Genomic DNA, 57671 nt, shown 5'->3' with positions numbered 1-57671 from the left:
CAGTGGGAGAGCCTGAGTAACCGCTAGAGGCCTGTGAACAGCAGTGACCTCCTTCTAGAGACAGCTCCCCGCCCGCCAGAGCTTCAAGGGTCTATGAGGCTTGTTGCACCAGCCCATGGCGACGCGAAAGGCCGTTGCCAGAGCCAGAGTGCCGATCCAAGATGAGCTGACGCTCGCTCTGGTTGGTCGGGGTTCCCGTTGACTGCCCCCGGTGAAAGGTGGCACCGGAGAGAAGGCCAAGGAAGAGGGAGAATCAAAGAAATTCAGGTGTGCTATGGAGACGACTCCATCTGCTTCCGAAGCTTCGGGAGCCGACGTCAAATACGTCTGTGGGATTGACATCGGAAGCCAATCCTGTTCGGGCTGCATCACGCGCCCTGACAAAAGTGTGGTGGTCAAGTCAATCACCTTTGCCAATGCCAGGGAGGGCTGGAAGGTATGGGAGGAGAAACTGAGCCAGTTGGATGCTGCTCCGAACCAGATCGTGATTGGGATGGAGGCGACCTCTCGCTATCATGAAAACCTCTACCACGAACTGGAGCAGCAAGGCTACCAGATGCGCTTGCTGCATCCAGGACAAACGCATCACTTTCACCAGCAACAGGGGTTACGCGCCAAGACCGATCGGCTGGACGCCATGACCATAGCCCGCGCCTTGCTCAGTGGCGAAGCGCGCGTGGGCTATATTCCTGGGGAGCAGGTTGCCACATACCGCGAATTGGTGCGTTTGCATACGTGCGACCCGTTTCCTCGAAACTATGCTCTCGCATAGAGGATGAGGAGAAAGGCCACAAACCTTTACAACTTGATATTCGATGTTGGGTGAGACCGATACCTGTCAATTCCCAACCCTTTGTGAACGAGGAAAAGCCTCTTCCCCAGGGTAGCGACTGACCATCAATCCCTGAAGCGGGAAGAGCGCAGGAAGAACCTGAACTCACCAGAGGAGACCTGCATGCAAGTAGCTATGGAGAACGCGAGCGAAGGTACGGTAATCCACCGTTAGCGCACACAAGCCTACGTGAGCTATTGGCTTGACCAAAATGGTACCGGATAGGGGCCTGGCAATGTATGCATGACCAGGGTTCACCCCTGAGAAACCCGGTGGAGAGTGCCCTTCCTAACGCTACAGAAAACGAATATCAGGAACGGGATAACCATCATTGTGGTTCTTCACGGAAGGTCGATACGTGGAGCAGGTGTCAACCGCAAGCTCAATGATGGGAGGATTGTCTGAGAAGCTAATGCCTGGGTGAAGAAGTAAACCCAGGATACGCCGACGCAGACACGATAGTCTGGATGATAGAGACTTAAGTAGGAGTACACACGCTATGAACACTTTCATGTATAGATGGGAGCACTTGCCCTGGGAAACCATCGAACGGCAAGTGTACAAGCTCCAAAAGCGTATCTATCAAGCCTCGCTTCGTGGCGAGACGAAGGCGGTTCACTCACTCCAAAGACTCTTACTCAAATCCTGGTCAGCGAAATGTCTCGCAGTACGGAGAGTTACCCAGGACAACCGAGGGAAGAACACCGCCGGGATCGATGGGATCAAACGCCTCAGACCGAGCGAGCGGATGGCCCTTGTCCTGCGATTGGACCTAGACCTCAAAGCCCAGCCTGTGCGACGTGTCTGGATACCGAAACCAGGCACCACCGAAAAGCGCGGGTTGGGCATTCCTGTCCTGCAAGACCGCAGCCTTCAAGCTCTTATCAAGCTTGCTTTAGAGCCAGAATGGGAGGCCAAATTCGAGCCGAACAGTTATGGCTTTCGACCAGGACGTTCAGGCCATGATGCGATTGAAGAAATATACAGCGTCATCAGCAAGAAGCCGCGGTACGTGCTCGATGCGGATATCGCGAAATGTTTCGACCGAATTGATCAGCAAGCGCTGCTTACCAAACTCGCCACCATCCCGGCAATAGAGCGTGTCATCAAGGCATGGCTTAAAGCAGGGATTATGGATGGGGAAACCCTATTCCCGTCCGAAGAAGGAACTCCCCAAGGAGGAGTCGCTTCGCCATTACTCGCCAATATTGCGCTGCATGGCTTAGAAACAGCCATACGCTCGCACTTTCCCAAGTCAAAAAGACTGAACGGGAAAGTCATCGACAACTGGAAGCCCTTTGTCGTACGTTACGCTGATGACTTTGTGGTGCTGCATCAAGAATTGGCGGTTATTGAGCAGGTGAAGCAGATCGTGAATGAATGGTTAGCAAACATGGGCCTGGAACTGAAACCGAGCAAAACGCGCATTACTCACACACTGGAAAGGTATGAAGGGAATGTAGGCTTCGACTTCCTGGGCTTTCACATCCAACAATATCGTGTCGGGAAGACACACACGGGAAAGATGGGAAGCCCAAACTCGTTTCCACTCGGCTTCAAAACACATATCACGCCAAGCAAAGAAGCAATATCCCGACATCTCAAGGCAATGGGACAAGCGATTAAACAACGCAAAGCCCAGGACCAGAGAAGTGTGATTGGACAACTCAATCCAATGATTCGAGGCTGGTGCAATTACTATGCCAGATGCATGGCCAGTGAGACGTTTTCTAAAGCTGATCATCTGACCTGGATAAAGCTCATGAGTTGGGCGAAACGTCGCCATACTAACAAATCCGTGGATTGGGTTACCAACAAATATTGGCATACTCATGAGCGGATTGGAAAGAAAGACGTTAAATGGGATTTTGCCACACTCGATGGGACACGATTGTTGAAACACCAACAATTCCATATCCATCGGCATGTCAAAATCCGCGAAGACAAAAATCCTTTCGATGGCGATTGGGTCTATTGGGGGGCACGCATGGGCAAACACCCTGACCTGACCGACAGAGAAGCACAACTTCTCAAAAGGCAACAAGGGAAATGCCCGTGGTGCAAACTGCACTTTAAAGATGGAGACCTGTTGGAACTCGACCACATCATTCCCCGCTCACTCGGAGGGAAAGATGCCTATGTCAACTGGCAAGTCCTCCATCGACATTGCCACGATCGAAAAACGGCAGAGGATGGCTCCTCAACTGTTAGAGGTACTCATGACAAGAGCCAAGCTATTGAGGAGCCGGATGACGCGAAAGTGTCACGTCCGACTTTGAAGACGAGCAAGGGAGGTAACAAACTTGCTTAGTTTAACCCAACTGAGCGAGGAAGCCGCCCGCTACGAGAATCAGATCCAGGCATTAGTGGTGGTACTGTTTCCCGAGTTCACTCAGGTGTTTGCTGATCCGTGCGGACAGACCGCCCTGGCCGTACTCAAAGCCTATCCCCATGCCCAGGCTGTGGCTGAGGCAGGCGAAGCTGCAGTGCACCAGGTGTTGCGAACCGTTCCCGCACCGCATTTCGGGCGTTCTACGGCACAGAAATTAGTGATCCTGGCGAAAGAGTCGGTGAGCAGTGGCCGCGCCTTGTGTGGCCGTGCGAGTAGCTTGCGCATCCTCTGCGATCAGTTGGAGCATACGCAGGCTAATCTGGTGCGGCTGGAGCAGGAACTGGAGGAGCTTATTACCACCGATCCAGGCACCAAAGGGCTCCAACAGATGCCAGAATTAAGGCCGAAGACGATCGCGGTGTTACGGGCAGAACTGGGAGAGGTGGATCGTTTTGCCTGCACCGATCAAGCCATCGCCTACGCGGGCATGGATATCAAGATCCGCGAGAGCGGCCAATGGAAAGGCCACCCCAAGCTCTCGAAACAAGGCAGTGGCTTGCTGCGCCAGATGCTGTACTTGGCCGCTCTGCGCAGTATTTCCTTGCAAGGCTCTGCCTTTGATGCCTATTACCAGCATCTGGTCGCGCGTGGACTCAAGAAGATGTCCGCGCTCATGGCAGTCATGCGCAAAATGGTGGCTGTGGCAACGCACCTGATGCAAACGGAGGAGGACTACGATCCCGGCAAAGTCTGGGTGGGGGCTACGGGCCCGTAGCCCCCACCCACTTGGGATTATGCTCAGGTTGGCCGCTCTCTCTAGGGCAGCTAAGAAGGGGCTTGGTGCCTTTCTAAGCTCAGCTTCCCCCACAAGGAACTATTGACAAATCTTATGGCTTCTCTAGAGGCAACCTCCAGTGCTCGACAATTGTAAATTCGGGGCTCATTGCATCTCTGCCCTAAAATGAGGTAGGGGAATTGCTTCTTGTCCCTTCCTTGTGATGGATTCGCCCATGATGTCGTGAACGTTGCCAGCTCGTTCCGTTGGAACGTTCGCTTGTCCCTAGTGCCAACACCACCAACAACTAAACACGTAGCCGTCATGTACCAGGGATCAATAGTCTCTCTCACATGGCGAGCCAAAAGGAGGATATCGTAGCTATGACCTATGTAATTACCCAGCCATGCGTGGGTGTGAAAGATGCTTCCTGTGTCGATGTCTGCCCGGTAGACTGCATCCATCCCACTCAGAGCGAGGCGGGATTCGAGTCCAGCGAGCAACTCTATATCAATCCTGACGAGTGCATTGACTGTGGCGCATGCGAACCTGTCTGCCCGGTGACGGCTATTTTCGAGGAATCTGCCGTTCCCGAGGAATGGAACCAGTATATTAAGATCAACGCGGATTTTTTCAAAGGCTAATGCTGCTTTTGTTAAATCCACCAGTAACAAAAACAAGCAGGCTTATCGCATGATCCGGTTCTAGAAGCCAATCCGTTTTGCTACTGCACTTAACGAACGGAGCATTTGAATAGTGCTCTTTCCATTTTTCCTGTTTGTTTCCAAGAAAGAAGGATGCTCAAAACCAAAATGACTATGGGGACGTGTATGTATCTGCCTGTCACGCAGAAGACCGCGGGTTCGAATCCCCCGTCGGTTCCGCCAATTCTCAAAAAAGCACATCATTGAACGATGTGCTTTTTTTGTTGCTTTCAAATCATGAATAAGATAGTTGCGCAGACGAATAACCTATCAGTAGATAGACAAAGATCCCGACCAGATATGCTAACCTGGCCGGGATCTTTGTCTAATTTTAACTGGGAAGCAAGTAGTTACCAGGCATATGCCTCGGGTGCCTGTCCACCTGGACCAGGGAAGATCTCGTCGAGCTGTTTCAAGGTCTCTTCGCTCAAGTGAATGTCCAGTACACGCATTGTGCCATCCAGTTGCTCAATGGTGCGCGGTCCGATAATGGGAGCCGTTACCACTGGATTGCTGTGCAACCAGGCCAGGGCTACATGAGCTGGCTCGGCATCGAGTTTAGCGCAGAGCTCTTCATAAGCCTCTAGTTTCGAGCGATTCTTCTCGATGTGCTTCTGCACATTAGCATCGCCGCGTCGGCCTTCAGAAGTTTTTTGTAGTGCTCCACCCAGGAGTCCACCGGCCAACGGGCTCCATGGGATGATACCCAGGCCATACTCTTTACAAACCGGGATCACTTCTAGCTCAATCATACGCGCGTTCAGGTTGTAGAGACTCTGCTCTGAAACCAGACCCAGGAAATGACGATTTTTGGCGATCTCATTGGCCTGAGTGATATTCCAACCAGCAAAGTTACTGCTGCCAACGTAGGTGACTTTACCTTCGCGCACCAGTTGCTCCATGGCCTGCCAGATCTCTTCCCAGGGTGTTTGACGGTCGATATGGTGCATCTGGTAGAGATCGATGTGATCAGTTTTTAAACGGCGCAGACTGGCTTCACAGGCCTGGCGAATATGGCGCGCCGACAACCTGGAATCATTGGGCCACTCACCCATGTCTCCATATACTTTGGTTGCCAGAACGACCTTCTCGCGGCGGCCACCACCCTGAGCAAACCAGCGACCCAGAATTTGCTCGGTCACGCCCTCGCCTCTTTTGCCACCATAGACATTGGCGGTATCAAAGAAATTTATGCCATGCTCAAGAGCACGATCCATAATCGCAAAGCTATCAACCTCGCTGGTCTGAGGGCCAAAATTCATTGTGCCCAGGCAGAAGCGGCTAACTTTCAGTCCTGTGCGGCCAAGATAGGTATATTCCATTGAAAATCTCATTCCTTAAAAATATTATAGTGGAACGTGATGAAGATAATTCGGTCCGGCTCCACTTGCCGGCTCCACTTGCTATAAAAACAAATTGATGGTTGGCCAACATTCCCAAAAAGACAACGTTTTCTATAAATTTGAGATATTTCCAAAAATGTCGCTGGATGCTAAAAGCCCCCATACGGGTGTCCGCATGCGCGGCCGCACCCTTTTTATATGTTGGGACCTGTGGGATCTGGATGTATGTGTATTGCGCTGTAGCTTCTCAAGGGAATCGCCTGGTATTCCTGCTCAGCCTGGCACGGGATGCCCAAGCAGCCAAAGACGTCTTCTCAAGAACTCTCGCTGCGCCTCATGTGACCACGCCTCAAGTCACCATTGTGGATAAAAATGCTTCGTATCCTAAGGCTCTTCATGAATTAAAAGCGGCAAGAGTGCTTGCAGTGGTCTGTGAACTGCGACAAAGCAAGTATCTCAACAACCTGATCGAACAGGATCATCACGCGCATCAAACGATTGGCCAAGCCTGGGATGGGCTTCTTTTCGTTTGAGACTGCCTGGCGAACCCTACAAGGATATGAGGTGATGCACATGACGAGAAAAGGACAAGTGAAAGACGTGGACAAAGGAGATATCCTTCGCCAGGTGGATCTTGTTTCCAGAGTATTCGGCGTTGCCGCCTAAACTGAACAAGAAAGAGGAATCGCTATCCGTTGCTTCCTTTCCTGATTTTTTGCAACACAGCCTTTTTTGCTGCTCTATTCACACACGCACAGAAAGCCAAGCGGCTTCGTGGCGTGTGTGACAAAGAGGAGCATTTGCACGTGAATAGAGTGGAGAATAAGGCTCGAAAGCAAGATGCCCTTTTCTGAAGAGGGAATATCGCCCTCTGTCGTTGCAGATTTTTGGGAAGGAGGAGCACTGCTGGTGTCTACTCTGCAACGAACCATCCTGTTCTTGCTTGCTGATACTGGAGCAGGACATCGCAGCGCGGCCAATGCCATTGGTTCTGCGATCACACTCCTTTCACAGGAGGAGCATGCTCGCTGGAGCGAGAGCATGAGACGAGAAATGCAACCATCAGTTGATGGTTATGAGTATGGTTGCCTCATAGATACTTTCTCTCCTCCAAACTATCGCATTGAGATCGTCGATGTGTTTGAGCAGTGCAGCCGATTTCCTCTTCGTGAAATCGTCAAACTGTACGCACCGATGATTCGCCTAAGCCCACAATTGCATGGGAAATTCTTTCAGCAGATGAACCATGAAGCCATGGTCAAAGCTGCCACCGCTCTGGGAAGCCCTTTCATTCAAAGCGGCTTGCATCATCTGATGTCAAATATAGAGCCAGATATCATCGTTTCGGTCCATCCCGTGCTCAATTATATTACGCTGCAAGTATTGCGCAAACTGGGCGTGCCGATTCCATTTGTGACGGTGGTAACTGATCTTATCAGCGTTCACACCGCCTGGTTCGCTCCGGGCGCAAGCGGCTACGTCGTTCCCACCGAGCAAGCCAAAGCTTTTTCAACCCAGAAGGGCATCGACGCCTCCCTCGTCCACGTAATTGGTCTGCCCATTCATCCCCAGTTTACCTGTACAACAAAACAGGAGAACGATATATCTGAACGCCTTGGCCTCATACCTCATCTTCCAGTTGTCTTACTGGTCGGAGGTGGCGAGGGGGCGGGAGGATTATATACAGCAGTACGTGCCATCTCGCAAGCACGTTTGCCCGTACAACTGCTTGTAGTAGCTGGACGCAACGAGGAGTTGCATACCCGCCTTCAGCGCATCCGTTCCCGACTCCAGGTGCCGATGCACCTTTTTGGCTTTGTAGAGAATATGCCCGATCTGATGCGGATTTCCGATGTCATCGTGACTAAAGCTGGGCCAGGAACGATCTGCGAGGCGCTCGCCTGCGGTTTACCCATTATCTTGTGTGGACACATCCCAGGCCCAGAGTCAGGCAATATTGCCTTCGTTGAACACAACGCTGTTGGAATCCTGGCACAGCGTCCTCGGGAGATTGTCGATGAGCTTCGCCGGTTACTCCAGCCCGGTTCACTACTACTGCCCCACCGCCGGGAAAATGCACTGCGACTCAGCCGACCTCATGCGGCTTTTGCTATTGGACAGTATATCCTGAGCCATTTGCCCCCACCCGATCAGCCAAGTCTCTGGCAACGCAGGAGGGTATCAGAAAGTAAGGCATGAGAAATCAGTATCCGATGGGTATTGTCAACTCGGGAACGTAGCTGGACACAGTGTTAAAATAGTCTTATGAAAACACCTACCACTGCTCCCAATTACAGAGGCGACCCCTTTCCGCCTGGGATGATCAGTCACTGCGTCTGGCTGTATTTTCGTTTTTCCCTCAGTTTCCGTGATATCGAAGAGGTCATGGCTGAACATGGAGTCGTGCTGACCTATGAAACGGTGCGGCAGTGGTGCTTGAAATTCGGACAGACGTATGCCAATGAACTGAAGCATTGTCGTAGCAAGGCTGGCGACAAATGGCATCTTGATGAGGTCTTTCTCACTATCAATGGGAAAACCCACAATCACTGGCGAGCCGTTGATCAGGATGACAACGTGCTTGCTATCTTTGTCCAGAGTCGGCGCAACAAGAACGCTGCCAAGAAGTTCTTTCGCAAGCTGCTCAAGGGGCTGCAATATGTGCCGCAGGTCATTATCACCGACAAGTTGGCCAGCTACGCTGCGGCCAAGAGGGAAATTCTGCGCAGTGTCGAGCGCCGCCAACACAAGGGCTTACATAATCGAGCAGAACGTTCGCATCAACCAACGAGACAACGCGAGCGAACTATGCGCTGTTTCAAATCACCTAGCCATACGTAGCGCTTCCTTTCGGCCTTTGGACCGATCTTGGATCACTTTCGGCCCAAACGGCACCGCCTCACTGCAAGGGATTACCGTGTCCTCGTGCAGGATCGTTTTCTGATTCGGAACGAGATAACCAGATGGAAAACTGCCGCTTAATACGACTCTATCTCCTAGTACAGATCTCCCATCCTCCGCTTCTTTCCTGTCCTTCTCCCATCTTTTTTAAAAACTCTTCAGTTACTTGGTCAAGTTGACAATACCACTTGACAATACCTCATAGACACATATCGATAGAAATTTCAGTGTGATCTTACCTTCATCTTCCTTGATTCTCAGATTTCTTTGTTATCATACGATGTGAAGAGAGGGAAAAGAGAAAGATGCAGAGAACGTCTATCACTACTTCACTCCTACAGGAGAGGAAGGAGACAGGCGATGATTCCAAACATAAGTGGATTTGAGCTCCTGCTCTTGCTGGCGATTGCGCTCCTTGTTTTTGGGCCGAAAAAACTGCCCGAAATGGCAGCCGCAATCGGAAAAAGCATACAATCCTTCAAGAAAGGACTGAGCGGTCTTTCCTCCGCACCAGAAGAGAAGAAGCTACCCAGAGGTCCCGTAGAAGAGGAGGAACGGCGAACGGCAGATCTACCAGATCCACCTCGTGCTTAACCTCTCAAAAACAGCATTTGCAAACAGACTGTTGCGTTAGTTGAAATGGTCACATGACAGATCCAGAAACAACACACAGCAGCAAGGGGAGGGCGAACATTTCCCCCACAATCACTGGTCTCCATCTTAGAGGAGCGACGTTGGGGTATCCTGAAGTCACTCGTGGCCATTGGTATAGGTGCCTTGATCGCCTTTCTCTTCCGTGCCCAGATTGTCCATTTGTTGACGTGGCCCTTCTCGCAATACATGAAAGGGTTCACACTGGCACCTCGTTCGCTGGTTGTCACAGGCAGCACGGAAGGATTGCTGGTCGTGTTCACACGCTCACTGGCAGTAGGCTTCCTCTTCGCTCTTCCAGTGGTGCTCTACCAGACCTGGACATGCATTACAGTGATCTGTCTTCAACAAAGATCTCGCAAATGCCGCGCGTTTGCCTTTGTCTTGGTGTTTTGTGCTTCTTCGCGGCCTTTGCATCAGAGAGCGTTACCAGTCTTCTTACGGCGCATAGTTACGTTGGTTGTATCACCATGTTTCTGCTCACATTCTGCCTGGCTTTTGAGATTCCCCTGATACTGATGTTTTTGGCGCAGATTGGTGTGGTGACGCCAATGGCGCTTCAACGCAAACGGAGGGTGATGCATATACTGCTCTGGGGAAACGCGACGTTTCTCATGCCAGGATCAGAAGTCTGGAACCCTGTCATCCTGGGGGGTGACCATGTCGGAGCTCTATGAATTGTCCATTGTCTTCATTCGCTGGAGAGGGGAAGCGCATGCTTCTCTCGAAGCGTCTTCTCGCACGGTAGAAGGAGGGACGTGATGGTCTTGCTTGCCTTTGTGCTGCTCGTACTTGTGCTGATTGGACTCTCAGGCCTACGTGTGGTGCAGCAATACGAGCGCGGCGTGATTTTTGTTCTGGGACGACTCACTGGAGCGAAAGGCCCTGGACTGTTCTGGATTGCGCCCTTGATCTCGCGTATGGTCAAGGTGGACTTACGCATTGTCACGCTGAACGTGCCTCCCCAGGAGGTCATTACCCGTGATAATATCACCATTCGCGTCACGGCTGTCATCTACTTTTATGTCATTGATCCAACGGCTGCTGTCGTGAACGTAGAAAACTTTCTGCAAGCCACGACCCAGATTGGACAAACGACGCTCCGTAATGTCCTGGGGCAGTCTGATCTCGATGAGATCCTGGCACAGCGACAACGGATCAATCAAACATTACAGGAAATCATTGACGAACGTACGGAGCACTGGGGAGTCAAAGTGACGGTGGTGGAAACAAAGGATATTGAACTGCCTGCCAACATGCAACGAGCCATGGCCAAACAGGCAGAAGCCGAGCGAGAAAAGCGTGCGAAGATCATTCATGCGGAAGGGGAATTGCAGGCGGCAACCCAACTGGCCCAGGCTGCAGGAGTCCTCAGCACGCACCCAAGTGCTTTGCACTTGCGCTACCTGCAGACACTCGCTGATATCGCCGTGGAGAATAACTCGACGGTGGTGTTTCCACTGCCTCTCAATCTCGTTGAGGCATTTGTCAACCCACAGCAACATCATGAACTGTATGAGGGGCAACGTAAGCGGGAATGAAAAGCACCTGCGTCCGAGTCCACTCTCACCTCGTGAGCTCTTGTTTCCAGGGTGCGTGTTGAGCACCTGTGCTGAAACGAAGACGCGATGCACATGCGATGCACAGAGGAGCAGCTCAACGATCAGAGGGACAAGGTTCGTATCCCTTTCCTCCACATCCAGGACTCCGCTCACGCAGCCTGCTGCCTCGGGGAGGAAACGTTGAGGAGCGTTTCCTCTGTAGCGCAGTCAGGGGTGTAGCGGAAAGCGAGGCTTTTTTGCGGCAACGAATCTTGCGTATGCACGAAAGAGCGTGTAGAAAACAGAAGAAGATGAGATTTATCAGTGCTCTCCTCACAAGAGTGTTGAGTCAACCACGTTTTCCACTGCGCATAGTGCGCCCGCTCTGCTTCTGGCGGCAAGGTCTCTGCTGGCTGCTTTTTCTCCAATTCGTCCAACACCTCCGAGAGTTGCTCTTTCAGCCAGGGATGCAAGACGGCATTGGTTGCCGAGACGACACCTTTGGCGCGCAAGAGACCCGTGGTCGGACGAAAGAGGGTCAGCAGTTTGGCGGTGCCCCCGCGCTCGTACTCGTGGGGGTGCAACAGGGGATGGTCCTCTGGTTGCCACGACGCGCCAGGCTGTGGGATGGCCTGATACGGTCCAGCTTCATCTTCATTGAGTTGCACGATCCCGGCAGCTTCTGCGTGCTCGCACGCCAACTCGATCAGTCTTTTTTTCCAGTGTTTGCTCGTCATAGGTCGTCACCGTGCCGCCTTTGCGTTTGCGCGGCGCGTAGCCGGTGCGGCACCAAGTGCGTGTTCGCTGATAGCTGTAGCCTGACCCATGCAGCACCTGACGAATGGTTTCGTTGGCGATGTGAGGCAGATCCGAGGCTTGCAGTGCCTTGCGCAGTAAGGCGAGTGACCAGGTAGCAGTCTGATCGGTCTGGCGATCTGGGGTCTTCTGTACTTCTTGCAGAATACGCGCCTGCTGCGCGCTCGTGTAGGTCGGCTTGCGCCCACGGCCAGCAGCAATCGAAAGCGCGGCCAAACCGTGCTCATTGAAGCGCTTGACCAACTCGCGCACACTGCGTGCCTCTCTAAAGCCTGCCACCAATGCTGCCTGCGGAAAAGACTGCGAGGCCGCTACTGCCTGCAGCGCTTTGGCTCGCCGCGCCACGTCTATCCGTTCACTGCTGGCCTTGACGATGCGCTGCAACTCTTGCTCTTCTTGTTTGCTGAAAGCACGCAGGGGATGTTTCTGGAAGTGAGCCATTGACGTATTCCTTCTTTCTCCCCCTATTCTATCACCTCCGCTTCCCTCCTGGTGTTCAATTGCGAGTTGACCCATTAGACTTCAATAAAGGCTCGTTTGTATGTTAAGATACATATGTATCACCAAGCAAGCCAGCGGCAAAGGAAACGCATTTTCAAACTGTTGAAGAGGTAGCGTAAACATAAGCACAAGGGAACAAGCCTATGCAGCCAGGCTCAACGCACTGCCTGTTCGCCTTTATCTGCAAGGAGGATCAAATGGTCAAACGACCTGGTTCACGCTTCCTGACGATACTTGTCGCGCTCTCCTTGGTGCTGATACCCTTCGCCAGCGCCTGCGCCCCTCAGGGGACGCCAACTACCAGCAATAGTAGTAAACCCCAGCGTGGTGGTATCTGGGTCGACGATTTGTTCAACGAACCAGACGCACTCATTCCTAACGCGTCAGTGCAGACGTTCGCGACCATAGTGAATGGAACCCTCTACTCCGCGCTCTTCGAAGGTGATGCTTCAGGGCAGATTCATCCCGCGCTCGCCACTGTCCTGCCGACGCAGCAGAACGGCGGCATCAGCTCTGACCTCAAAACCTGGAAGTTCACCCTCAAGCCTGGCTTGAAATGGTCCGATGGACAACCACTAAACGCCGACGATGTGTATTTTAGCTGGAAGACCTGGAGCAATCCAAGCTTTGCGGCTGCCAGCACCGTCGCCATCCGCCTGATCGAGTCCGCAGAGGTCTCTTCCGATAAGCTCTCGATCACGTTTCACCTCTCAAAGCCCTTCGCCCCCTTTATCGCGTCCTGGACCGATGGCTCTCTCGCGCCCCTACCCAAGCATCATTTCGAGAACATGAACCCTGGGGATATTAAGAAGACTGAGGGACTCAATCCCCAGGTGACCAGCGGCCCCTTCAAGATGAAGGAGAACAAGCCTGGTGACCACTACACCGTTGTACGTAACGACAATTACTACCTGGCCTCCCAGGGGCTACCCTATCTGGATAAGATCGTCTTCCGCGCCGTTCCCAGCCAGGATACCATCCTGAAGGATCTCCAGTCCGGCACCGCTGACTCGGCCTGGTTCCTGGACGTGACCAAGACACCATCCTATAAGGCCCTTTCAAACTACGAGGTCGTGACCAACCCCTCTGCGAGCTATGAGGGCCTGCACATTAACTCTAATAATCCTATCTTCAAAGATCTTAATGTACGTAAAGCGATGGCGATGGCTATTGACCGCGAGCAATTACAGAAGGTAGCACTCCTGGGACAGGCCATTCCCCTGTGTACCGATCATGGTCCCGCCTATCATCCTGGCTACCAGCAAGACTTACAGTGCCCTCCATTTGATATCACGGGCGCCAACAAAGTACTCGATGATGCCGGCTGGAAGCTAGGCAGCGATAACGTACGTCAGAAAGGTGGGCAACGGCTGGAGTTCCAGTATTCGACCACGGCCAACAACCGTTGGCGCGAGAAAGACCAGGCCTTGATCCAGGCCGATTTCGCCAAGATTGGTATCAAGCTGAACATCACCAACTATCCCGGTAGTACCTTCTTTGGTCCCTTCCTCAATGGTGGGCAGCCTGGAAAGTACGACCTGGCGGAGTGGGCCAGCTCCTATACCTATGATCCCGATGACGCCGCCTCTTTCGCCTGTAATCAGATTCCACCGCATGGGCAGAATCTGAACTTCTTCTGCGATCCAAGCCTTGATCAACTCTTCCAGAAAGAGCAGGCCATATCCGATCCCACACAGCGCCAGCAGGTCTTTAACCAGATTCACCAGACCATGCTGGACAAGTTACCGTTTATCGGCCTCTACAACCTGATCGATCTTGCGATTCATAAGAAGGGCACACACAACTATAAGCCGGGACCCTTCGGCAACTCCGAGACCGTTGGCGTGGCACAGTGGTGGTGTGACAACGGCAAGTGCCCCGCCTAGGGCACCCTGTTGGCATGACTTCTCGCACCTGTGGCGCTCGCCTGGGTAGGGAGTGTGATGCGGGTTGGCGGCCTTCGGCCGCACGCTTAAAAGTGCTAGCGGAATATGAAACCAGGACAACACAAAAGACCATTCAGCTCTTAGCCAGAAATGAGCCACCTCACATTCCTTGTAGTGTGTGTGGGAAAGAGGCCGTGCAGGTATGGCACTGAATGTATCTACGACGAAGTAGGTTGGCTCTGTGAGGAATGCGCCGAAAAGCATGAATGTGGAGAAGGCATACTGCTACCGGTAGTGAACTCACTGCGCGTCGGCGTGTGCGGCTATACGGGACATGACTAGGGCAGAGCTAACTTACTCCTGGACAAGATCAAGGGTAATGTGGCAAAAAATTTTGAGCTGAGAACATGGTTCAGGTAATTACAGCACAAGAATCATTATCACAAAGAAAACGCGTTTTTCGTCACCATCCCACGGTGCTCAGCCTCAGGAATCTGAGAAGAGAGTGGAGGAGAGCAGTCCCACAGGCTGTGTTGCAAAAAGTGTAAATCTGCGACGCCTTATCACTTCGTTTGTACCTCCGGATCCTGCGCGATCTTGGAGGAACATCCGATTCCTGTGTTGTCTTTACATACTCCACGGTATGCTCCTTTCGGCATGCCCACTCTTTCAGATTGTATACTGGTATTCAGCCTTGTTTAGCGGTTGGATTTCACCACGACATAGATAATCATTCTCGCATAAGACATCAGGTTTGGAGAGGAGAGGGACGTGACGATATCAGGTTTGGAGAGGAGAGGGGCGTGACGATATCAATCTGGTTTTGGATAGGCTTCAACGTTTTTGTCCTGGCGATGCTGGCGCTAGATCTGGGGATATTCAATCGCAAAGAGCACATCCCTTCCATTAAAGAAGCGCTTATCTGGGTCGTGGTCTGGGTTTTGCTTGCCCTTATCTTCAATGTTGGCGTCTATTTCTTTCTGGGCACAAACAAGGCACTAGAATTTCTGGCTGGTTACTTAATTGAACAATCGCTCAGCACCGACAATATTTTTGTCTTTGTGCTGATCTTCTCCTACTTCGTGGTTCCGCGGATTTACCAGCACCGTGTGCTTTTCTGGGGAATTATGGGAGCACTGATCATGCGTGGTACAATGATCGCTGCAGGTGCATTTCTGCTAGAAAGGTTCCACTGGATTCTCTATATCTTCGGAGCTTTTCTGATCTACACAGGCATTCGCATGGCCTTTTATGACGAAAGTGATATCGAGCCAGAGAAAAATCCTGTGCTACGATTAGCCCGCCGCATCTTCCCAATCGCGTCGGATCACGAGGGGAAAGAGTTTTTGATCCGTCGCAATGGCACGTTATATGCAACCCCACTCTTACTGGTGCTGATTGTCGTAGAGACAACCGATCTCATTTTCGCCGTTGACTCAATCCCCGCCGTTTTTGCGATCACGCAGGACCCTTTCATCGTCTATACCTCGAATGTGTTTGCAATTCTCGGCCTGCGGTCCTTGTACTTCGTCCTCGCAAACCTTGTGGATAAGTTCTACTATCTGCGTTTTGCCCTGGCAGTTATTCTGTCATTCGTTGGCATAAAGATGCTCCTGCCACTTATCTTCCACGATCTTCACGTCCCCACCTGGTTCCCGCTAGTTGTGATTGTGGCAGTCCTGCTCGTGGCAGTTATTGCGTCGGTCGTTCGCAATCGGTTGCAGGTAAAATAGGCAGCCACTCCAAACAGGTGGGCGATGAAGGTGATCTGCCTGCGGATGTCTCCTGTGCTCACCCCTCTGACTTGCCCTTTCCGCATCATGTTCATCATCTCGTATCCTTGCAGTGTTCGCCAGGCCGTCTCGAACGAGAAAAAGCCCATCCCAGGCTCAGTCAGCCGTTTGATGAACCGGTGGTCTTGCTCGATTAGATTGTTGAGATATTTCACCTGCCTCAGTTCGACCGATGCGGGAAGTATTCCGGCAGCTTTCAGGTGAGCAATGGCTTTGGGATAGGCCGCATTCTTATCGACAGTGATCACCCGAGGAACTGACTGAGTGGTGGGAGCGTCAGCTCCCATTTTGGATTGGGGCACCGTCTCTTCGATCAGACAAGCGTGAGGAGCGGAACCGACCGTCGAGTCAACGCTTTGACGAAAAAGCGTTTAGCGACCTCGGTATCTCGCGATAAACTCAAAAGAAACTCCAGGGTGCTCCCTGGGAGTCCACCGCCCGGTAGAGATACATCCACGCTCCTTTGACGTAGGATAGGCCGCTGGCGAGGTACTGTCATCGCTTTGACCTGCCAGAATACATCTGGTGGTGTCTGGGCCAGCCCTTTTCCATCGGCCCTCCCCCGAACCGTGCTTGCAGGTTTCCTCAGCACACGGCTCTCCAGTTTCTCGCCGTTCTTCCGAGTTGGCTCTCCGCATTACGCGTCCCTTTCCCGGTTCCCGACGATACTCCCTATTCCCCTTCGTCGTGTCCCAGGAATTCCCCTGGGCATTTGGCATGAAGTAGACCGCCAGCGAGGTACTGATGCTGTCCTGACCTGCCTGATGTTTCAGGTGGTTTCCTGGACTCAGCCCTTTTCCAACGGTCTCTTCCCGAACCCAGCGGGCCACTTTCATGGCACTGTAGCTCTCCAGAACCCTTTGCCTCGTTGCGCAAAGATCGTGTGGCCCATCCAGGCCAACCTCTGCCGCTGAGACGAGTTCCTGGGACCCTTCGCCCTGTCTGTGTCTTTCTCACAGGCCCCGGCGGGGCGTGACTTCCGCGACTACTTCGGTCCCTCTGTACCCATACACCTCGCGGTGGTTAGGGCAACCCCAAGTTGCCTCCAAGAATCTCAGTTCGTGCTCCAGGTGTCCTTTACGTCTTTTCCCGTTCCTTACGGGTAGGCTCCGACGGAAGCTTTGTCGGGAAGTAGTACCGTTCCCGGCAACGTCGAACACAGGCGCTAGTACCGTTTCCTGTGGGCTGCCCCGGTTCCGCCTTGACTGGGCTTCAGACAATCAGTCTTCACCATACACGACTTACCTGACGAGCCTCTGGCCCCTGGTACTAGGACTTCACTCGCCTTTGATACAACATGCTACGGTCCCCTCGACTCTTTCGAGCGAAAGTAAGTTGCTGGTTTATCCACACTGCTTCAGTGGACCCACCCCGACGGGTGAGAGAGATTCTTGTGCCACATGGGCGCACGTAGGGTAAGAGGCCAAGTCCCGATTGCTCGGGAGCATCAACCCCTCCCCTCCGAACTCCACGTGCACCCTTTCGATGCATGAAGCTCTCCAGAGGCCAGTGTCTTTTCAACACCACTCCCACAGTGGTCTTCTGACACATCCGTGTCAACCACCATTTTTGAGTGTGGCCTCCTGCAACCCTTTGCTGGGTACATACCCAACTCGTATGGTCGCTCCGTCACCATGCCCCTTACGGGGTTTAGGCGATCCCTTAGTTCCATCAAATGTCTCAGTCTGTACGTAGGTGCCCATTTCGTCATTTCCCTCTCCGTGAGGGCTGGCTCCAACGAGAGCTTGTAGGGAAAGTAGTACCGTTCCCCTACACGTTGGACACAGGCGATAGTCCCTTCTCCTGTGGGCTGCTCCATTTCCGCCGTGACTTGAATTCAGCCAATCAAGACTTCACCCTATACAGCTTCACTGATGAGCCTCTGGCTCCTGGGACTGGAGCTTCACTCACCTTTGACACGACATGCTATTTTCCCCCCACGCCTTTCGGGTGAAGGTGTCCCCGCTCTCTATGAGAACGGGTAAGTCGCTGTGTTACTCACCTTGCTCTAGTGAGCTTACCCCGACGGGTAAGGGAGACATTTGTGGCACAAAGGCGCACTACTATGGCAACTCCGTCGCCATCGGATTCTCATCCCTTAGGCGATCCCGCATTTGCGCCTGTGAGACGTTCAGTCCGTTTAGGTGCCCATTTCGTCCCCTTCAACCAGTTCACTACTGGTCACTCACTGGAGAAAGCGTTCCCTCTCCGTGAAAGTCTGAGAGGTATTCCAGTGTCATCGCTTCAGATAGGCTGCGATGGATGACCTACACATCGTTGGGAACTTGGGTTCAACTCATTCAAGCTTCACCATGCGGACAGGACTTGCGGCGCACTACACTACCTATCTTCGTGTTCCGCCGCTTTACAAGCATGCTACTTTCCCCTTTGTCTTTCGACGCCAGGTCGGCCAGTCGTCCTCAAGGTCATCTGCTTTCAACCTTGCCATCCTCGAGATGGAATCATCACAAGCGCCGAAGCGGCGCACCTTTACTTAGGTTTCAGCCACCCGCCACGAATGAGTGGTCGTCTTGAGATGAGGACGGCAGCGCTTTTCCAATGCAGGGGCGTAGAGCTGAACCCAACGGTAGATGGTGGTATGGTCGACAGAGAGTCCTCGCTCCACCATCATTTCCTCAAGATCGCGGTAGCTCAACGCATAACGGAGATACCACCTCACGCACAAGAGGATGATGTCGGGTTGGAAGTGACGCCATTTGAAGGGGTGTTGCTCTGCCATAAGGGGATCTCTTTCGCTCATTTTCCTTCACTGTACCAGATCGGCGTCCTTTTTTGCAACACAACCATTCGTTCACCAGCCTTCCCCCGAGGACAAAGGCAACTTCACATAATGTCGTAGCTTGTTGGACAGTTCGACGAGCGTATGCCGGAGCGCAGGTAGGAAGCCTCCCGGTAAAAATCTTGAGTTCGCACATTCCATTGTCGCACCAAAGGCGACGAACTTGGATGAGCCAGCGAACCTGGTGCCCAGAGCAGGGAAGATCAGCAAACATACGGGAGTAATGTGATTGGACTCGATGCGAGAAATGTTGGCACAGAGGGCATCTGGCTTGTGAGGATGACGTTTGAGCTCGGGCAGTAATCGTTTGGCTGGATGTCTCGATTTCAATGTCAAGCAGGACCAATACATCTGGATCAGGGAGCAATAAAGCGTTCTTCATGAGGGCGGACTCCTTCCATCATCATCATTAACGCCCTCAGTAGAGAGCAATCCTTCATCAAAGGCTATTAAAAATGGGTGAAGGAACCTGTCGAATCAGCAAAAATGCGTATAAGCCAATTTATGGTAATTCTGACAATGTGTCTTGTAGAACCGTGTAACAAGGCACAATATAGCTTGAACATCCTGGCAAAGCAATCAACCAGTGCGCAAATGCGCGAGGCGGGATAGGCGGCGTTTGTGGAGACGCCGCCAGCATAGGCGGCGTCTCCACAAACGCCAGACGATGAACAGCACAACCAGTAGGACGACACTAACAATACCCATACGCCGAAAGATCGACTCCAGCACATCAAGCTCGGCTGCGACATAATAGCCAATCAGGCTATAAAGCGTGTTCCAGAGGAGCGCGGCCAGGATCTCAAAGCAGAGGAAACGTGGGTAGCGCATATGTGTCAGGCCCGCGCTGATCGCGACAAAAGAACGCATATGCCCCACGGTATGCGAGATCAGAATAGCCTTACCACCATGCTTGTATAGCATAAGACGAGCGAGGCGCAAACGAGCAGCAAAGCGCAGACAACGCCCCAGGGCGCTATTCCCAAAACGATACAGGGGCCTTTCAACGCGAAGCGACCTAGCAGATAGTCAACGTGGTAATCAGCTATCGTGCCCATAGTCGCGAAGAAGATGACCAGGCCAAGATTCAGAGTTCCGATGCGCGCGTAGAAAGCACCAAGCAGCGCGAGCGAATTGCCTGGCAACACCAGGCCAAGCAGAGCCGTATTTTCCGAGAGCGTACTCAAGAAGACAATCAGATATCCATACTGATCGTAGTACAATTTAAGCCATTCAATTACATTATGTAACATACGCGCTAAAAGTCCCCTCCACCAAAATCACCTCCAACGCCCATATCACCTCCCGTAGATCCCTCATCATGCCCCTGCTGTTGTCCCAATGTGTTACCCAGGCCATAACCCATCAGCGCGCCCAATCCTCCCGCAACCCAGGGATTCATACCACTACGCTGCTGAGGCGGATAGGGACCTGGATAAGGGCCATAATATAGCTGCTGATAAGCCTGTGGATCCTGGGGACCATATGGCTGTTGATACGATGGCGGATATTGTGGCCCATAGGGCCGTTGTTGTGGATAAAATGGCGCACCCTGCTGGTAGGGACCATACGCTTGCTGCTCATAGCACTGCGCTGCCTGCGCTGGCTCATCGTACCGCTGGCCATACTCGGGATTGTGCTCTGGCCGACGCTCAGTATTACTAGAGCCTGGGCGATAGTAGCTCGGATCGTAGTTCGTGGACTGGGCTGAGCTCGTGCGCTCCTCATATCCTGTATCACTCTCATCAGCGCGCGGGGTCGCACCCGGCTCCGAGCGCGAGGCATAGCCAGTATATCCCTGTTCGTAAGCATCTGCCTCTTTGGGCGGGGGAGCCGCGTAGCTCTGTTCGCTTGAGCCTGGCTGGTAGTAGCCTGTATCACTATAGGGATCATTATAATTCTGCGTTGCCTGCATCATCTGCGGCGGCATCTGTTGCGCATCTGGATAATCGGGATAGCGCTGGGAAGGGCGCTGGGATAGCACGCGCGCGAAGATCACCACTAGCATAATGACAATAAACAGGAGCACAAGAGCGGTAAACATAGCAAGCTCCTTTATTTTATAGGGAACACCAGTTATCCCATACTGATGAGAAAATCCGGCCTAAGAACGTACATATATTATGAACCCCTATTATAAGACTCAGGAATGAGAAGATGCTGAATCATAACTGAATTTTCGCTTCTAAGAAAATATGCATCAAAATATTTTAACTGATCCATTTTTGCATAAAGATCACTTCGCTTTGCTCAAAGCCCAGTTTCTCGTAAAAACCCAGCACACGCGCATTCGAAGGTTCAAGCATCAGGTTTACTTTGACGCAGCCAAGCTTACGCAAGCGCGTCTCTATTTCAGTTACAAGGGCCACACCTATGCCCGTTCCCTGGCAGGACGGATCAACAGCCAGATGACTCACCCACTCACGGCGTCCATCATATGAACCGATAGCAACACCTACCACGCGCTCTCCATCGTAAGCCACGAGAAAGAGGTCGGGATCACGTTACAGCTTGCGTTGTATGCCCTCCAGGCTATCACTTGGCCCAATGTGAATCCCAGTCTCTCTTCACAACGCAATCACCTCATCATAATCCTTCATTGCAAAGCTGCAAAGTTGCACTGTCATCTGCACTCTCCCTGCATAACAAACGAATAAGCTCATCCTTCACCTACATTGTGTAAGAGCCAAATATTCTGAGAAACGTCACTCTGCCATATCTTGTCGCTCTGCCTCTTCCGTCAGTGTTGCTTCACGCCCTCTAAAGCACCCCCACAGGATGACTGTCGCCAGCAGATAGAGGATTGCTGCACCGATAAATACAGGAAGGTAGCCGACGCGAGCAATGATCAGGCCGCCCACGGGAGCCGACACAGCCCAGGCCACCTGGTAAGATGCCTGATACGTGCTATTTGCCAGGCCCCGATGCTCTCTGGGAACCGCCTCCATCGAGAAGACCTGAAAAATGCCCGCAGACATATTCATTGCACCCCTTCTGAAGAGAAAGAGCGCCGCCGCCAGGGGCAGGAAAGGAGTGATACCAATAGTAAACAAGAGAGGGATGCTGATGAGCCGCGTCAAAGTAATGGTATTGATCTTGCCTATGCGTATGGCTAGCCAGGGAGCAATCAGAGAGAGCAAAGCACTGATCATATTCGCACCGCCGTCGAGCAGACCAAACAATGCAGAGGAAACCCCTAGCTGGTAGACAAAATAGACATTGAGATACGGGAGCAATAAACCTGCACCTAGGCCGATCAATACCTGTACAAGCGTCAAAACAAAAATGGGGCTGACAAGTATGGTACGTAGTCGTATTCGCTGCACAAGCAAGCCGATCTGCTGTCGCCAGGGGATTGTATCCTGTCGGCTTGCCCTCTCAGCAGAGTAAGCAGGTCGGTCATCGCTCATGAGCAGGAGAGGGATAAAGCTTGGTAAAGCGATGATACCGGCAAATAGCAAAGGTAGCTGGTAGGAGCGTGCCTCTACTTGATGTACCAGTATCCACTCCAGCCCGGGGGGAAGAGGCGCCATCAGCCAGGAGATCGCACGGAACCAGAGTGGTAATACTCCCCCCAACAGTTGCCCTACTACTGCCGTTGCCAGCAACAACACAATATTCAGGCTGAAGAGATGAGGACGTTCGGCTGGAGCACTGTTGGCCGTCAGAAACGGCGCGTTTATTACAACGAAGAAAGCGCCCACAACACCTGCAATAATGCTGCTTGCTAACAGTGGTACAGGCTGATGAAAAAGAATCTGGCCTACACCTGCGATCGCACCAGCAACACTCGCCCAGATCAACACCATCTTCCCACCAAAACGGTCAATACACAGACCGGCAGGGAAGATAGTGATAGCTGCACTGATTGTTGCTACAAACAGAACAAGGCCAATAAAATCGGTATCGTAGCCCAGCGATATGAGATAGAGATTATACAATATCAGAATAATGCCAAGCGAGACACCACTCAACGCCGAGTTGATAAGATACAGGCGGGCGTTGCGCTGAAAACGCCCGAACATACGTACATATTCAACGAGTTGGGACATTTTTTAGTTGTGTTGCGGCGACAGCATGAGCATAGCCCTCGCCGACCTCCTCCTTAACCGGTTCCTCCAGTACCACCTCTTCCATCAGTTTACGATAGCCAGGGCTCTTGTATTCAGAGCACGCTTGCCCTCTGTCAGGCGGGCCTGGCGCGTCACCAGTCCCGGCAACAGAAACGTCTTCACGATAGTTGGTATCTGCACTGTACGAACTCGCACTTCTATCGCCGCCTTCGCGACACGATCAGTCACCCGCTCGACGCGCTGATCAAGAGCATGCACGCGAGGAGGCACACTGGCAACCGCAAGTACGATAGGTAAAGCAAAAGGCTACGGAATTCTACGGTGATTCCTGGCGTTCAATACGCTATGAAGTTGAACGAATAGCATTAGATGCTACTGTGCCGTTGGACAAATGGGATATATTAATGACCGCTTTGGGTCACGAACCGGATCGGCGACCTTTGTAAGACCTCTGAGCCTGCTGGTTAGATTGAATTTACAACTATTGGGCATCAGAGGCCGCTTCTAGAGCCAAGTTCCCACACGTATCATGGATGATTCCCATGTTTCGCGCCGATTTCCTACATGGTACCTCAAAATCGGTTGAAGTTTCACCCAATTTACCACTAGCTCTACCTCGACGTAGTAGCCTCCCCATTCATCTTCGCTGTTGATGACAGCGCTCTTCGCTATAGTGTGTGGAATTTGCTGCTCAGCTCGCTTCATCGCAAGAGAGAGAATTTGCTCATCATCCATCATGCTTCCTCTTCTCCATCATAGCACGAGACTGAATGGCGCGGTAAAGAGTATCAAGGTCTTATAAAAGAGTTTTCAACGGTTCTCAAAAAGAGAGGAGAATGGAGGCAAAGCGTGGCAATATGCCCAGAAAGGACATTCTCATAGACAGATGTGAAAAAATGTTCTATACTGGAAGAGATAAGGGGCTTTGACGTCTATCAGGAGCGGTGGGCAATGATTCGAGCGCATAAGATACGTCTCCATCTAACAGAAGAGCAGAAAGGCTATTTTGCCAAAGCTGCAGGAACCTCGCGCTTCGTTTGGAACTGGGCACTCGCTGAGTGGAATCGCCAATACGAGGCTGGTGAAAAACCGACTGCCTTCAAGCTCAAGAAGCAGTTTAACGAGATCCGGAGAGCGCAGTATCCCTGGACCTGGGAGGTCACCAAGAATGCCTCCGATCAGCCCTTCCTCGATCTGGCAAACGCCTGGGCCGCGTATTTTGACGGCTTGAAACAGGGAAAAAAGACCGGTCGGCCCACGTTCAAGAGCAAGAAGAAAAGCAAACGGGGCTTTTATCTGGCCAACGATCAATTCGAGCTTGGGGACCATCGGATCTGGATCCCCAAGCTCGGCTGGGTGAATATGGCAGAGAACTTGCGCTTTGTGGGCGGGAAGGTGACAGGTGCGCGCATTACCAAAACGGCAGACTGGTGGTTTGTCTCGATTCAAGTCGAACTTCCAGATGCGATCCCGGCGAAGAAACCGGCTGCTTGTGGCATCGATGTCGGACTGAACCGACTAGCAACCTTGAGTACGGGAGAGGGAGTCGAGAACCAAGCCTTCCTCAAAACGGCGCTCAAAAAGCTCCGTCAGGCCAACAAACGGCTGCATCGCCGCACCCTGGGCTCGAAAAACCGGGAGAAAGCACGCAGGCAGGTTGCACGCCTGCACTACCGAATCACCTGCATGAGAGATGATGTGCTCCACAAGCTGACCACCCGGCTCGCGAACTGCTACGGGATCATTGGCATTGAAGACCTCAACCGGAAGCGGGTTGCTCAAGAATCGCAAGCTCGCGCGTTCGTTCTCGGATGCGGCATTAGGCAAACTCTTGAACGTGCTGAAGGCGAAGGTGGAGCAACGAGGTGGGCACGTCATCAAGGTCAACCGTTTCTTTGCTTCCAGTAAAACCTGTCACGGTTGCGGTTGGAAGTGGGAAGACATGCAACTCTCAGATCGGGTGTTTCTCTGTCAGAACCCTCACTGCGCGTATGCTCAATTCGAGCAGGATAGAGATTATAACGCCTCTCTCAATATCCTGGCGGAAGCCCTCCGCTTGATCGGGCTCATTGATCAAGCCGTCTCCGGTACTGGCTCGGACGAAGACGCAAACTTGGCTGTGGACGCGGGGTAAGACCAAAAATGTGCTGGTCACATTGAGGCACCTACGGATGAAGCAGCAACAACGAACGATGTGGGAGAGCTATGCTCGCATACGTTTTCCTACATTTATTGGAGCAGAAACACGAGAGAGAGGTCCATTTATCTGCGTTGATTGTGGTCTCATTGCCTTCTCTGTTTGTCTTTTGGCCCTTAAGTGCCATTTTGACGAAGCGACTGGCTTGAGAGCGACCTTGAGATGGTTTTTGCTGATTCATTTCTGCCAGATAATGTGCTGAGACATTGTTAACGTGAGTTCTGGATAAGGAGATCCACCTCCGGTGGGTTAGAATAGGAGCACTAACAAAAAGCTTCTATCCACCATCGGAGGGATCTAGAAATGAGTGTACTCGAATTGTTTTGCGATGTCGATGATTTTCTGTTGAACTTTGCCCCCAATCTCAAAGCCACTCAGATCGCAGCAAGCAAACAACGTCAACGCCAAGGACAGTTGTGGCCAAGCGAGATCATGACCATTCTGATCCATTTTCATCAGTCGCACTATCGAACGTTCAAAGCGTATTACACGCAGCACGTGCAGGTGTACCTGACCAGTGAGTTCCCTCATCTGGTGAGTTATACCCGCTTTGTCGCACTCATTCCCACCATGCTCGTGCCCCTGCTCGCCTACGCGGCACGAGCCGCTATGGGAACTGCACGGGCATCAGCTTCATTGACTCGACCTCGTTGGAAGTCTGTGATCCCAAACGCATCCACCAGCATCGCGTCTTTGCCGTCGATGCCAAGCGGGGAAAGTCGTCGATGGGCTGGTTCTTTGGGTTCAAGCTGCATCTGGCAGTCAACGATCAAGGAGAGTTGCTCGCGTGCTGCTTAACACCAGGGAATGTCGATGATCGCGCTCCAGTGCCTCAGATGGTACAACGTCTGCGTGGCAAGTTGATTGGGGATCGCGGCTATATTTCCGCTCCCTTGACCCAGTTGCTCTTTGAGCAAGGGTTGCAGCTCATGACTCGCTTGCGAAAAAACATGAAAAACCGTCTGATGCACCTTTCTGATAAACTCTTGGTGCGCAAACGCGCGATTATTGAGTCGATCATTGATCAGCTCAAAAATATCTCGCAGATTGAGCACTCTCGCCATCGTAGCCCGACCAATTTTGTCGTTCATTTGATTGCTGGGCTTCTTGCTTACAGTCATCAAGCCAAAAAGCCCAGCCTTCATCTCGATCAACGCTTGCTTCTGGCTGCTTGATCGGGTTGGCTTATCCAAAACTCACGTTTGTTAACTCATCTTTTTCGGCTCTGGTCAGGTCACCCAATGGCGTCAAATGTGCCATGAAACATGGCACTTGTCTGTGAGAAGGAGCTTCCAGAGCGGCGTCATTTCCTGCCAGATAACATAGCCACAATATGCAAAAGTGGGTGCGATGAGCGCTTCTCACCGTTGCTCAGGCTTTAGCCGATGCCAAGCCATATTATGCGGCAGACGCGACCCGCTGAAGCCGCTTGGGAGCATGGCATTCATCCTGGCAAAGCGTGTTTTTTATCAGACAAATGACAAAATTTTATCTCTATTTCTAATTTTTACCATAAATAATTTCGAAAGGACATACGAGCAGCGATCTATGGGTGTATGTATGTATACTATATATATATACATACATACTGTCTGAACGCTTCCATCAAAGTAATATCTCTGCGGAGAACTGGGATGTCAAAGAAGGAAACTTCTTATGGTTCCACCAAGGAAACGAGATGGCAGAGAGCCTCTCAACCAACCAAACGCCGAAAACTTTTTACTGACGCAGGAAACCTCTCAAGTATCAGGTGTACCACCTAGTAGGCAGTCTTCCTGGCAACGCGCTCAGTCGTTTTTGTCTGCTTTATCTTTCAAACCAGGATTTCTCCCTCCTCTTCTGCGCCACCAGTCTATTGGTTACCTTCTTGCCATTCTTTTGCCTTCACTCGTCGTTGTGAGTATCTTCTTCTTTATGGCGGACATTGCGCCTTTGCTACACTTCTATAGTGCTCCTGTCTTACTCACGATCCTTCTTATCTCATTAGGCTGGGGAACGCTTCCAGGGCTGCTTGCCACTTTCTCTGGAACGATCCTGCTGATATCGCTCATCCTTATCCCTTTTGAATCTTTAACCTTTCAACAGCACGAGTTTGTCTACAGTATGATTATGTTTGCCCTGATTGGCCTTGGCGTCGCCCTGTTCAGTAGTCGCACCGAGCGGGCGCGTCAACAGGCACGCAAAGCACAAGGGGAGGCCGAGGCCTCGCGTGCCAATCTCTATCGTATTCTCATGCAGGCACCTATTCCTATCAGTGTTGTACGTGGTCCAGAATTTCACTATGAACTGATTAATCCTTCTGCCCAGCAAACTCTTGACCGACGAGCCCTTCTCGGCAAGCCCCTGCATGAGATCTTTCCTGAACAGGAATCTCAGGTTCTCCCCTTATTCAGACAGGTGTGCGCCACAGGTGAGGGAATCTTTGTTCCAGAGAGTCGGACTCTGCGTCGCGAAGATGACAATACGTTGGTTGAACAGTACAGCAACATCTCCTATGAGCCGCTGCGCGGTTCAGACGGTGCCACCGATGGCATCATTGTGCTGGTTGTTGATGTGACTGAGCAGGTACAAGCACGCCGCAACATCGAACACCTCCTCGCAGAGAGGGACAGTTTCATGGGCATAGTCGCTCATGAACTCCGCACCCCCATTACGGGCGCCAAAATGGCGAGCCAGCTCATTCAACGCAGGATCAAGCGCCTCCTCTTAGATATCCAACAGCAGCCAGAGTCAGAGGAGCGTACCAGATTGCTAAACTCGGTATCGGAACATCTGAGCCACATTCTCGATCAACTTGACCTGCAGAACCGTCTGGTGTCCGATCTCCTTGACGCATCACGCGCTCGCGCCGATAGCCTGGAATTGCGAACTGAGCACTATAATCTTGCTCAAAGCATCAAAGATTGTATTGAAGGTCTGCGTACTATGTATCCAAATCGCCAAATCAGCCTTGAACTGCCTCCAGGTGATACGCTGATGGTCACCGCTGATCCAGAACGCATACGGCAAGTCGTGACCAACTACCTGACCAACGCGCTCAAATACTCCGAGCAGGAGAAGCCCGTCACGGTCACTGCTTCATTGCAGCACAACGAGATATATGTCGCGGTACGCGATGAGGGGCCAGGGCTAAACGAAGAACAACAAAAACGTATCTGGGAACGCTTCTATCGGGTCCCTAGTGTTCAGGTGCGCAGCGGTCCTGGCGTGAGCCTGGGTCTGGGTCTGTTTATTTCTCGCTCTCTCATTGAACGCCAGGGCGGCAGAGTTGGTGTGACCAGTTTCCCTGGAGAGGGTTCTACCTTCTGGTTTACCCTTCCCTACCTTTCCCACCACAACGAAACGGCCAATGGTATGAACGACAGCGTGTAAAGTTCAAGGGAACAAAAGTCGTGTCGTCAAAATCCTTCATAAGGGCATTTGGCCTTTGGATGCGCGAGACACCACTCTTTCACTCCGCAGTTTTCGCCCGTGCTTTCCATTGTTTCGTCCATACTGCTCTCCTCGTGCGGTTGTTCCTATCCGATCACCCTCTTCTCCCTCTGGGTGTCTCTGCAAAAAATTGACGACCGCCCATAGTAAGCTTGCTCCCACACACGGGTGCGCGTCAATTTTTTGCGAAGGGAGAATCAGGTAGAATGAAACCTGATGAACTGCTCGCCCCCACGGAGAATGTTCTGCGTGGGGTGAGAGCGTTGCTGGATCGGTATTAGAGTTGCGCATTCCTGAATTTGTGCCAGAGCCGCTCGGCGATATGCCTTCCATACGATGCTCTTCCTCATACAATACTTGACAATATCTGCGCATCGGCTCAGGCCGCTCTGGGGCTGCTGGCGGGGCGTTGGATGAGACGAGCGTACTTGATGCGATGCCTCAGGCCGTGGGTCATCACCTCATCCTTCCAGTCGACGAGAGCGGGCAACCCCCATTCGGGGGCACGGCTGGTCCCCGTTCCAGAGCACAAAGCCCGCGTTTCCGGCTTCGGACGGCTGCAAGACAAAGCGGAGACCCGTATCGTTAAATTCAGAAACGAGCAGTATTCCTTCCAGCAAATAATGCGGCTCTAGTTTTTTTCTTTCGAGACGGCATGGAGTACATTACAAGGATTCGAGGTGATGAACATACTGAGAAAAGGGCAACTGCAAGGAGTAGACAAAGGAGATGTGAGAGGCCAGGTTGCATTGATCGCCGAGCTATTCGGAGTGGTTGCTTAAACTGAACAAGCAGAACCGCTCTACGCCCATCTTCTCTTCTTTTCAATTTCTTGCAACACAGCCCTCAAGATCGTGACAAACCCGCCGCAAGTCTCAGCGGCTTGCGGCGGGTTCTTCTCTGTCAGTGCCTCAGGTCAACTGACCAGCCCCCAGCGGAATTGTTCCCAGGCCTGGACCTGGGTCGAGGTGGCATCCAGAGGGGTATTGGTCTGGTCGGTGCGCGCACTGACATAGTTGCTATTGGCCGCCGACTGTAAGGCAACCGTCCCATTGTTTTGCAGGATCCAGCTAAATTGCTCCCAGCCCTGCACCTGAGTGGCGCTGGCTTGCAGAGGCGCATTTGTTTGACTGATACGGGCGCTGACATAATTGTTATTGGCGTGTGAGCGCAAGGCAATCAGCCCGTTGCCTGCGTCGACCACATCAAACTGTTCCCATCCCTGCACCTGCGTCGCCGTGGCCAGTAGGGGAGTATTGGTCTGATCATTGTGGGCGCTCACGTAATTATTGTTGTTGGTCGCCTGGAGCCAGATCGTCTGACCAATAGGGGGAGTAGCCACTCCCCAGTTGAATTGCTCCCAGGCCTGGACCTGGGTCGAGGTGGCATCCAGAGGGGTATTGGTCTGGTCGGTGCGCGCACTCACATAATTGTTATTGGCCGCCGATTGTAAGGCAACGGTCCCATTGCTCTGCGGCACCCAACGGAACTGTTCCCACCCCTGCACCTGCGTCGCCGAAGCCTGCAGGGGCGCATTCGTCTGACTGATATGCGCACTCACATAATTGTTGTTGGCGTGGGATCGCAAGGCGATCAGCCCGTTGCCTGCATCAACCACGTCAAACTCTTCCCAGGCCTGTACCTGGGTTGAGGTGGCCTGTAGAGGGGTATTGGTCTGATCATTGCGTGCGCTGACAAAGTTGTTGTTATTTGTCGCCTGCAGCCAGATGGTTTTGCCAATGATGCTGGGTGGTGTGCCGGTTGGAGTAGGGGTTGGCGAAGAACTGCCGCTGGTGAAGGGTTTCCAGAGATTGGTAAATGCGTAGGTGCTCTGCGAGAGGCCATCGCAGGTATCCGAAGTAGGAGTAGTACTACCCGGGCACGAACCATTATCTCGTGAGACCGCCCAGAAAGCGAGTTCTCCAATGTGATTTGCCTGCGCGAAAGACAACACCTGGGACGCATTGCTCTGTGTAAAGATCTCGCCCGGAGTGTCGTTCTGACCAATCATCGCGGTGATCCCAACCATCGACCACAGTTGGCTGGAGGTCTTTGAGGGGAACATCTGCTGTAACTGGGCATGCAGGCCGTTTGCCGCATTGATCGCCTCCTGGCCCATCTGACTGTCAGGGCTCCCATAATCCATCGTCATCAGGTTAACCACGCTAAAGTTGACTCCCTTGGATACCGCGTCTTTGAGCAGATCCAGACTTCCTGTATGACCAGCAGGGGCCGGTTCCAGGCCGGTGGTGCCCGATGGTAGGGTAAAGGAGATGGTCAAGCCCGGATTGGCCTGCTGCAAAGCTGCCAGGGCCGCGTTGCGGCGCGTATAGGTGGTCGCGTCTCCTTCTTCCCCGCCTTCAATATCGAAATCCAGGTGTGACGCGCTGTACTGGTTAATTACCGCCTGGTACTGGGCCTGCAAACTGCTGGAACTGGTACAGGCCTGTGCCAGTTCCTGGCCGGATGCTCCCCCAAACGAGATGATCACGTCTCCGCCCTGGCTGCGAATGTAGGAAATATCGCTGGTCAACGTCGGCAAATCTGACGAAGTATTATTGATCGGAACATATCCATCCCAGACAGGACTACACCCACTGGCGGTAATAAAAGCCAGCGTGTAGTATTTCTGCCCGGTACTCTGGGTCACTGATTGCAAGGACGCGCCCACGCCGGTCTCGGCATAGGGAGCAAAGTAGTTGCTGGGCAAGGCCGAAGCCGCGTAGGCCCGGGGTATGCCTTTAGAGAAAATAGTTGTCGCTGCCACGATACCACTTAGCACCATAACACAGGAAAAGAAGAGAGCGAGGGCACGGGGAAATTTGCGCATAGCGATTCCTCCATGAATACTATGACAAAACACGACATTCAGGTTGAGAGAGCGATTGCTCACTCCATGCATACTCTCAAGGAATTTAGGCGTGAGGAAATCAGTCGGCAAAGACTGGCTCCCTCGTTGCCAAATGAAAGGCGTATTCATTTCCTTGGGGCTGCTGATATCATCCCAGAAATCAACAGCTCCATTCAGACTGTGCGATCCAGGCTAGGGATAGCTGACCAGGTCAGCGACGCTAGTGCTAGAGTTTGACGGACCTCCTGTATTGTTGATGATGTGAGTAATCGTACCAGTTCCGCCCAGCGAGACGGTCACCATATCGTGGAACTTGGCTCCTGGCGTGTTGGGAACTTCAAAGGAGTGATCCTCGGCCACGCTGGGGTTGACATTGAAGTAGCAGTAGCTGCCCAATCCCCAGGCTTCGTGACTGGTGACTGAGTTCGCCACCTTGTAGGCCGCGTAGCCGTTGGTGCTACCATTCATCCAAGCTGACTGCGTGGGGGGATCATAGGGCAGTTCGTTCTGGAAGAAGTAGGTCCGGCCGCCGTTGCCATTCCAGATGACCTGGTACTGCTGGTAATGCTCGACGAACAGGCCATACGCGGTCACGTTGTTGCCATTAACGATCAGGCCATTGGCGGCGGGATTGATGGTCCAGCCAACCGTGGCGTTGTTGTTGATGCCGTGGTCCGCGCGCCAGAGCCAGAGGTCATCGAGAATGACATCGTTGCTGTTGATCACCAGGCTCTGAGTGGCCAGCCCGGCTGTCGCGGTGCCACCGATCCTGATAAAGACATCACTGAGCAGTGTAGGATTGGCTGCGTGACTTTGTGAAGATCCACTTGGGCCAATCTGCAACAGAACCGGCGAGTTGACTGGGCCAGCATCGAAGAGCAATCCGGCGATGGTGACGCCATCGACATCAGCGACCGTCATGGGAATGACCCCGTTTTGCGGAACCAGCGTGGCCATGCCCAGGCCAAGCACTACCGTGTTCGCGCGCGTCACATTAATCGTGCCGTTGAGGGAGTAGATGCCGGGCGTGAAGAGCAGGTTTAACCCCTTTGAGAGCGCGTTGTTGAGGGTCGTCGCGGTATCGCTTGGCTGAGCAATATAGAACTGGCTGAGGGGGATGGAGGTGCCAGCAGGCGACCCACTGCCCCAACTCGTGCCCTGTGAGTTCGTCCTGAGGGCAGGTACAAAGACCTGGTAGTTGCCAGACTGGTCAATATACAGGAACGGCTTTTCTCTGATCACGGGTACCTGGCCAACTACAGTGTAGGGCGGGTTGGGGAAGCTTTGTCCCGGTGCGCCATTGACCCCCACAAAGACCATGTTCCAGTTGTAACCGGCCCAGCTTCCCAGTTGATCGTTCCTGGAGAGCCACTGCTGCTGCGTACCCGAGTTGACCTGACCGCTGACGTTGGTGTCGGCCAGGAAGCCGCCACTGGACCATCCACCATCATCCAGTTTCATATTCCCCTGTACATTCATGCGCCGGAAAGGCGCGGCCTGAGACACTGCCCAGACGTTGGTGCCAGTGGGAGGAATCACGGTCATGTTCTCGGCCCCGCGCCAGAAGTTACAGGTGGCATTGTGATTCGGCATCCAGTCAGCGGCGACGTGAACCGCGCCATTGATCGTCACATTGCCGGGCAGATAGCCCAGACCCAGTACCTGGGTGTAGAAGCCAAGGTTGACATCCACGTTGTAGGTGCCTGGCTTGAAGAGGAAGGCATAGCGATTCGAGCCAAATTGATTGCTTTGCTGCTGATTGAAGACCGAAGTCAAGGTGTTTTGAATCGTCGCGCTGGACATCGAGGGGTCAAAGATGTACACGTTGGGACCAAAGTTGGGCGACCCACCAGATCCGCCGACCAGCCCCCAGCGGAATTGTTCCCAGGCCTGGACCTGAGTTGAGGTGGCATCCAGAGGGGTATTGGTCTGGTCGGTGCGCGCACTGACATAGTTGCTATTGGCCGCCGACTGTAAGGCAACCGTCCCATTGTTTTGCAGGATCCAGCTAAATTGCTCCCAGCCCTGCACCTGAGTGGCGCTGGCTTGCAGAGGCGCATTTGTTTGACTGATACGGGCGCTGACATAATTGTTATTGGCGTGTGAGCGCAAGGCAATCAGCCCGTTGCCTGCGTCGACCACATCAAACTGTTCCCATCCCTGCACCTGCGTCGCCGTGGCCAGTAGGGGAGTATTGGTCTGATCATTGTGGGCGCTCACGTAATTATTGTTGTTGGTCGCCTGGAGCCAGATCGTCTGACCAATAGGGGGAGTAGCCACTCCCCAGTTGAATTGCTCCCAGGCCTGCACCTGGGTTGCCGTGGCATCCAGAGGGGTATTGGTCTGATCTGTGCGCGCACTCACATAATTGTTATTGGCCGCCGATTGTAAGGCAACGGTCCCATTGCTCTGCGGCAACCAGTTGAACTGTTCCCACCCCTGGACCTGAGTTGCGCTAGCCTGCAGGGGCACATTCGTCTGACTGATACGGGCGCTGACGTAATTGTTATTGGCGTGCGAGCGCAAGGCGACCAGCCCGTTGCCGGCATCAACCACGTCAAACTGTTCCCAGGCCTGGACCTGGGTCGAGGTGGCCAGTAGAGGGGTATTGGCCTGGTCGGTACGCGCACTGACAAAGTTGTTGTTATTGGTCGCCTGGAGCCAGATGGTCTGGCCGATGGGGGCAGAGGCCGCATATGCGGCATGTTGACCCATGACTTCGGGCAATACGCCCAGCGCACCTGCCATGGCGACAGAGCCGGCCAGGAAACGCCGCCGGGAAACTCTCATCGTGCATTCCTCCATGAATGACGTTAAATAAACTAGAAACCCACGTCTTTAGACCGGGGAGTAGTCACACTTGTTGCAGACTCCATTCCTGGTCAGTCTGACCACTTACCTCCGATCATTCAGCAGTGGTCGGAAGTGAGTGGATCAGTTGGTATCGTCAAGTACCTTGCCGCTGTAACGGTTGACGATAGAGTAATAGCCATCGTCCGTAGCGTTGAGGCTCCACTCCTGATTCGTTTGATCACTCACCTCCGATCATTGTTGAATAACTGTGCCATTACTCGTGGACCAGTTGGTACCACCAAGGGAAGTGTTGCGAAAATTATGAACTGAGAAAATATGTCGGATAATCACGGCATAACGAGCAATACATATTCCGCATCTTTTGCTGGCGAAACGCGATCAAGCATGCTTCGGTTTGCTGAGCTTTAAATTTTTGCAACACGACCAGGAAAGATCATTAGCCTTTAATGCTTCCCACCCCCAGTCCCCCGCGCCAGAAGCGTTGCAGGATAATACAACCAATCAGCAGAGGAATTGAGGAAAGCAATGATCCTGTTATGATCAGGTTATAGATTGTCTGGCCAGCGCTAGCGTTCGTGGCGGTCACATTCCAAGTCTGTAAGCCCACTGTAATAGGGAAGAGATTGGAATCATTGAGCATCACCAACGGCAGGAAATAGTTGTTCCAGATAGCCACAAATTGGAAAAGTAAGATCGTTACCAGCGCCGGGGCCATCAAATTAAGCGCGATCAGAAAGGTTGTGAACTCGTTTGCTCCATCCATGCGGGCAGCCTCCAGAAGTTCATCGGGCACAGCCGACGCCGCATAGATACGAGAGAGATACACCCCGAAAGGGCTAACAAGACTGGGCAAGAGTACCGACCAGTACGTATTGGTCAGTCCCACACTACTCATTAACAGGTAGAGCGGCAGAGCCAGGGTCGTTGCTGGCACCAGGATCGCCCCCAGAATGATAGAGAAGGTCAGGTTACGCCCACGGAAGGTATACTTGGCCAGGGCGTAGCCAGCCATGCTCGCGATAAACGTCCCAACTACGGCTCCCACGCCTGCATAGAGGAGGGTATTAAGTAGCCAGCGTGCATAGATTCCACCGTTGAAGGTAAAGAGTTGCTGTACATTGGCAAACAGATGGAAGTCAGGCGAGAACCAGAAGCCAAATGTACCGAACAAATCGGCCTGGCTTTTCGTCGAGGAGATCACCAACCAGAAAAAGGGTATCAGAAAGTAGACAGCAAAGGCGATCAAGAAGGTCATAACCCCAATGTTATTCAAGTTGAACTGACTGGGGCGTCGCCACTTGATGGTCACTGTTTTTTGAGCGAGAGGTATCGGCTCTGAAGAAATGCTTTGACTCATATTATCGGAAATGCTTTGGCTCATATCCTTATACTCCTGATTGTCGCTGGGTAATACGTAAGAAGCCGAAGGAAAGGACGCAGATAACGAGTGCCAACACAACTGAGAGCGCTGCGGCATAGTTGTAGTTGTTGTAGTTAAAAGCGGTATTGTATGCATACAATACAGGAGTGTATGAACTCGAAATGTTGTTGGAGATGGCCGAGAGTACCTGTGGTTCACCGAAGAGTTGGAGTGTCCCAATAATAGAGAAGATACAAGTCAAGATCAGGGTGGGGACGATCAGAGGAATTTTGATATGCCAGGCAACGTGCCATCCCGAGCTACCATCCATGCGAGCCGACTCGTAGATCTCAGAAGGAATAGCCTGGAGAGCGGCAAAAATGATGAGCATATTGTAGCCTGTATACGTCCAGGTAGCAATATTGGCAATAGACCAGAGGACGCTTCCTACACCCAAAAAATCCGGCCTCGGCAAGCCGAGCACTTGGACCCCTTTGACGATTGGACTAAGAGCCGGGTCATAGAGATAGCCCCACAACAGAGCAGCAATGATGCCTGGGATGGCATAGGGCACGAAGAAGGCCAGCCGAAAGAAAGGTTTGAAGCGTGCCGCCGCTGAATCCAGGAACAGCGCCAGGATGAGGGCCAAACCCAGCATCACTGGAACCTGCACGATGCCATATAGCAACACCCGACCCACTGAGGCAGTGAAATTGGGATCGTGCAAGACATCGGCAAAATTGGCCAGACCGCTGAAACTCACTGTAGCAGCACCTAATCCCAGACCACTGCGGTGGGACTGAAACATACTCTGATAGATTGCATAAATGAGTGGCGCAATAAAAAACAGGATGAAGAGCAACCCGAAGGGCAAGAGAAACAGATAGGGCACCAGCGTTCGAAGGCGCAAGGTCTGGCGTGGCTGGCGACGCGGACGGAGTGAGACTACTTCCAGAGCCATACAATATTCTCCTCGTTCAGATCACATCCATGAAACGTATGCAGGTTTTGCACCGACACATACAACCAACAAGCGTCCCAGAGGCCGCCGACGCGTTTCCAGAAGTGCCAATACCTGGAAACGCGTATTTGGCCTGGTAAGGCGTAGAGATACGCCTTGCTACGAACTGACGCTAAAGCCCTGCTTTTTCATGTCGTTTATTGTGCTCTGCTGGACTGCATTAAGCCCCTGACCCAATGTACTCTGGCCATTGACCGCGTTGGCAAAATTATCACCAATGTCGCTATAGACCTTCTCCATCGTTGGTCCCCACTGGAAACTGACGTCCACCTGCGTACTCGCTGTCTTAAAGAGGTCGAAGATCTTCTGGTCCCCAAAGAACGGGCGAGAACCGCTCAGCAAAGATGAATCTAAGAGAGGCTGGTAGGCAGGATAAAGCGCATTGCCCTTAATCTGTAACTCCATACTCCCCTGATTGGTATTGAACCATTGGGCGAATTCGGCGGCCTCTTTGGGATGCTGCGTGCTTTTGAACACTACATTGGAGGAACCACCCCAGTTGCCATCAACTTGCTGACCAGCCTCCCACTGTGGGATGGGGGCAACTCTCCAATCCCCAGCGGTCTTGGGAGCATTTTGCTCAATGATACCAGCTCCCCAGGGCGCGGTAATCCAGGTAGCAACTGCCCCGCTCTGCAAGTCGTGGAACCAGCCATCGGCGAAGTCCGGCTCGGTTTTGATGAGCTTTTTGTTGATCAGATCTTGCCAGTAAGAGGCGACCTGCTGGGCCTGAGGATTGTTAATGGATACTTTCCAGGACTGGCCATCGATGGTGAACATGCGCGCACCAGCCTGCCACTCCAGCCCGGTAAACCATCCTGGTTGCTTGGGAGGGAAGTCAGTGATAAAAGTATTGGGGGCGGCGGCATGCAATTTGGCCGCATCTTCAGCGTATTCCGCCCAGGTAGTGGGTACCGGGATATGATACTTTGTGAAGAGGTCGGCCCGATAGTACAGAGCCAGAGGACCAGTATCGCCAGGAATACCATAGATAGAGCCGCCAAGGGTATCCTGCTTCCAGGTCCAGGGGACAAACTTATCCTTCAGTGCTCCAGCTCCATAAGGAGCAAGGTCAACCAGCGCACCCGTCGTCTCAAACGTGGGCATGACCTGGAACTCGACCTGAGCAACATCGGGTTCGTTATTCGCTTTGATACCTGTAAATAGCTTGTCGTATTCAACCGGGCCTGAACCCACATTGCTGAATTTGACATGAATATTGGGATGAGTCTGGTTCCAGAGAGCAACCGCCTTATCGGCTCCAGTGATCCATGACCAGAAAGTTAAGTTCACCGGGCCGGTGGAGGTATCGCTTGAATTGCTGCCACCACAGGCAGCGAGAGGTCCTATGAGCGCGAGTATGATGCCCAACATGGCGAACTGTGACGCCAAATGGCGCATCCGAGGGGAAGAGGAGAAAAACTGCATTGTCCAATGCCTCCTACTTGCACATAAGAAAACGACAGCGTGATCTATGAAAAACACCCCACGATATCTGCTCCCTCGTTTCTGTCTCTAAGCTTGTTGTCACCTCCAGGGCAGTACACTAATAAAACTAGACATACGGACATAAGGGCCTATATTCATCAGGATATTCACGCTGGAGAGGCATAAGCGCACTCAAGCGTACAGAACTGATTCCAGATGAGGCCATATTCCTCATTTGAGGTAAGATGAATTGTGCCTTCCAGCAACCTCTAGAAACTGCTCCAGGGTAAACGCTGCGGCTCCCATAGCCACAGCATCTTGGCCCAGGCGGCTGAGTTCGATCCTGGTGGCTGAGAACAACCGTTTGAGAGCATAACGCTCGACAAACCGGTGCAATTCTGGGAGAATATACTCGCCAATTTCCAACCCAACCCACCCACCCAGGACAATGACTTGTGGGTTGAAAAGGTTAATGAGATTTGCGATACCAGCACCCAGATAGTGCGCGGTGTCTTTGAGCACGTCAATTGCAGCGCGTTCTCCATTACGAGCTGCCTCAACGATGGCAGCAATAATGCGCTCCTGATCGTTACTCTGAAGGAGTGAACTCTGCGGTGCCACCTCTCTCAATCGCTCAATAATGCCAGGGGCGCCGGCGTAGGCTTCAAGACAGCCATAACCACCACAGCGACACAAGCGCCCATTCAGCTCGATAGTTGTGTGTCCCCATTCCCCAGCATTATTGCTGACACCGCGGTACAGGGAATCATCAGCGATAATACCAGCCCCTATCCCCGTCCCTACCAGTAAAACAGCTAAATGCTCATACCATTGACCAGCCCCAAACAAACTCTCGGCCTGTGCCATGGCTTTCGCACCATTATCAAGGTAGATGGGCATAGGAAAATACGTTTCGAGAAGTGAGACGAGCGGCACACTCTGCCATCCCCAACTAGGTAAGTAGGCCACTATCTGTTCATCCCGTTCGACCAGGCCACCGACACCAATCCCCACACCAAGCACTTTCTCCAGTGTGATCCCAACTTCGGCCAATACAGCTTCTGCTCCTTGGCAAATAAATTGCACCGCCTGTTCTGGCCGATTCTCATCGAGAACCTGTGGATACGCTATGGAGCTTAGCTTGTGCAATGTTAAATCAAAGAGCTCAATCCTGATGAACGTCTCACCAATGTCGACACCAAGAAAATATCCGTAATGCGGATTGATGGTCAGAATGGAACGAGGTCGTCCTCCTTGTGATGCCTCGATACCAGACTCGATAACAATCCCTTCCTGAAGCAATTCGACAACCACATTAGTGATCGTCGCTGAGCTTAGACCAGAATATTGACTCAATTTCTGGCGGCTCATCGACTGCCCCAGATAGATTTGCCGAAGGATCGTAGAGCGGCTGATCTGTCGCACATCTGGTACAACGGAATTGCGTGTCCGCTTCATTGATCTCTCCACAAATAACAATTCTCCATTGTTTTAAGCCTCCAACCAGCACAATCCGGGGATGAAAATTACCTCCTTTGAAGCCAGTCCTTATTTCATTCTTTTGTTCATCTTTAAGGTATTTTTACTTATTTTAAATAATAAAATAAGGGTTGTCAAGGGATCAGAAATGATGTAGTTTCTGCTGAGTACACGCCCTGGTAGTGTCGCAAAAAAATTTAAAGCCCAACAAATTAAAAGCTCTGACACCACGCTCGATTGAAGAGGGCGCAAAGCGGTTATTCATCGATCACGAGAAGATGTCAGCACCCATACGATTGGAATTGGAGCAGTGAACACGTGTGTGAGCGAGGGCGACCCGCTGCTCCTCAGCCCTTTGGGGGAATTACCAAATTTTTGCATTATATAAATAATGTAATTATTTTGTTCAAAATAAATCCATTTGAAGGACATATGATCCTGGTCCACCTTTATCGTCTCAAAAGAAACGTTTGATTGTGTCGCAATATCTTCAAATATTCTTTTTGTCCATCACCGTAGCGTGTTACACGATTTTTTCGTTACTTACCGATAACGATGAGATGGGAGAACATAAGGGATGTGGCATGAGTCGTTGTGTCATCATCTATGAGGAACGCACGCTCACTCGCTTCATCTGGCTATGTTGCAAAAATACGAAGAGGAACACAAAGAACGATGAAACTCCGTTCTTTGTGTTCCTCTTCGTATTTTTGCAACATAGCCCATTTCCGAGCCTCACGACCAGCAGGAGCCGCTGGAGATCATTCTGATCTGGCGCCAAACCGTCATGCCTGACGCGATCGCACGCGAACAGGTTCTCTATGCCTTTCGTCAGGACTTCGAGGACCTCCTCCTCTGGAGCCACGCCCAGTACCATCACGGCACCATCTTTTTGCATACCTAGCGCGAAGGAGACGAGGAGAAGGGCCTCCCTGCTTGAGAGGAAAAAGAGGGATCGCCTTGTCTCCTTCGATCAAACGGCTATAAGAATATTAGGCTCACACTCCCCTGCTCCCTTGCCACTCCAAAACAGCACCACTTTCACTCCAGTGCAAATCCAACATCTACACCTGGCATTTTCACCCTCATCCCATACTCCCACGCTATTTAGCGGACGGAGGCAAGCTTAAAGGGGACGATGGGGCGAAGGTTCTCCTCGATCTCCTGGCGGTGTGGCTCCAGGAAGGGAGGAAGCGCGAGCTGCTCGCCCAGGTGCTCCAGGTCCTCATCGGTCGCAAAGCCCGGGCCATCGGTCGCGATCTCAAAGAGCACGCCGCCTGGCTCGCGGAAGTAGATCGAGTGAAAGTAGAAACGGTCAATAATCGATGAGATGTTACGAGTGTGCTTCCCAATGGTTTGAAACCACTGCTCTTGTTCCTCGTCGTCTGGCGTGCGGAATGCTACATGATGCACACCGCCGATGCCGGGTCGTCCGCCACGAGTACCTGGACGCACGTCAAGGTGTACTTCAGCACCGGCGCCACCGGGTCCCATCTCAAAGACAGAGACCGTGTTGCCCTCCTCGGACTGGTAGTTCTCGCCCTGGCGGAAACCCAGCGTCTCGGTGAGGAAGGAAGCCGTCGGCTCCAGGTCACGCTCGATCAGGGTCACGGCGTAAAAGCCCTGAATGGCCATCTCAGCCGGGATGGGACTCTGCTTCCAGTAGGTACTCTGGAGTTGTCCTTGGGCATCCACCAACTCTAAACGTTGCCCCTCGGGATCCTGGAAAGGCAATACCGTGCGTTCATTGCGAACCTGGATGCCCTCATGAGAAATCTTAAAGCTGTCAAAGCGCTGTACCCACCAGTCAAGTGCCTCGCGACTATTGACACCGAGCGCGATGGTAGCAACCGTGCCCGCACCCTCGCGGTTGGGGCCAGCCGAGGGCCAGTCAAAGAATGTCAGGTCGAAGCCAGGTTTGCCAGTTTCATCTCCGTAGAAAAGGTGATAGGCGCTAACATCATCCTGATTGACGGTCTTTTTGACGAGACGCATGCCTAAGATGTCCGTATAAAAGGCGACATTGAGCGAGGCATTGCCAGTAATGGCCGTGATATGATGCAAACCACCAAGTTGCATAACGTGTTTCCCTTCTTGCTCTAGTGAACTTCTCTATCTCTATTCAAAAGGTTTAGCACTAAACCCTCAACATAAAAAAATTTAGCGGAGCGTGTACTCCAGTTTACGCAGGAGGTGCTGAAGCTGTCCCAGTTCAGATGGACTCACACCGCTCATCAAGCGCGCAATCAACTCCTCGTGTGCGGGGACCACACGATCATAGAGCTCCTGGCCCTTGGCGGTGAGGAATAGTGTGTTGCTCCGTCGTTCCTGATAACGCTTAAGCAAGCCCATTTCTTCCATGCGATTGAGCAGGAGGGAGATATTGCCCTTGGTGACGAGCAGGCTATCGGCCAGCTCCTGTTGCGTTATCCCTTTATGCGTACCCACACGTGCCAGAACATCGAACTGGGCAACGTTCAAATTCCAGGAGCGCAGATGTATCGTCTGTGCGCGATCAATCCGCTGAAAAACGCGGAACAGGCGCAACCAGGCAAGCACCGCTGAACCAGGCATCTCGCTACCTCCTCTTTCTTTTGCTTATGGACAGTTTAGCACTAAACTCCAAAGATGTCAAGCGCAAGAGGAGTGTAGATTTTGTTTTTGCATAAGAACTATCGAGGGATCAGTATGGATTTTGCTCCTCTTCACCAAAAACTGGCCCCCGTGCTTCTGCCGAAGGGTATCTGACACTTAATCGGTGACTTCGATAGCTTCCAGGCCGCCGTAAATGGTGTGCCAGGGCCTGGCACACTGGCTCAGCACTGCGTTGAGGGCCTGCACATTCTGTACGCCTTGTTCCTGCAACCACTCTTCCAGCGCTGCTTCACCGTCGTTGACGAAGACTGGGATGCCGCCTTTCCAGGTTGCACGACCACAAAGGACACCACTGAAAGGAACATTAGCCTCGGCTGCCAGTTCTAGTTGCTCGCGAAAAACAGTATCATCCACACCGCCACTTAAGAAGAGAAACGGGAGTTTGCTGGTTGCTGCGAGAGCCTGGAAATGCTCTCTGGCTTCCTGCCAATCATAGGCGACTTCCTTGCCTTTGAAGCTGTGGCTGCCAGCTAAATAGGCGCTGTTGATCGGAATCTCGACCTTCAACATATCAACACCGTAACGTGGCCGTGAAAACTCTTCAATGATCGAGCGGACATAGCCAGGCTTTAAACAAGCAAACTCAAAGCTTTGCTCAGGGTGCAGGTTATCATAGGCCAGTGGCTCAAGGAAGAAGGGGATATCAAGCGCCCTGCACTCATCGCCTACGCGTTCGACAAAAGCCTGTTTGATCTCGTTTATCCATCCCGCGTCGGCAGGGTTATAGTAGAGGAGAATTTTGACCGCGTCGGTCCCCACTTCAACGAGCCGACGCGCGCTCCAGTTCGGAAGGAGATGCGGCAAACGCCCTACTACCTGGGGATCATAGCCAGTGACTTCATAGGAGAGGAGCGCTCCTCGGCCCGGCGCACGCTCTTGCAAGGCAGGTAGGCCATATTCAGGGTCAAGCAGGATTGCGCTTGCATAGCGCGTCAAAACCTGCGAAACCTTGCGCTTAAAGGTCGTAATCGCCTCTGGTGTGCCACTTCCCTCAACCAGTTTCTCCATACTCTTCTTGAGTGAGTTACGTTGGTCCATGGCGACGGCGGCTATGATGCCATCCGCATTGGTACAGGCTTGTAGATGCTCAAATTTTCCGCGACTCATCTGTATCTTTCCCACTGCATATCTTCTTTCTATACATGAGCGGAGATGTTTGCTAGCTGGTCAGTGACAGGGCCTGGATACCTGGTAACAGCGTCTCGATATCATAAAGATTCAGGCGGCCAGCCCCTATTTGCAGGGTATTTGCGGCCCCTGCTGCGACCCCCAGGCGGGCTGATTGGATTAATCCCTGGCCACGCATGAGCCCGGCAGCGATACCCGCCAGGAGACAGTCGCCGCTTCCTGTTGAGGAGATGGCAGATATAGTAGGTGCTATCCAACCAAAGCGCTGACCCTCGGCTGTACAGCCCACAACGCCAGTTTTCCCGAGTGAGATAATGACCTCCTGCGCGCCTCGCCTCTGTAGTTCGACGGTCCCTGCCACCGCCTGGAAGAGATCCGTAAGCGGATAACCAAGCAGTTCCCCGGCTTCGAACTGGTTCAGCTTAAGCAGGGCGGGGCGATATGCCAGGGCAGCGGGAAGCTGTGCGCCATGAGTATCTAGCAGGACAGGCACTGAAGCGATTCTGGCCTGTTGGAGAAGCATGAGGAGGGCATCCTCTGGCACGCCTGGCGGGAAACTGCCGCTTATTACCAGGGAGGTTGCTCGCGGGAGCGCGCTCATGACCCTGCGTACCACGGCCTCCCATTCAGCCTCGCTCAGTGACGCTCCCTGCTCATAGATCTCGGTCAGGCGGTAGTCTGCCGCGGGATCAACAATAGTCAGGCACGTACGCAACTCGGCGTTAACCTCCTGCATATCAATCTCAAGCCCCTCCTGGCGAGCCAGGGCCAACAAGTGTTTCCCAGCATAGCCCCCCACTGGACCTATGACCAGCTCCTGAACTCCCAGAGTGCGTAGCGCCCTGGCAACATTAAAGCCTTTTCCACCTGCCTGGATGATGACTTCTCCGGCACGGTGAATGTTACCCAACTTGAAATCGGGCAAGACAATCGTCTTATCAAGCGCAGGATTAGGCACGACGGTCACAATCATCTCTTACCTCTCCGCGTCAAGCACAATGACTGCCGTCAGGTTATGGGGATGATCAGGATGTTGACCATTGATTCTGGCCCGGTAGTAGCCGAGAAGCTGTAACAACGGCAGATACAGGACCGCGCGGTTGTTCTCCGCCAGACCCGAACTGAAGTTGATCTGAAAGTCAGCGGCTTCTGTGGGAACGTGGTCTTCAGAGAGCACCAGTGTTCTACCACCCAGGGCGCGCATCTCACGTAGCACTGCTAGTTCGTGGGCGCTGGCTGTATCCGAGAGCAAGCCCACCACTAGCGTATGCTCGTTGACCATCGACATAGGACCATGACGGAACTCCATGAAGTGGAATGCCTCAGAGACAGAGAGCGACATCTCCTTCATCTTGAGATTGAGCTCAGAGGCCAGGCCATATTGTAGGCCCGAACCCAGGAAGTAAAAACGCTCAAATTGTGCATCACTCCCAAGCTGTTTGGCCAGATCGTGATAAGCATCAATCAAGCGTTTCCCCAGTTCTGGCAAGTTGCGCATCGCCTGAAAGTGAGCGTTATGAGCCAGGGCAATCGCGGCCTGGGCGGCTAGCAGCATGGCGCTAAAGGAGCGCGTTTGTACAACACTTTGCTCTTGCCCTTCTGGAATCACCAGCGCCAGGTCGCTCAGGGCCACCAGCTCTGCTTCAGGATAACAGCCAATGGTGATGACTGGTCCACCATAGCGCTGCTCAAACATCCTGGTCGCGCGAATGGTCTCTGTGGTCTGACCAGAGCGTGAGATCGTAAATAGAAGTGGATGGCTACCTGGCGCGATGACGGTTTCGGGAAAGAGCAATAGCTCTGAGGCGGGTACAGGACGTGCTCGTATGCCTAGCTGGCGCTGAAGCAGAGGCGCAACAGCCTGTGAGAGATAGTGCGTTGAGCCGCATCCCGTGACGACTATGTCAGTATAATCCTTCGATTTCCAGAGAACCTGAATGGCCTCCTGGTTCGCTGCGACCACATCCAGAGCAGCCTGCCAGGCAAGTGGCTGGGTCAAAATTTCACGCAGTGTGTGCGTCTCGTAGTGATCTGGAACCAACTGTTCTGTATTGTTCACGATAGAAGACTCCTTGTTTTTGATTCAGCTATAGCCAGGGCGGCCGCGCCAGCAATACCGGCGTCACTCTGTAAGCTGGCCAGGCGAACCGCCTCCTGACTGAACATTTTACGGAAAACAGGGGCCTGTTGCATCCAATAGGTGAGCCCCGCACGCATAGCCTCGATTAGTGGGCTTCCCTTCGCAGCCAGTCCTCCACCGAGAATAACTATCTGCGGATCAAAGTTCATTGCCAGCAGGTAGATACTATATGCCAGGTGTTGCCCAGCTTCATGTAAGATCTGTTCCGCGAGCGCATCACCCCTGGTCGCGGCCGCGAAGACATGTTCAGCCCGCAGTCCTGTCCCCGCTGATTCTTGCAAAAATCCGGCTAAAAGAGACGCCTTCCCTTGTTGAAGCTCGTCCTCGGCCCTGCGAGCCAGGGCTGGACCCGCCGCCAATGCCTCCAGACATCCCCTGGCGCCACAGCGACAAAGGGGGCCAGCAGGGTCAAAAACCACATGACCTATCTCTCCCGCCATGCCATGGGTACCGCGAAAGAGCTGTCCATGAATGATCGTGCGGGCGGCAATTCCAGTGCCCAGGCTAAGATAGACAACATTCTCCAGCCCCTTACCAACACCGTAGAAGCTCTCTCCCAGGGCCGCGACACTCACATCATTCTCGATGAAGCAAGGAAGCTGCAATTCCTGCTCGAGCCAGGTCTTCACCGCCACATCCCGCCAGCCAAGATTGACTGAAAGTTGGCAGACACCCTGTAGTGGATCAACTATGCCTGGAATACCCAGGCCAATGGCCTTGATGCGTTGCGAAGATCCCTGTGTAGTCTGGATAGTGCTTCTAATACCAGAAGCAATGCTCTGTAGCGTATGCTCCACGCTCCTGATATCAGTCGGAAGCTTGACGTGGCCAGAAACTTGCCCCTGTGCATTCACTACACCGGCGGCAATCTTCGTACCACCAACATCGACGCCGACGACAAGCGCGTCTTCTTCAAGCTGCATATACATCCCTCTCTCTAGCCAGGGCTAGTATGTTAGTTGGATACTATGTTTCTCACGCCGTGCCTGCTCGGCGGCAAAGACGGTGAGATGGGTTTCCAATGACTCTTCGGGGCCAGAGAGAATGAGGCTGGAGTCACGCCGGGCAACGGCCTCCACAAAGCTCTTCATCGCTCCATAGTCACCACCGCCATGCCCATTATCACCCGCCAGGTGTTCTCCCTCATATGTGGCTGTCTGCTCGGTCAGGAAATCATGGTGGACAATGTGCCTGCTATTGCCACGCAGCTCACCACGTGTGCCAAAGATGGTGGTCTCACGCTCTCTGGACTCAGTTGTAGCGATCATAGTAAACGACGCGGTTGCACCATTCTCATACTCCAGATTAACAACCTGGTGATCAACAACGTCGTTGTCGCATTCGTAAACACAACGACCGTAGGGACCATTGCGTAGAGCGGCCTCGACACCTGCTGCGGAAATATCGGTTGTAATCACATCAAGCGGCCAGCCAGACTTTCCTTCGCGTAGCCGTCCGTTATAGAAACGCGTCGCGGAATAGGGACATTCGGACTCATAGGCACAATCGAGACAGCGCATAGCATCCCCTGCTGCCACGGGTTTATTCTCCTTGCGGAAGTGTAGCAGGGAACCATAGGAGGAGACCTGGACGCAACGGCTTCCTACAATATAGCGCAGCCAATCGATATCATGGCAGGATTTAGCGAGCAGCATAAATGACGACTCGGCTTCGTTACGCCAGTTGCCACGCACAAATGAGTGAGCATAGTGCCAGTAACCCACCGGCTCCAGGTGCTGAACACTGACAATATCACCGATCAGGCCTGAAGTGACTAGTTCCTTGAGGCGCCGAGTATAGGTTGTATAGCGCAGAACATGGCAGACCGCAAAAATACTCTTATTGGCCGAGATTGCATCTACAATCTGCTGGCAACTCTCTGGATCAGGAGCCATGGGCTTCTCCAGCAAAATATCATATCCCTGGTTCGCAAAGGCAACGGCCGGATCTCTATGTTGAGCATCGGGAGTCGTGATTACCACCGCATCGGCGAATTTGGGCCGAGACGCCAATTCTTGCCAATCCGTAACAACGTTCTCTGGCGCGATATCATGCGCCTGCGCCATGCGCCTGCGAAAAAACTCTCGTGGCTCAGCCACGCCGATAACTCTCACCTGATCGGGATGTGCCAGTGCATAGCGAGCATAGACCTTTCCTCGATTACCAGCACCAATAATCAGCAATGTAACAGGAGACATCTCATAAATCCTTTCCGGCACGATACGTTGCAAATAAAATATGATTGAAACATATGGGATATGATCAATATTTGATCGTTATTTTTCGAATATAGCATTGAGCCCATCCTTTGTCAAGGTAAAAAATGGGATAAAAAGCAGATTTCGTTTGTATTCTTGACAGGAATAAGGGTGAATCTCTATACTTTCAATCAAAGATGATCATATCCGATTATTTTCGCTATTCCTCGTTCCTCAAAACGCGTCAGGTTCAGGAAAGCGCCCTATGGAGAAGAAAGACGTGCAACTAACTATAGAGAGGCTCGAGCAGATACTACACATTGTTCAAGAACAACAACATGTGCGGGTAACCGAGTTAAGCGAGCGCCTGGGGGTGAGCGAGCCAACCATCCGACGAGATTTAAAAAAGTTGGAGTCGATGGGGCGTGTGCGACGTGAGCATGGTGGGGTCAGTGCCGTGGAGGTGGCACTGGCCGAGCCGCCAGTGGTACAGCGAAGTATTGAAAACCGAGAGGAGAAGCAGCTTATCGGGCGCGCCGCTGCTTCCTTGATTAAGGATGGCGAGACCATCTTCCTGGGGTCAGGTACGACCACACTCGAAGTTGCACGTGCCCTGGAGGGCAAGAAGAACCTGACTGTAATCACCAACGCTCTCAACGTTGCCTATCAACTGGCGGGAAATGAAAATATTACGCTGATCATTACGGGTGGTGTCGTACGCCATTCAGAGTTCTCGATGATTGGCCATATCGTTGAACAAACGTTGAAGGATCTGCGTGCTGATAAAGCTATCATCTCCATGCGTGCCATTAGCCTGCATGATGGCCTGACCAACATGAATCCTCTAGAAACCATGACCGACCGCGTCATTGTGCAATGCGCACGTGAAGTGATCCTGGTGGCTGACCATACAAAGTTTGGGAAGGTCGCTACCAGCATTGTTGCGCCCTTGACCACAGTGCACAAGATTATCACCGATGAGCAAACGCCGTTAGATATGCTTGAGAAGCTACGTGCGTTAGGCATTCAAGTGATTCAGGCCTAAATCTGATAAAGTGAAATGCACACCCAGGCTAAAAAGTGATATTGTAGAGCTACTATGAATTGCAACTAAGGCAACTTGCAATTCAAAAATTGGGCCAAAAAGAGTTTTCAACGGTTCTCAAAAAGAGAGGAGAATGGAGGCAAAGCGTGGCAATATGCCCAGAAAGGACATTCTCATAGATCTGGCAAACGCCTGGACCGCGTATTTTGAAGGCTTGAAACAGGGAAAAAAGACCGGTCGGCCCACATTCAAGAGCAAGAAGAAAAGCAAACGGAGCTTTTATCTGGCCAACGATCAATTCGAGCTTGGGGACCATCGGATCTGGATCCCCAAGCTCGGCTGGGTGAATATGGCAGAGAACTTGCGCTTTGTGGGCAACGTGACAGGTGCGCGCATTACCAAAACGGCAGACTGGTGGTTTGTCTCGATTCAAGTCGAACTTCCAGATGCGATCCCGGCGAAGAAACCGGCTGCTTGTGGCATCGATGTCGGACTGAACCGACTAGCAACCTTGAGTACGGGAGAAGGAGTCGAGAACCAAGCCTTCCTCAAAACGGCGCTCAAAAAGCTCCGTCAGGCCAACAAACGCCTGCATCGCCGCACACTCGGCTCGAAAAACCGGGAGAAAGCACGCAGGCAGGTTGCACGCCTGCACTACCGAATCACCTGCATGAGAGATGATGTGCTCCACAAGCTGACCACCCGGCTCGCGAACTGCTACGGGATCATTGGCATTGAAGACCTCAATCTCAAGGGGTTGCTCAAGAATCGCAAGCTCGCGCGTTCGTTCTCGGATGCGGCATTAGGCAAACTCTTGAACGTGCTGAAGGCGAAGGTGGAGCAACGAGGTGGGCACGTCATCAAGGTCAACCGTTTCTTTGCTTCCAGTAAAACCTGTCACGGTTGCGGCTGGAAGTGGGAAGACATGCAGCTCTCAGATCGGGTGTTTCTCTGTCAGAACCCGCACTGCGCGTATGCTCAATTCGAGCAGGATAGAGATTATAACGCCTCTCTCAATATCCTGGCGGAAGCCCTCCGCTTGATCGGGCTCATTGATCAAGCCGTCTCCGGTACTGGCTCGGACGAAGACGCAAACTTGGCTGTGGACGCGGGGTAAGACCAAAAATGTGCTGGTCACATTGAGGCACCTACGGATGAAGCAGCAACAACGAACGATGTGGGAGAGCTATGCTCGCATACGTTTTCCTACATTTATCGGAGCAGAGGGTCCCAGCTGGTAGTATGTCAGCCGGAGCCCTCTCTTTTTTCACTCGCTGCGGAAAACCGTGTTGGTCTCCAGGCCACTCAATTCGATGACGGGTTTGCCGTCTTCCTCGACCCAGACACCACAGGGGCCGCCTAGCAAACTCGTCTCCAGGTCGACCTCGCTGCCATCCATACGCAGAATCGGTTTCATAAATTGCGAGGCTTGCTCCGCCTCGCCCGAGATATAGTGTCCGATCAGCGAACGGCGGAAGCGATCGCCGGTGGTGTTAGGATAGCTGCCATGCACCAGGGTTCCGTTAAAGAAGAGGACGTCCCCCGCCTGCATGACGATCGGCTGAACTTCCTGGCCTTCTGGTAGCAGCACCGTGACGTCGGTAAAGCTATTTTTGGTGTCCGCCTGCGTAGTACACAGCAGGGGCCAGGTATGACTGCCGGGAATGACTTGCATACAGCCATTGGTCTCATCGCAGTCGTCCAGCGCCAGCCAGGCCGCCATGCAGGTGCCAGGCCTGGCACGCAGGAAATATTGATCCTGGTGCAACGCCTGCCCACGTGCTCCAGCGGGTTTAAAGTAGAGCATAGTCTGGACGGCATATGGCTCACGTCCCAGCAAACCCGTCAACACCGCGTTTAGACGTGGCTCCAGGAGCCAGCTCAGGCTGGCCTCGTCCCAGTGATGCATATGAATCATGCGCGGGAAACGTTTCAAGGGATCGCTGCTCGTCGTATCGACACCGACCATATCACCGGGATGCGCTCCCTGAGCGCGCAGCTCCATGTAGTGCTCACGCAGTGTATCCACCTCTTGCGGATCAAACAACGCTCTCGCCACTACATAGCCATTTTCGTTGAAGAACGCACGCATACTCTCGTTAAACATAGAGATAAGCTTCCTTTCATCTTCATGCCCACTACACTTATACATAGCATACCCTTGAAGATGCGAAATGGCTATATCCGAGAGTGACCAAAAGGTGTCTACAATTGCTCACTCTACATGCACCTGCGTGAATCCGCTCCCTTATATAGGGGCTTTATGCATCCCTCGACTGAGCGAGCACTGGCTTGATATCTACGACGGGCGTTCCATCAATCGCTTCTAGTGGGCCCACGTGTAATCTCCTGCCATCGATTGCCAGGACCCTCACCCGGTGCAGGCCAAGCGGGTTTGGCCTATCGGGTGAGCGCGTCGCAAAGACGCCAGCCAGGGGATTATGCGTATCCCCACGGGGATGCACCTGTAAAACATCGCGGCGAGACTGGTGAAACCAGGTAATCAAGATAACTTCATCACCCACGGCGATTCCTTCAAGCCCTTTTGCAAACGCTTCGTTCACCTCAAGCCAGGCGTTGGGTGCACCTTCGTATCCTTGCTTCGGGGCCCCTTCACGACTCGTAAGTGGCGAATGGAGAAAGCCAAGTGGAGAGAGTGTGTAATTAGTCTTTGACATAACGCTCCTTCCCTCATAAGGGAAACATTACAGTGGTGCACAATCACATTGAGCAGCGTCGGCAGTGAGAGATGAATCCTGTCACATTGTCTGGGTTTCGCTCGTCACTACTTTGACGGAATACAATAAAGGATTGTCACCAACAAACAAAATTATTTCTGGTTGGGTATGGTGAGCCCTGGCAGCTTGCGGCTGCCAGGGCTCACCATACCCAACCAGAGCGAGCGCCGCAGGCGCGAGAAGTCACACACAAAGGATGCACATGGTGTTAATTATACAAGAGAAGAAGATCACAATAAAGCCAAGGAGCGCACTTTGACACATAACGATAATGAACATCAATGGCTGGCGGAACAGTTTGAGGCCTCTCGGAGCCACCTGCGGGCAGTAGCCTATCGGATGCTTGGGTCTTTGAGCGAGGCGGACGACGCCGTGCAGGAGTCCTGGCTCCGCCTCAGCCGCTCCGACACAAGTGAGGTCGAGAACCTGGGTGGTTGGCTGACGACAGTTATTGCACGGGTCTGTCTCGATATGTTGCGCTCGCGCAAATCGCGGCGCGAGGATCCCCTGGACGATTACACACCCGATATGAACCGCGAGGATGGCATCGATCCCGAACAAGAAGTGCTCCTGGCCGACTCGGTTGGTCTCGCGCTGCTCGTGGTCCTCGACACCTTGAGTCCCGCCGAGCGCCTTGCGTTCGTCCTGCACGATCTATTTGCCGTGTCTTTCGACGAGATTGCACCCATCGTGGGCCGCTCTCCTACTACCGCAAGGCAACTCGCTAGTCGCGCACGGCGCCGGGTGCGCGGAGGCGCGTCAACTTCAGATGCCGATCTTAAACGCCAGCGAGAAGTTGTCGGCGCCTTCCTCGCAGCCTCGCGCTCCGGAAACTTTGATGCTCTCCTCACAATGCTTGATCCAGACGTTGTGTTCCGCTTCGAGCAGGCGCAAGTGCCTTTGGGCGCGCCAAAGGAGATTCGTGGCGCGGTAGCCGTAGCCAAACAATTCTCCGGCCGGGCCAGAGAGGCGCAACCAGCACTCGTGAACGGAGCCGTGGGCGTCGTCGTGGCCCCACGTGGTCACCTGCAACTCGTAATCGGCCTCACCCTCGCGAACGGAAAGATCACCGAAATCGAGGCCATCTCCGACCCCGAACGCCTGCGCCAACTCGACCTGGCGGCCCTGGGGGACTAGCAAACCATCGTTGGCTTGCAACTATAAGCCCGACGCCACTAAAGTACGCATCTACATATAATGAGCAGCCAACAATGGCTTGCAGCTATGTGCAGTAGCGTCGGGCTTGGTTCCTGACTACATCACGCTTTCTTCTCAGGTTTTATTGATGACGCACTTGTTGATTGCTCGCTTGCAAGGAGTTGTTTCACCTGTTCACGTGCCTTGTCAAGAGTGACACCCGATGCAGTAAGCAAGACCTGACTGGCGAGATCCTCTGTCTCCTCGCGCAGTATACCCAGCAACAAGTGCTCGGTACCTACATAGTGATGCCCAAGTGAACGCGCCTCCTGGACTGCCAATTCGAGACTGGCTTTGCCTTGCTGTGTCAAACCAAGTTCCCCCTCAGCTACGGCTGCCTTCCCCTTTGGTCGCAATACTTCAATCTCTGCCCGTACCTCGTCTGGCTGAACTTGAAGTTGCGTGAGGACTCTGGCCCCAATGCCCCCACCTTCACTCATGAGTCCCAACAATATATGTTCTGGTCCCATCCCAGCATGGCGATAGCGATGGGCTTCTTCATTGGCCAGCGATAAAACTTTCCGAGCGCGCTCAGTAAATTTAGCCATCGGATGATTTGGTCCTGGTGCCATGCTTACTATGATGCGCTGACTCTCTACAAAGCGCTCTACATCTTCTTCCTTAAAGCGATACTCTCCAGCGATGCGATAGGCTGTCAGTTCTCCCCGCGTAACCAGTCGTCTGACTGTCACAGGTTCGATTCGCAATAACTCTGCAACTTCTTCTGTCGTCATTAGTTGCTCCATGAAATCCTCCAAAATATTGGGATTAATCTAACAGCATTAATAAAATTTTACACTAATATGGATAAATATACAATCATTTAGCATTATTAAAATGCTTTTAGCATCTTTAACATTTTTCTGAAAATTTTACTATGCATAATTCTTTATTTCCACGATGTTGTATAGGCTAGTTTATGCAGAGATGGCCTCATATTTGCTGTATGGAAGTATCCATTCAAAGTAGCCTGCATAAGGACAACAAGGACATTATTCTTAAAGATATTTGTAAAAGGGCCTGTAAAGTGGTATGCTACAAACTGAAGCATTTAAGCGAATAACTTGATTTATGTAGAAAGGCCTTTCCAGAAAATATGTCAGTGCTTATTGATCGTACCATTGCGCTTCCAGGTGTGACGCTTCATTATCGCGAGGCGGGAGACCCAGGTGTACCGCCGCTTGTCCTCCTGCATGGTCTCATGGCCGATGCACGGGATTGGGACGAGATCGCACCCTTCCTGGCCGAACGCTATCATGTCTTCGCGCTTGATCAGCGTGGACATGGCGAGAGCGCCCGGCCTGGGGTCTACTCCTTTGAATTGATGCGCGACGATCTCAAGGCCTTTGCCGATGCGCTCTCCCTGGGGCGTTTCACTCTTATCGGGCATTCGATGGGGGGAACGGTCGCCTTCCTCTTCGGTGAGCAGTGGCCTGAGCGCCTTGAGCGCCTGGCCATCGAGGATACGCCTCCTCCATTTAAAGAGCCTGGAGTACCTGCCAGCCCTGAACTGCCTGACGAAGCGCCCGAGGATGCTCCACCGGTTTACCAGCAAAACTGGGCATTGGTCAGGCCTATCATTAGCCAGGTGAGGAATCCACCTTCCTCCTGGTGGAATGATATTCACAAGGTCACTGTGCCTACTCTGATCATTGGTGGCGGAGCAACCAGCCATGTTCCCCAGGAGAAGCTGGCCGAGGTTGCCCACCTGATGCCCGACGCTCGTTTCGTAAGCATCGAAGGGGGTGGACACGCCATCCATCGAAATCGTCCAGAGGAATACAAAGAGCAGATCGCAGAATTCTTATTCCTTTGAGGATGCACAAAAGCGTAACTATTCAGAAGGCTCACGTAGAAGATGCAGAGCACGCATGCACTTTCGTCCTTGAGCTCGGAACAACTGCGAATACAGAGGTAATTGCATAAAATGAATCTTTTATGCCCCCTTCTGAATGGTTACCAAAAACCTTGCTACAAAAACTATAAGAAAGACTGATAAACAGCGCCCACCCTAGACTGGTTTAGTAATAGGTGATGTCCCAGTGGCTTCCTTCATCGGCGTAGCGATTACCGGAGACATCATCATACATGGGTGCGCCATCGCTGCGCAGTCCTTTATAGGTGAAGTGACTGTGGATATAGTTTGTCACACAGGTAGTATGCGCAACGTCCACCTTATAGCCATTCCAATGGGAGTAGGTGCCACCCGCATGCCCCGTCTCGGTGCCGCCAGTAATGGTGATCGCGCAACCGCTCTGATTCTTAAAGGCGATGACACCATCAATCGTTCCACGGCGGATCTGGTCAAGCGAGGTGCAGCTTGCATTATTGCGATCCGTGCAGCCACCCGAAGATGTAACGCTAATGCCAGCGCTGCTGAGCAGGCTCGCGGCCTGGCTCTGCGAGAGTTTATCGCCATTGCTGCCACCACTTCCACTGCCACCAACCAGCTGGCTCCAGGTGTCAAGGCCCGCGATACCATCCGCGCTCAAACCTTTGCTGCTCTGGAAGCTCTTGACCGCCGATTCAGTCGCCGGGGCAAAGGCGCCATCGGTCGTGAGGCTGGCACCATGCGCGTTCAACTGCCGTTGCAAAGTCGTGACAGCGCTTCCATTGCTGCCATTCTGAGTGGTGACAATAAGCTTTTCCCAGGTTTGCGGACCCACAATACCATCTACCGATAAGCCATTGGTGCTCTGAAAGCTCTTCACTACTGAGGCCGTCCCCGAGCCAAATTGCCCATCGACCGTGAGGCTATAGCCGCGCTGCACAAGCATATACTGAATAGAGCGAACGTTCTCTCCACTTGAGCCAGACTGATAGGTCGGCCAGGTTCGTGCGGCGTGCGCCGTCAAAACGACACCAAATAGCACGACCACGATGGCCGTGACAAATAGGGGAGAAACACGCCAGAAGAGGGGTACGGGTTTTCGCATTTCCTTGCTCGCTTTCTCTACACACATAGATGGGTACATCCATGCACCTGCGTATCCTGCATATTACCCCCAGGTAAGCGCAGGACACAAAAAATGGAGCTGCGGTCCACAGGAGTAGCACCTATAACCTTTATAGTTTATATGCTTTATGACCGCTATGAACAAGCATAATCGACTTTATCTCTAAAAATCAAGGCCCCTGACTTATCCACAATCGCTGCACACCCTCTGAGGAAAAGTTCGTGGATAAATGGGTTGTCTCCATCCTTCCTCAGCAGGTATACTTCGCTTGTGATCACACGCTGGCGCGCTTCCCGCTCTATTTCGCGAAACTTTTACTATGTCCATTGAAAGCAAGGAGGTTGATTATGTCCGCGACCCTTGTTGAGGAAGCCCTGGATGCGCCAGAAGTGCCAGAATTCACACAAATCGTTCCTCGTAGTCTCGTCATTCGTCGCCGTCCCCTTCAGGAGAGCAGTCAGCCTCGGGCCGTCCAGACGCCGCGTGCCTCCTCTCAAGTTCGCACGAAGCAAACATCGAAGATGGCAAATGCAAAAGCACAGTCAGTGCCAGTCGCCCAGGCGAAAAGGCGTGTGGATTCAGGCTCCTGGCTGCTCTATATCGGCCTGGGAATGATCTGCGCGCTTGCGCTCGCTTACCTGGGGCAACTCGGCTATAGCTGGGGAAGCACCACGCTCGATGATATCCGCTATGGGCGCCCGCGTACCACGCAGGTCGATCACTTTGTTGGTCATGAACTCTCTAGCACACCAACGCACTTTACCGCAATCAACCTTAAAGGACAAATCTATATTATCGAACTTCCCGGCGGTGATCCTGCGCACACACGCCTGCTCACGGGACCACGCCTGGCGGGGCCGGGCATCGATCTCGCCCCGGTCAGTCTGGACTTTTCCGGCGATCCCCACCATCCAGACCTCATTGTAGATGTCAGCACTGTGCAGGTGCGCTTCCATAATACAGGCCAGAGTTATGAAACAGTTCACTAGACAAGGTCAAGCATTGCAGCAAGACGCGAGGGGCGGGTCGTCCATAACCCGCCCCTCGCGTCTTTTGCAGAGACCCGACTACCTCCTCTCATCGCCCTTGCGCCCGGTACCAGTACTGGTAGGCTTCCTGGAAACCCAGTTTGGCGTACATCTGCTGAGCCGCCAGATTGTCACCTACCACCTGTAGATAGGCAGACCTGGCCCCCTGTTCTCTGCCCCAGGCGAGCATCCCTTTGATGAGTTGCGTCCCATAGCCCTGCCTGCGCTGTCCCGGATCGGTCACGATGTCAAAGAGTCCCAGGGCCTCGTGCTCCAGCACACCGAGGCCACAAGCTACGGGGACGCCATGCTGGTAGAGTACCGCGTAGAGATGCGAAGACGGGATACGCTCCAGCAATTCGCGGTGCAGATGGTGTAACTCGATATAACGCTCACTCCATTGAAGATAGATCGGCAGCCACGTTTCGAGGGAAAGCGCGTGTAGTACCGGTTTATTGGTGTCTCTATCAGGAGACAACTGGGTAGACCAGACAAATGTGCGATCAAGATACTGGTACCCTCGCTCAGCTAACATTTGATCTAGTTGCTGACTTTCCGTTGAGAATGAAGTAAGGCGAAAGATGGTCGGAAGCTGTTGCTCCACATACAAGCGTTCGCAATAAGCAATTTTTTCCTGAGCCGTGAGTAGCGAGGGATAGAGAGGCGTCACCGAATTTGCGCGTTTGGTATAGCCCTGGGCAAAGCGTACGATCCAGCCATCAAAAAATAGTTGCTGAAGGGCGGGCCAGCTATTGAGTCCAGCCTCTTCAATACGTCTTTCAAACATCTAGACATACTCCATATAGATAGTTTTTAATACAGTTGGAGTGTACGCTATTTTCTATGTTATTTCCATCCCAAGGAGAGAGAATACATGCCTTTCACTATGCTGGAGACAGAACGTCTGCGCCTACGACGTTTTACAGAGTCCGACCTGTCACTTTTCATGGCCTATCGCAATGATCCCGAGATCGCCAGATATCAGGGGTGGGAGGGAATAAGCGAGGCTGAGGCCTGGGCCTTTATCATAGAACAGAGAGTGGCGCGATCTGGCA

At 52.6% G+C, this 57671-nt stretch carries 44 protein-coding genes and 10 pseudogenes (1 of these 54 only partly in view); 22 read left to right on the top strand and 32 right to left on the bottom strand.

Features of this window, described 5'->3' with window-relative positions; genetic code table 11:
• The first annotated feature begins 274 nt into the window (after positions 1 to 274).
• The 4 genes from KRAC_RS52675 to KRAC_RS52660 all read left to right on the top strand — a co-directional run bounded on the left by KRAC_RS52675 (position 275) and on the right by KRAC_RS52660 (position 4583).
• Positions 275 to 772 carry an IS110 family transposase gene (locus KRAC_RS52675; protein ID WP_040447573.1) on the top strand — a complete coding sequence of 166 codons (498 nt, stop codon included), beginning with the start codon at positions 275 to 277 and terminating at the stop codon, positions 770 to 772.
• A 559-nt stretch (positions 773 to 1331) separates the two neighbouring features.
• Entirely contained in the window at positions 1332 to 3143 is a 1812-nt protein-coding gene (ltrA, locus tag KRAC_RS52670) for a group II intron reverse transcriptase/maturase (RefSeq protein ID WP_007917087.1), read from the top strand.
• Complete coding sequence (locus KRAC_RS52665; protein WP_040447572.1) at positions 3136 to 3939, top strand: IS110 family transposase; 804 nt, start codon at positions 3136 to 3138, stop codon at positions 3937 to 3939. The genes ltrA and KRAC_RS52665 overlap by 8 nt, the downstream gene beginning before the upstream one ends.
• A 383-nt stretch (positions 3940 to 4322) precedes the next feature.
• Positions 4323 to 4583 (top strand): 4Fe-4S dicluster domain-containing protein, encoded by a 261-nt coding sequence (locus KRAC_RS52660; RefSeq protein ID WP_007917900.1) that lies wholly within the window; start codon positions 4323 to 4325, stop codon positions 4581 to 4583.
• Positions 4584 to 4993: 410 nt separating this feature from the next.
• On the opposite strand, the gene KRAC_RS52655 is transcribed toward KRAC_RS52660, so the two are convergent.
• Positions 4994 to 5965, bottom strand: coding sequence for an aldo/keto reductase (locus tag KRAC_RS52655; RefSeq protein ID WP_007921272.1), 972 nt, complete (start codon positions 5963 to 5965; stop codon positions 4994 to 4996).
• Between the two features lie 218 nt (positions 5966 to 6183).
• Here KRAC_RS52655 and KRAC_RS52650 point away from each other — a divergent pair.
• The 6 genes and pseudogenes from KRAC_RS52650 to KRAC_RS52625 all read left to right on the top strand — a co-directional run.
• Positions 6184 to 6652: pseudogene (locus tag KRAC_RS52650) on the top strand (DDE-type integrase/transposase/recombinase); the annotation flags it as partial.
• A 243-nt stretch (positions 6653 to 6895) separates the two neighbouring features.
• Positions 6896 to 8185 carry an MGDG synthase family glycosyltransferase gene (locus KRAC_RS52645; RefSeq protein ID WP_040447571.1) on the top strand — a complete coding sequence of 430 codons (1290 nt, stop codon included), beginning with the start codon at positions 6896 to 6898 and terminating at the stop codon, positions 8183 to 8185.
• 66 nt (positions 8186 to 8251) lie between these two features.
• Positions 8252 to 8968: pseudogene (locus tag KRAC_RS52640) on the top strand (IS6 family transposase).
• Between the two features lie 279 nt (positions 8969 to 9247).
• Positions 9248 to 9481: a twin-arginine translocase TatA/TatE family subunit gene (gene tatA / locus KRAC_RS69890; protein ID WP_007921269.1), complete on the top strand. Its 234-nt coding sequence runs from the start codon at positions 9248 to 9250 to the stop codon at positions 9479 to 9481.
• 60 nt (positions 9482 to 9541) lie between these two features.
• Positions 9542 to 10215 (top strand): annotated as a pseudogene (locus KRAC_RS80480) (twin-arginine translocase subunit TatC).
• 84 nt (positions 10216 to 10299) lie between these two features.
• On the top strand, positions 10300 to 11079 hold the full coding sequence (locus tag KRAC_RS52625) for a slipin family protein (RefSeq protein ID WP_007921261.1): 780 nt from the start codon (positions 10300 to 10302) through the stop codon (positions 11077 to 11079).
• Positions 11080 to 11249: 170 nt separating this feature from the next.
• Here KRAC_RS52625 and KRAC_RS70435 read toward each other — a convergent pair whose 3' ends face one another.
• Both KRAC_RS70435 and KRAC_RS52615 read right to left on the bottom strand, forming a co-directional pair.
• Positions 11250 to 11747 carry a hypothetical protein gene (locus KRAC_RS70435; protein WP_007921259.1) on the bottom strand — a complete coding sequence of 166 codons (498 nt, stop codon included), beginning with the start codon at positions 11745 to 11747 and terminating at the stop codon, positions 11250 to 11252.
• Entirely contained in the window at positions 11734 to 12336 is a 603-nt protein-coding gene (locus tag KRAC_RS52615) for a helix-turn-helix domain-containing protein (protein WP_007921256.1), read from the bottom strand. Before KRAC_RS52615 ends, KRAC_RS70435 begins: the two co-directional genes overlap by 14 nt.
• A gap of 257 nt (positions 12337 to 12593) precedes the next feature.
• Here KRAC_RS52615 and KRAC_RS52610 point away from each other — a divergent pair, with 257 nt between their 5' ends.
• Together KRAC_RS52610 and KRAC_RS52605 are read left to right on the top strand one after the other, a co-directional pair.
• A complete protein-coding gene (locus KRAC_RS52610) occupies positions 12594 to 14282 on the top strand; it encodes an ABC transporter substrate-binding protein (RefSeq protein ID WP_007921254.1) in 1689 nt (562 codons plus the stop codon).
• An 803-nt stretch (positions 14283 to 15085) separates the two neighbouring features.
• Positions 15086 to 16015, top strand: a complete 930-nt coding sequence (locus KRAC_RS52605) for a TerC family protein (RefSeq protein ID WP_007921253.1) — start codon at positions 15086 to 15088, stop codon at positions 16013 to 16015.
• Here the strand turns inward: KRAC_RS52605 and KRAC_RS68200 are convergent.
• The 9 genes and pseudogenes from KRAC_RS68200 to KRAC_RS52565 form a co-directional block, all read right to left on the bottom strand.
• Positions 16015 to 16543 (bottom strand): annotated as a pseudogene (locus KRAC_RS68200) (IS6 family transposase); the annotation flags it as partial. The gene KRAC_RS52605 and the pseudogene KRAC_RS68200 overlap by 1 nt on opposite strands.
• Positions 16544 to 18572: 2029 nt before the next feature.
• Positions 18573 to 18815, bottom strand: a pseudogene (locus KRAC_RS52600) (IS6 family transposase); the annotation flags it as partial.
• A gap of 639 nt (positions 18816 to 19454) precedes the next feature.
• Positions 19455 to 19745 (bottom strand): DedA family protein, encoded by a 291-nt coding sequence (locus KRAC_RS52595; RefSeq protein ID WP_040447568.1) that lies wholly within the window; start codon positions 19743 to 19745, stop codon positions 19455 to 19457.
• Between the two features lie 20 nt (positions 19746 to 19765).
• Complete coding sequence (locus KRAC_RS52590; RefSeq protein ID WP_040447567.1) at positions 19766 to 20128, bottom strand: SNARE-associated domain-containing protein; 363 nt, start codon at positions 20126 to 20128, stop codon at positions 19766 to 19768.
• Between the two features lie 5 nt (positions 20129 to 20133).
• The gene (locus KRAC_RS52585; RefSeq protein ID WP_007921250.1) at positions 20134 to 20919 is read right to left on the bottom strand and encodes a chromosomal replication initiator protein DnaA; all 786 of its coding nucleotides are present in this window, start codon (positions 20917 to 20919) and stop codon (positions 20134 to 20136) included.
• A 166-nt stretch (positions 20920 to 21085) separates the two neighbouring features.
• Positions 21086 to 21364: pseudogene (locus KRAC_RS75030) on the bottom strand (GNAT family N-acetyltransferase); the annotation flags it as partial.
• A gap of 216 nt (positions 21365 to 21580) precedes the next feature.
• Positions 21581 to 22900 (bottom strand): MFS transporter, encoded by a 1320-nt coding sequence (locus KRAC_RS52575; RefSeq protein ID WP_040447566.1) that lies wholly within the window; start codon positions 22898 to 22900, stop codon positions 21581 to 21583.
• Positions 22901 to 23011: 111 nt separating this feature from the next.
• Positions 23012 to 23206 carry a hypothetical protein gene (locus KRAC_RS73105; protein ID WP_040447565.1) on the bottom strand — a complete coding sequence of 65 codons (195 nt, stop codon included), beginning with the start codon at positions 23204 to 23206 and terminating at the stop codon, positions 23012 to 23014.
• Positions 23207 to 23452: 246 nt separating this feature from the next.
• Positions 23453 to 23686: a hypothetical protein gene (locus KRAC_RS52565; RefSeq protein WP_007921248.1), complete on the bottom strand. Its 234-nt coding sequence runs from the start codon at positions 23684 to 23686 to the stop codon at positions 23453 to 23455.
• 213 nt (positions 23687 to 23899) lie between these two features.
• Here KRAC_RS52565 and KRAC_RS52560 point away from each other — a divergent pair.
• The 3 genes and pseudogenes from KRAC_RS52560 (at position 23900) to KRAC_RS52550 (ending at position 28517) form a co-directional block, all read left to right on the top strand.
• Positions 23900 to 25082, top strand: a pseudogene (locus KRAC_RS52560) (RNA-guided endonuclease InsQ/TnpB family protein).
• Between the two features lie 366 nt (positions 25083 to 25448).
• Positions 25449 to 26320 (top strand): annotated as a pseudogene (locus tag KRAC_RS52555) (IS982 family transposase).
• 481 nt (positions 26321 to 26801) lie between these two features.
• A complete protein-coding gene (locus KRAC_RS52550; RefSeq protein WP_007921246.1) occupies positions 26802 to 28517 on the top strand; it encodes an ATP-binding protein in 1716 nt (571 codons plus the stop codon).
• 442 nt (positions 28518 to 28959) lie between these two features.
• Here the strand turns inward: KRAC_RS52550 and KRAC_RS77550 are convergent.
• Positions 28960 to 29164, bottom strand: a pseudogene (locus KRAC_RS77550) (hypothetical protein); the annotation flags it as partial.
• A 48-nt stretch (positions 29165 to 29212) separates the two neighbouring features.
• Here KRAC_RS77550 and KRAC_RS80475 point away from each other — a divergent pair.
• Positions 29213 to 29359 (top strand): annotated as a pseudogene (locus tag KRAC_RS80475) (IS6 family transposase); the annotation flags it as partial.
• Between the two features lie 134 nt (positions 29360 to 29493).
• Here KRAC_RS80475 and KRAC_RS77540 read toward each other — a convergent pair.
• From KRAC_RS77540 to KRAC_RS52475, 14 genes are all read right to left on the bottom strand, one after another.
• Positions 29494 to 31407 carry a hypothetical protein gene (locus KRAC_RS77540; protein WP_244422563.1) on the bottom strand — a complete coding sequence of 638 codons (1914 nt, stop codon included), beginning with the start codon at positions 31405 to 31407 and terminating at the stop codon, positions 29494 to 29496.
• 213 nt (positions 31408 to 31620) lie between these two features.
• The gene (locus KRAC_RS75025) at positions 31621 to 34218 is read right to left on the bottom strand and encodes a hypothetical protein (RefSeq protein ID WP_007921241.1); all 2598 of its coding nucleotides are present in this window, start codon (positions 34216 to 34218) and stop codon (positions 31621 to 31623) included.
• A gap of 144 nt (positions 34219 to 34362) precedes the next feature.
• Entirely contained in the window at positions 34363 to 34467 is a 105-nt protein-coding gene (locus KRAC_RS68175) for an RICIN domain-containing protein (RefSeq protein ID WP_075164598.1), read from the bottom strand.
• 211 nt (positions 34468 to 34678) lie between these two features.
• The gene (locus KRAC_RS52530; RefSeq protein WP_007921240.1) at positions 34679 to 35623 is read right to left on the bottom strand and encodes a carbohydrate ABC transporter permease; all 945 of its coding nucleotides are present in this window, start codon (positions 35621 to 35623) and stop codon (positions 34679 to 34681) included.
• Positions 35624 to 35627: 4 nt separating this feature from the next.
• Positions 35628 to 36563 (bottom strand): carbohydrate ABC transporter permease, encoded by a 936-nt coding sequence (locus KRAC_RS52525; RefSeq protein WP_007921239.1) that lies wholly within the window; start codon positions 36561 to 36563, stop codon positions 35628 to 35630.
• A 159-nt stretch (positions 36564 to 36722) separates the two neighbouring features.
• Positions 36723 to 38051, bottom strand: a complete 1329-nt coding sequence (locus KRAC_RS52520; protein ID WP_007921238.1) for an ABC transporter substrate-binding protein — start codon at positions 38049 to 38051, stop codon at positions 36723 to 36725.
• A 231-nt stretch (positions 38052 to 38282) separates the two neighbouring features.
• On the bottom strand, positions 38283 to 39509 hold the full coding sequence (locus KRAC_RS52515) for an ROK family protein (protein ID WP_007921237.1): 1227 nt from the start codon (positions 39507 to 39509) through the stop codon (positions 38283 to 38285).
• 1128 nt (positions 39510 to 40637) lie between these two features.
• Positions 40638 to 41609, bottom strand: a complete 972-nt coding sequence (locus tag KRAC_RS52505; protein WP_007921235.1) for a ring-cleaving dioxygenase — start codon at positions 41607 to 41609, stop codon at positions 40638 to 40640.
• 81 nt (positions 41610 to 41690) lie between these two features.
• On the bottom strand, positions 41691 to 42104 hold the full coding sequence (locus tag KRAC_RS52500) for a MarR family winged helix-turn-helix transcriptional regulator (protein WP_007921234.1): 414 nt from the start codon (positions 42102 to 42104) through the stop codon (positions 41691 to 41693).
• 177 nt (positions 42105 to 42281) lie between these two features.
• The gene (locus tag KRAC_RS52495) at positions 42282 to 43292 is read right to left on the bottom strand and encodes a tagatose 1,6-diphosphate aldolase (protein WP_007921233.1); all 1011 of its coding nucleotides are present in this window, start codon (positions 43290 to 43292) and stop codon (positions 42282 to 42284) included.
• A gap of 52 nt (positions 43293 to 43344) precedes the next feature.
• Positions 43345 to 44286: a 1-phosphofructokinase family hexose kinase gene (locus KRAC_RS52490; RefSeq protein ID WP_007921232.1), complete on the bottom strand. Its 942-nt coding sequence runs from the start codon at positions 44284 to 44286 to the stop codon at positions 43345 to 43347.
• 3 nt (positions 44287 to 44289) lie between these two features.
• Entirely contained in the window at positions 44290 to 45372 is a 1083-nt protein-coding gene (locus KRAC_RS52485; RefSeq protein ID WP_007921231.1) for an SIS domain-containing protein, read from the bottom strand.
• Entirely contained in the window at positions 45369 to 46376 is a 1008-nt protein-coding gene (locus tag KRAC_RS52480) for an ROK family protein (protein WP_007921230.1), read from the bottom strand. The genes KRAC_RS52485 and KRAC_RS52480 overlap by 4 nt, the downstream gene beginning before the upstream one ends.
• A gap of 24 nt (positions 46377 to 46400) precedes the next feature.
• The gene (locus tag KRAC_RS52475; protein WP_007921229.1) at positions 46401 to 47651 is read right to left on the bottom strand and encodes a Gfo/Idh/MocA family protein; all 1251 of its coding nucleotides are present in this window, start codon (positions 47649 to 47651) and stop codon (positions 46401 to 46403) included.
• A gap of 265 nt (positions 47652 to 47916) precedes the next feature.
• On the opposite strand from KRAC_RS52475, the gene KRAC_RS52470 reads away from it, so the two are divergent.
• Together KRAC_RS52470 and KRAC_RS52465 are read left to right on the top strand one after the other, a co-directional pair.
• Positions 47917 to 48696, top strand: a complete 780-nt coding sequence (locus KRAC_RS52470) for a DeoR/GlpR family DNA-binding transcription regulator (RefSeq protein ID WP_007921223.1) — start codon at positions 47917 to 47919, stop codon at positions 48694 to 48696.
• Between the two features lie 133 nt (positions 48697 to 48829).
• Positions 48830 to 49813, top strand: a complete 984-nt coding sequence (locus KRAC_RS52465) for an RNA-guided endonuclease InsQ/TnpB family protein (protein WP_052569307.1) — start codon at positions 48830 to 48832, stop codon at positions 49811 to 49813.
• Positions 49814 to 49963: 150 nt separating this feature from the next.
• Here the strand turns inward: KRAC_RS52465 and KRAC_RS52460 are convergent, their stop codons facing one another.
• Together KRAC_RS52460 and tsaA are read right to left on the bottom strand one after the other, a co-directional pair.
• Positions 49964 to 50803 (bottom strand): phytanoyl-CoA dioxygenase family protein, encoded by an 840-nt coding sequence (locus tag KRAC_RS52460; RefSeq protein ID WP_040447563.1) that lies wholly within the window; start codon positions 50801 to 50803, stop codon positions 49964 to 49966.
• A gap of 154 nt (positions 50804 to 50957) precedes the next feature.
• On the bottom strand, positions 50958 to 51374 hold the full coding sequence (gene tsaA / locus KRAC_RS52455; RefSeq protein ID WP_007921219.1) for a tRNA (N6-threonylcarbamoyladenosine(37)-N6)-methyltransferase TrmO: 417 nt from the start codon (positions 51372 to 51374) through the stop codon (positions 50958 to 50960).
• Positions 51375 to 51542: 168 nt separating this feature from the next.
• Between tsaA and KRAC_RS52450 the strand changes: the two genes are divergently transcribed.
• A complete protein-coding gene (locus KRAC_RS52450) occupies positions 51543 to 52571 on the top strand; it encodes a sigma-70 family RNA polymerase sigma factor (protein ID WP_007921217.1) in 1029 nt (342 codons plus the stop codon).
• Positions 52572 to 52693: 122 nt separating this feature from the next.
• Here the strand turns inward: KRAC_RS52450 and KRAC_RS52445 are convergent, their stop codons facing one another.
• Complete coding sequence (locus KRAC_RS52445; RefSeq protein ID WP_007921214.1) at positions 52694 to 53377, bottom strand: helix-turn-helix domain-containing protein; 684 nt, start codon at positions 53375 to 53377, stop codon at positions 52694 to 52696.
• A gap of 350 nt (positions 53378 to 53727) precedes the next feature.
• On the opposite strand from KRAC_RS52445, the gene KRAC_RS52440 reads away from it, so the two are divergent.
• Positions 53728 to 54447, top strand: coding sequence for an alpha/beta fold hydrolase (locus tag KRAC_RS52440; protein WP_007921213.1), 720 nt, complete (start codon positions 53728 to 53730; stop codon positions 54445 to 54447).
• Positions 54448 to 54652: 205 nt separating this feature from the next.
• On the opposite strand, the gene KRAC_RS68170 is transcribed toward KRAC_RS52440, so the two are convergent.
• Positions 54653 to 55567, bottom strand: a complete 915-nt coding sequence (locus KRAC_RS68170) for a peptidoglycan-binding domain-containing protein (RefSeq protein WP_075164597.1) — start codon at positions 55565 to 55567, stop codon at positions 54653 to 54655.
• Between the two features lie 368 nt (positions 55568 to 55935).
• On the opposite strand from KRAC_RS68170, the gene KRAC_RS64320 reads away from it, so the two are divergent.
• On the top strand, positions 55936 to 56577 hold the full coding sequence (locus KRAC_RS64320; RefSeq protein ID WP_007921209.1) for a hypothetical protein: 642 nt from the start codon (positions 55936 to 55938) through the stop codon (positions 56575 to 56577).
• Positions 56578 to 56665: 88 nt separating this feature from the next.
• On the opposite strand, the gene KRAC_RS52425 is transcribed toward KRAC_RS64320, so the two are convergent.
• Positions 56666 to 57403 carry a GNAT family N-acetyltransferase gene (locus tag KRAC_RS52425; RefSeq protein ID WP_007921207.1) on the bottom strand — a complete coding sequence of 246 codons (738 nt, stop codon included), beginning with the start codon at positions 57401 to 57403 and terminating at the stop codon, positions 56666 to 56668.
• A gap of 87 nt (positions 57404 to 57490) precedes the next feature.
• Between KRAC_RS52425 and KRAC_RS52420 the strand changes: the two genes are divergently transcribed.
• A protein-coding gene (locus KRAC_RS52420; RefSeq protein ID WP_007921205.1) for a GNAT family N-acetyltransferase crosses the window boundary here: on the top strand, positions 57491 to 57671 show its start. The gene runs 392 nt beyond the window's last position; 181 of the gene's 573 nt are visible here — the first part of the coding sequence; its start codon is at positions 57491 to 57493; the stop codon falls past the right edge of the window.

Source organism: Ktedonobacter racemifer DSM 44963 (assembly GCF_000178855.1).
GTDB lineage: Bacteria > Chloroflexota > Ktedonobacteria > Ktedonobacterales > Ktedonobacteraceae > Ktedonobacter > Ktedonobacter racemifer.
Note: the sequence above shows the minus strand (reverse complement) of the source record. Positions and strands in the feature narration are given on the sequence as shown.

Coding starts and splice junctions, on each gene's coding strand:
- KRAC_RS52615 (WP_007921256.1), bottom strand. CDS start 12,336: ATGGCTCACTTCCAGAAACATCCCCTGCGTGCTTTCAGCAAACAAGAA.
- KRAC_RS52585 (WP_007921250.1), bottom strand. CDS start 20,919: ATGTTTACCGCTCTTGTGCTCCTGTTTATTGTCATTATGCTAGTGGTG.
- tsaA (WP_007921219.1), bottom strand. CDS start 51,374: ATGTCAAAGACTAATTACACACTCTCTCCACTTGGCTTTCTCCATTCG.
- KRAC_RS77540 (WP_244422563.1), bottom strand. CDS start 31,407: ATGCGCAAATTTCCCCGTGCCCTCGCTCTCTTCTTTTCCTGTGTTATG.
- KRAC_RS52465 (WP_052569307.1), top strand. CDS start 48,830: ATGGAGGCAAAGCGTGGCAATATGCCCAGAAAGGACATTCTCATAGAT.
- KRAC_RS68170 (WP_075164597.1), bottom strand. CDS start 55,567: ATGCGAAAACCCGTACCCCTCTTCTGGCGTGTTTCTCCCCTATTTGTC.
- KRAC_RS64320 (WP_007921209.1), top strand. CDS start 55,936: ATGTCCGCGACCCTTGTTGAGGAAGCCCTGGATGCGCCAGAAGTGCCA.
- KRAC_RS52500 (WP_007921234.1), bottom strand. CDS start 42,104: ATGCCTGGTTCAGCGGTGCTTGCCTGGTTGCGCCTGTTCCGCGTTTTT.
- KRAC_RS52550 (WP_007921246.1), top strand. CDS start 26,802: ATGGTTCCACCAAGGAAACGAGATGGCAGAGAGCCTCTCAACCAACCA.
- KRAC_RS52520 (WP_007921238.1), bottom strand. CDS start 38,051: ATGCAGTTTTTCTCCTCTTCCCCTCGGATGCGCCATTTGGCGTCACAG.
- KRAC_RS52575 (WP_040447566.1), bottom strand. CDS start 22,900: ATGTTCGGGCGTTTTCAGCGCAACGCCCGCCTGTATCTTATCAACTCG.
- KRAC_RS52565 (WP_007921248.1), bottom strand. CDS start 23,686: ATGATGGATGATGAGCAAATTCTCTCTCTTGCGATGAAGCGAGCTGAG.
- KRAC_RS75025 (WP_007921241.1), bottom strand. CDS start 34,218: ATGAGAGTTTCCCGGCGGCGTTTCCTGGCCGGCTCTGTCGCCATGGCA.
- KRAC_RS52590 (WP_040447567.1), bottom strand. CDS start 20,128: ATGTTACATAATGTAATTGAATGGCTTAAATTGTACTACGATCAGTAT.
- ltrA (WP_007917087.1), top strand. CDS start 1,332: ATGAACACTTTCATGTATAGATGGGAGCACTTGCCCTGGGAAACCATC.
- tatA (WP_007921269.1), top strand. CDS start 9,248: ATGATTCCAAACATAAGTGGATTTGAGCTCCTGCTCTTGCTGGCGATT.
- KRAC_RS52595 (WP_040447568.1), bottom strand. CDS start 19,745: ATGCGTTCTTTTGTCGCGATCAGCGCGGGCCTGACACATATGCGCTAC.
- KRAC_RS52675 (WP_040447573.1), top strand. CDS start 275: ATGGAGACGACTCCATCTGCTTCCGAAGCTTCGGGAGCCGACGTCAAA.
- KRAC_RS52480 (WP_007921230.1), bottom strand. CDS start 46,376: ATGCAGCTTGAAGAAGACGCGCTTGTCGTCGGCGTCGATGTTGGTGGT.
- KRAC_RS52425 (WP_007921207.1), bottom strand. CDS start 57,403: ATGTTTGAAAGACGTATTGAAGAGGCTGGACTCAATAGCTGGCCCGCC.
- KRAC_RS52610 (WP_007921254.1), top strand. CDS start 12,594: ATGGTCAAACGACCTGGTTCACGCTTCCTGACGATACTTGTCGCGCTC.
- KRAC_RS52525 (WP_007921239.1), bottom strand. CDS start 36,563: ATGGCTCTGGAAGTAGTCTCACTCCGTCCGCGTCGCCAGCCACGCCAG.
- KRAC_RS52530 (WP_007921240.1), bottom strand. CDS start 35,623: ATGAGCCAAAGCATTTCCGATAATATGAGTCAAAGCATTTCTTCAGAG.
- KRAC_RS52515 (WP_007921237.1), bottom strand. CDS start 39,509: ATGAAGCGGACACGCAATTCCGTTGTACCAGATGTGCGACAGATCAGC.
- KRAC_RS52495 (WP_007921233.1), bottom strand. CDS start 43,292: ATGAGTCGCGGAAAATTTGAGCATCTACAAGCCTGTACCAATGCGGAT.
- KRAC_RS52460 (WP_040447563.1), bottom strand. CDS start 50,803: ATGTTTAACGAGAGTATGCGTGCGTTCTTCAACGAAAATGGCTATGTA.
- KRAC_RS52505 (WP_007921235.1), bottom strand. CDS start 41,609: ATGCAACTTGGTGGTTTGCATCATATCACGGCCATTACTGGCAATGCC.
- KRAC_RS52625 (WP_007921261.1), top strand. CDS start 10,300: ATGGTCTTGCTTGCCTTTGTGCTGCTCGTACTTGTGCTGATTGGACTC.
- KRAC_RS52450 (WP_007921217.1), top strand. CDS start 51,543: ATGGTGAGCCCTGGCAGCTTGCGGCTGCCAGGGCTCACCATACCCAAC.
- KRAC_RS52655 (WP_007921272.1), bottom strand. CDS start 5,965: ATGGAATATACCTATCTTGGCCGCACAGGACTGAAAGTTAGCCGCTTC.
- KRAC_RS52470 (WP_007921223.1), top strand. CDS start 47,917: ATGGAGAAGAAAGACGTGCAACTAACTATAGAGAGGCTCGAGCAGATA.
- KRAC_RS52475 (WP_007921229.1), bottom strand. CDS start 47,651: ATGTCTCCTGTTACATTGCTGATTATTGGTGCTGGTAATCGAGGAAAG.
- KRAC_RS52660 (WP_007917900.1), top strand. CDS start 4,323: ATGACCTATGTAATTACCCAGCCATGCGTGGGTGTGAAAGATGCTTCC.
- KRAC_RS52440 (WP_007921213.1), top strand. CDS start 53,728: ATGTCAGTGCTTATTGATCGTACCATTGCGCTTCCAGGTGTGACGCTT.
- KRAC_RS52445 (WP_007921214.1), bottom strand. CDS start 53,377: ATGGAGCAACTAATGACGACAGAAGAAGTTGCAGAGTTATTGCGAATC.
- KRAC_RS52490 (WP_007921232.1), bottom strand. CDS start 44,286: ATGATTGTGACCGTCGTGCCTAATCCTGCGCTTGATAAGACGATTGTC.